The organism is Ensifer sp. EB106-03-01-XG145 (assembly GCF_058792075.1).
The window spans coordinates 1-55,641 of sequence record NZ_JBYTEC010000001.1 but is presented as its reverse complement, the minus strand read 5'-3'; the positions used below and the strand labels follow the sequence as shown (position 1 = coordinate 55,641).

At 62.3% G+C, this 55,641-nt stretch carries 55 protein-coding genes and 1 tRNA gene (1 of these 56 only partly in view); 21 read left to right on the top strand and 35 right to left on the bottom strand.

Annotation, left to right across the window (positions count from 1 at the left end):
• A protein-coding gene (locus tag AC3WWH_RS00280; protein ID WP_058324479.1) for a serine hydrolase crosses the window boundary here: on the top strand, positions 1-819 show its 3' portion. 633 nt of this gene lie to the left of the window's left edge; only the last 819 of its 1,452 coding nucleotides appear in the window; the start codon falls outside the window, past its left edge; the stop codon is at positions 817-819.
• Between the two features lie 45 nt (positions 820-864).
• Here the strand turns inward: AC3WWH_RS00280 and AC3WWH_RS00275 are convergent, their stop codons facing one another.
• The gene (locus AC3WWH_RS00275; RefSeq protein WP_058324478.1) at positions 865-1,869 is read right to left on the bottom strand and encodes an inorganic phosphate transporter; all 1,005 of its coding nucleotides are present in this window, start codon (positions 1,867-1,869) and stop codon (positions 865-867) included.
• Positions 1,869-2,513, bottom strand: a complete 645-nt coding sequence (locus tag AC3WWH_RS00270) for a DUF47 family protein (RefSeq protein ID WP_058324477.1) — start codon at positions 2,511-2,513, stop codon at positions 1,869-1,871. The genes AC3WWH_RS00275 and AC3WWH_RS00270 overlap by 1 nt, the downstream gene beginning before the upstream one ends.
• A gap of 307 nt (positions 2,514-2,820) precedes the next feature.
• Here AC3WWH_RS00270 and recF point away from each other — a divergent pair, with 307 nt between their 5' ends.
• The 3 genes from recF to AC3WWH_RS00255 all read left to right on the top strand — a co-directional run bounded on the left by recF (position 2,821) and on the right by AC3WWH_RS00255 (position 5,278).
• Positions 2,821-3,945: a DNA replication/repair protein RecF gene (recF, locus tag AC3WWH_RS00265; RefSeq protein ID WP_058324476.1), complete on the top strand. Its 1,125-nt coding sequence runs from the start codon at positions 2,821-2,823 to the stop codon at positions 3,943-3,945.
• A gap of 93 nt (positions 3,946-4,038) precedes the next feature.
• Entirely contained in the window at positions 4,039-4,800 is a 762-nt protein-coding gene (locus tag AC3WWH_RS00260; RefSeq protein WP_058324475.1) for a molybdopterin-synthase adenylyltransferase MoeB, read from the top strand.
• Positions 4,801-4,810: 10 nt separating this feature from the next.
• Entirely contained in the window at positions 4,811-5,278 is a 468-nt protein-coding gene (locus AC3WWH_RS00255) for a GNAT family N-acetyltransferase (protein WP_058324622.1), read from the top strand.
• Between the two features lie 65 nt (positions 5,279-5,343).
• Here the strand turns inward: AC3WWH_RS00255 and AC3WWH_RS00250 are convergent, their stop codons facing one another.
• Positions 5,344-6,348 carry a 2-hydroxyacid dehydrogenase gene (locus AC3WWH_RS00250; RefSeq protein WP_057247751.1) on the bottom strand — a complete coding sequence of 335 codons (1,005 nt, stop codon included), beginning with the start codon at positions 6,346-6,348 and terminating at the stop codon, positions 5,344-5,346.
• A 182-nt stretch (positions 6,349-6,530) separates the two neighbouring features.
• Here AC3WWH_RS00250 and AC3WWH_RS00245 point away from each other — a divergent pair, with 182 nt between their 5' ends.
• Positions 6,531-7,082: an SH3 domain-containing protein gene (locus tag AC3WWH_RS00245; protein WP_057247750.1), complete on the top strand. Its 552-nt coding sequence runs from the start codon at positions 6,531-6,533 to the stop codon at positions 7,080-7,082.
• Positions 7,083-7,120: 38 nt separating this feature from the next.
• Here the strand turns inward: AC3WWH_RS00245 and AC3WWH_RS00240 are convergent, their stop codons facing one another.
• Both AC3WWH_RS00240 and AC3WWH_RS00235 read right to left on the bottom strand, forming a co-directional pair.
• Positions 7,121-8,113, bottom strand: a complete 993-nt coding sequence (locus AC3WWH_RS00240) for an adenosine kinase (RefSeq protein ID WP_058324474.1) — start codon at positions 8,111-8,113, stop codon at positions 7,121-7,123.
• Between the two features lie 87 nt (positions 8,114-8,200).
• Complete coding sequence (locus AC3WWH_RS00235) at positions 8,201-8,629, bottom strand: VOC family protein (RefSeq protein ID WP_058324473.1); 429 nt, start codon at positions 8,627-8,629, stop codon at positions 8,201-8,203.
• Positions 8,630-8,697: 68 nt separating this feature from the next.
• Here AC3WWH_RS00235 and AC3WWH_RS00230 point away from each other — a divergent pair, with 68 nt between their 5' ends.
• Positions 8,698-9,291, top strand: coding sequence for a TetR/AcrR family transcriptional regulator (locus AC3WWH_RS00230; RefSeq protein ID WP_057247747.1), 594 nt, complete (start codon positions 8,698-8,700; stop codon positions 9,289-9,291).
• 30 nt (positions 9,292-9,321) lie between these two features.
• On the opposite strand, the gene nth is transcribed toward AC3WWH_RS00230, so the two are convergent.
• Complete coding sequence (nth, locus tag AC3WWH_RS00225; RefSeq protein ID WP_058324621.1) at positions 9,322-10,092, bottom strand: endonuclease III; 771 nt, start codon at positions 10,090-10,092, stop codon at positions 9,322-9,324.
• 22 nt (positions 10,093-10,114) lie between these two features.
• Between nth and AC3WWH_RS00220 the strand changes: the two genes are divergently transcribed.
• Together AC3WWH_RS00220 and AC3WWH_RS00215 are read left to right on the top strand one after the other, a co-directional pair.
• Positions 10,115-10,612, top strand: a complete 498-nt coding sequence (locus AC3WWH_RS00220) for a DUF2244 domain-containing protein (RefSeq protein ID WP_057247746.1) — start codon at positions 10,115-10,117, stop codon at positions 10,610-10,612.
• Between the two features lie 105 nt (positions 10,613-10,717).
• Complete coding sequence (locus AC3WWH_RS00215) at positions 10,718-11,605, top strand: methylated-DNA--[protein]-cysteine S-methyltransferase (RefSeq protein ID WP_058324472.1); 888 nt, start codon at positions 10,718-10,720, stop codon at positions 11,603-11,605.
• Between the two features lie 117 nt (positions 11,606-11,722).
• Here AC3WWH_RS00215 and AC3WWH_RS00210 read toward each other — a convergent pair whose 3' ends face one another.
• The 6 genes from AC3WWH_RS00210 to mepA form a co-directional block, all read right to left on the bottom strand.
• Entirely contained in the window at positions 11,723-12,358 is a 636-nt protein-coding gene (locus AC3WWH_RS00210; RefSeq protein ID WP_057247744.1) for a 2,3-bisphosphoglycerate-dependent phosphoglycerate mutase, read from the bottom strand.
• 34 nt (positions 12,359-12,392) lie between these two features.
• The gene (gene dapB / locus AC3WWH_RS00205; RefSeq protein WP_057247743.1) at positions 12,393-13,211 is read right to left on the bottom strand and encodes a 4-hydroxy-tetrahydrodipicolinate reductase; all 819 of its coding nucleotides are present in this window, start codon (positions 13,209-13,211) and stop codon (positions 12,393-12,395) included.
• A 125-nt stretch (positions 13,212-13,336) separates the two neighbouring features.
• Positions 13,337-15,154: an ABC transporter ATP-binding protein gene (locus AC3WWH_RS00200; RefSeq protein WP_058324471.1), complete on the bottom strand. Its 1,818-nt coding sequence runs from the start codon at positions 15,152-15,154 to the stop codon at positions 13,337-13,339.
• A 112-nt stretch (positions 15,155-15,266) separates the two neighbouring features.
• On the bottom strand, positions 15,267-16,286 hold the full coding sequence (locus tag AC3WWH_RS00195; RefSeq protein WP_058324620.1) for a glucokinase: 1,020 nt from the start codon (positions 16,284-16,286) through the stop codon (positions 15,267-15,269).
• Between the two features lie 120 nt (positions 16,287-16,406).
• Positions 16,407-16,790, bottom strand: coding sequence for a methylglyoxal synthase (locus AC3WWH_RS00190; RefSeq protein ID WP_058324470.1), 384 nt, complete (start codon positions 16,788-16,790; stop codon positions 16,407-16,409).
• A gap of 103 nt (positions 16,791-16,893) precedes the next feature.
• Positions 16,894-17,949, bottom strand: a complete 1,056-nt coding sequence (mepA, locus tag AC3WWH_RS00185; RefSeq protein WP_492376863.1) for a penicillin-insensitive murein endopeptidase — start codon at positions 17,947-17,949, stop codon at positions 16,894-16,896.
• A gap of 253 nt (positions 17,950-18,202) precedes the next feature.
• On the opposite strand from mepA, the gene AC3WWH_RS00180 reads away from it, so the two are divergent.
• The 5 genes from AC3WWH_RS00180 (at position 18,203) to AC3WWH_RS00160 (ending at position 25,047) form a co-directional block, all read left to right on the top strand.
• Positions 18,203-20,035 (top strand): extracellular solute-binding protein, encoded by a 1,833-nt coding sequence (locus tag AC3WWH_RS00180; RefSeq protein WP_244495496.1) that lies wholly within the window; start codon positions 18,203-18,205, stop codon positions 20,033-20,035.
• A gap of 177 nt (positions 20,036-20,212) precedes the next feature.
• Positions 20,213-21,295 carry a microcin C ABC transporter permease YejB gene (locus AC3WWH_RS00175; protein ID WP_057247738.1) on the top strand — a complete coding sequence of 361 codons (1,083 nt, stop codon included), beginning with the start codon at positions 20,213-20,215 and terminating at the stop codon, positions 21,293-21,295.
• Positions 21,295-22,440, top strand: coding sequence for an ABC transporter permease (locus AC3WWH_RS00170; RefSeq protein ID WP_057247737.1), 1,146 nt, complete (start codon positions 21,295-21,297; stop codon positions 22,438-22,440). The genes AC3WWH_RS00175 and AC3WWH_RS00170 overlap by 1 nt, the downstream gene beginning before the upstream one ends.
• A gap of 8 nt (positions 22,441-22,448) precedes the next feature.
• Positions 22,449-24,077: an ABC transporter ATP-binding protein gene (locus AC3WWH_RS00165; RefSeq protein WP_058324619.1), complete on the top strand. Its 1,629-nt coding sequence runs from the start codon at positions 22,449-22,451 to the stop codon at positions 24,075-24,077.
• A 10-nt stretch (positions 24,078-24,087) separates the two neighbouring features.
• Positions 24,088-25,047 carry a 2-hydroxyacid dehydrogenase gene (locus tag AC3WWH_RS00160; RefSeq protein WP_057247736.1) on the top strand — a complete coding sequence of 320 codons (960 nt, stop codon included), beginning with the start codon at positions 24,088-24,090 and terminating at the stop codon, positions 25,045-25,047.
• Positions 25,048-25,098: 51 nt separating this feature from the next.
• Here the strand turns inward: AC3WWH_RS00160 and AC3WWH_RS00155 are convergent, their stop codons facing one another.
• From AC3WWH_RS00155 to AC3WWH_RS00145, 3 genes are all read right to left on the bottom strand, one after another.
• Positions 25,099-25,953 (bottom strand): C40 family peptidase, encoded by an 855-nt coding sequence (locus AC3WWH_RS00155; RefSeq protein ID WP_058324468.1) that lies wholly within the window; start codon positions 25,951-25,953, stop codon positions 25,099-25,101.
• Positions 25,954-25,962: 9 nt separating this feature from the next.
• Positions 25,963-26,313, bottom strand: a complete 351-nt coding sequence (locus tag AC3WWH_RS00150) for a MarR family transcriptional regulator (protein WP_057248220.1) — start codon at positions 26,311-26,313, stop codon at positions 25,963-25,965.
• An 87-nt stretch (positions 26,314-26,400) separates the two neighbouring features.
• Positions 26,401-27,792, bottom strand: a complete 1,392-nt coding sequence (locus tag AC3WWH_RS00145; RefSeq protein ID WP_057247734.1) for a leucyl aminopeptidase family protein — start codon at positions 27,790-27,792, stop codon at positions 26,401-26,403.
• A 131-nt stretch (positions 27,793-27,923) separates the two neighbouring features.
• Here AC3WWH_RS00145 and AC3WWH_RS00140 point away from each other — a divergent pair, with 131 nt between their 5' ends.
• A complete protein-coding gene (locus tag AC3WWH_RS00140; protein WP_058324467.1) occupies positions 27,924-28,745 on the top strand; it encodes a tetratricopeptide repeat protein in 822 nt (273 codons plus the stop codon).
• Positions 28,746-29,017: 272 nt separating this feature from the next.
• Here AC3WWH_RS00140 and AC3WWH_RS00135 read toward each other — a convergent pair whose 3' ends face one another.
• The 10 genes from AC3WWH_RS00135 to AC3WWH_RS00090 form a co-directional block, all read right to left on the bottom strand.
• Positions 29,018-30,001, bottom strand: a complete 984-nt coding sequence (locus AC3WWH_RS00135) for a type II secretion system F family protein (protein ID WP_057247732.1) — start codon at positions 29,999-30,001, stop codon at positions 29,018-29,020.
• A gap of 10 nt (positions 30,002-30,011) precedes the next feature.
• The gene (locus tag AC3WWH_RS00130) at positions 30,012-31,022 is read right to left on the bottom strand and encodes a type II secretion system F family protein (RefSeq protein ID WP_058324466.1); all 1,011 of its coding nucleotides are present in this window, start codon (positions 31,020-31,022) and stop codon (positions 30,012-30,014) included.
• An 8-nt stretch (positions 31,023-31,030) separates the two neighbouring features.
• Positions 31,031-32,500 (bottom strand): TadA family conjugal transfer-associated ATPase, encoded by a 1,470-nt coding sequence (locus tag AC3WWH_RS00125; RefSeq protein WP_057247730.1) that lies wholly within the window; start codon positions 32,498-32,500, stop codon positions 31,031-31,033.
• Positions 32,501-32,521: 21 nt separating this feature from the next.
• A complete protein-coding gene (locus AC3WWH_RS00120) occupies positions 32,522-33,811 on the bottom strand; it encodes a CpaE/TadZ family protein (RefSeq protein ID WP_057247729.1) in 1,290 nt (429 codons plus the stop codon).
• 18 nt (positions 33,812-33,829) lie between these two features.
• A complete protein-coding gene (locus AC3WWH_RS00115; RefSeq protein WP_057247728.1) occupies positions 33,830-34,525 on the bottom strand; it encodes a CpaD family pilus assembly protein in 696 nt (231 codons plus the stop codon).
• Between the two features lie 56 nt (positions 34,526-34,581).
• Positions 34,582-36,129, bottom strand: a complete 1,548-nt coding sequence (locus AC3WWH_RS00110) for a type II and III secretion system protein family protein (RefSeq protein WP_057247727.1) — start codon at positions 36,127-36,129, stop codon at positions 34,582-34,584.
• Between the two features lie 10 nt (positions 36,130-36,139).
• Entirely contained in the window at positions 36,140-36,949 is an 810-nt protein-coding gene (gene cpaB / locus AC3WWH_RS00105; RefSeq protein WP_057247726.1) for a Flp pilus assembly protein CpaB, read from the bottom strand.
• A gap of 118 nt (positions 36,950-37,067) precedes the next feature.
• Positions 37,068-37,580 (bottom strand): A24 family peptidase, encoded by a 513-nt coding sequence (locus tag AC3WWH_RS00100; RefSeq protein ID WP_057247725.1) that lies wholly within the window; start codon positions 37,578-37,580, stop codon positions 37,068-37,070.
• Positions 37,581-37,691: 111 nt separating this feature from the next.
• A complete protein-coding gene (locus tag AC3WWH_RS00095) occupies positions 37,692-37,871 on the bottom strand; it encodes a Flp family type IVb pilin (RefSeq protein WP_057247724.1) in 180 nt (59 codons plus the stop codon).
• Positions 37,872-37,905: 34 nt separating this feature from the next.
• On the bottom strand, positions 37,906-38,091 hold the full coding sequence (locus tag AC3WWH_RS00090; RefSeq protein ID WP_057247723.1) for a Flp family type IVb pilin: 186 nt from the start codon (positions 38,089-38,091) through the stop codon (positions 37,906-37,908).
• Between the two features lie 256 nt (positions 38,092-38,347).
• Between AC3WWH_RS00090 and AC3WWH_RS00085 the strand changes: the two genes are divergently transcribed.
• From AC3WWH_RS00085 to AC3WWH_RS00055, 7 genes are all read left to right on the top strand, one after another.
• Complete coding sequence (locus tag AC3WWH_RS00085; RefSeq protein WP_057247722.1) at positions 38,348-38,761, top strand: pilus assembly protein N-terminal domain-containing protein; 414 nt, start codon at positions 38,348-38,350, stop codon at positions 38,759-38,761.
• A 115-nt stretch (positions 38,762-38,876) separates the two neighbouring features.
• Positions 38,877-39,500: a TadE/TadG family type IV pilus assembly protein gene (locus tag AC3WWH_RS00080; RefSeq protein WP_057247721.1), complete on the top strand. Its 624-nt coding sequence runs from the start codon at positions 38,877-38,879 to the stop codon at positions 39,498-39,500.
• A 59-nt stretch (positions 39,501-39,559) separates the two neighbouring features.
• Positions 39,560-40,099 carry a TadE/TadG family type IV pilus assembly protein gene (locus AC3WWH_RS00075; RefSeq protein ID WP_057248219.1) on the top strand — a complete coding sequence of 180 codons (540 nt, stop codon included), beginning with the start codon at positions 39,560-39,562 and terminating at the stop codon, positions 40,097-40,099.
• A 144-nt stretch (positions 40,100-40,243) separates the two neighbouring features.
• Complete coding sequence (locus AC3WWH_RS00070) at positions 40,244-41,464, top strand: phosphopentomutase (protein ID WP_058324618.1); 1,221 nt, start codon at positions 40,244-40,246, stop codon at positions 41,462-41,464.
• On the top strand, positions 41,461-42,429 hold the full coding sequence (locus tag AC3WWH_RS00065) for an adenosine deaminase (protein ID WP_057247720.1): 969 nt from the start codon (positions 41,461-41,463) through the stop codon (positions 42,427-42,429). The genes AC3WWH_RS00070 and AC3WWH_RS00065 overlap by 4 nt, the downstream gene beginning before the upstream one ends.
• 114 nt (positions 42,430-42,543) lie before the next feature.
• Complete coding sequence (gene upp / locus AC3WWH_RS00060) at positions 42,544-43,173, top strand: uracil phosphoribosyltransferase (RefSeq protein WP_058324465.1); 630 nt, start codon at positions 42,544-42,546, stop codon at positions 43,171-43,173.
• 187 nt (positions 43,174-43,360) lie between these two features.
• Positions 43,361-43,888 carry a TIGR02281 family clan AA aspartic protease gene (locus AC3WWH_RS00055; RefSeq protein ID WP_058324617.1) on the top strand — a complete coding sequence of 176 codons (528 nt, stop codon included), beginning with the start codon at positions 43,361-43,363 and terminating at the stop codon, positions 43,886-43,888.
• Here the strand turns inward: AC3WWH_RS00055 and deoA are convergent.
• The 10 genes from deoA to AC3WWH_RS00005 all read right to left on the bottom strand — a co-directional run bounded on the left by deoA (position 43,881) and on the right by AC3WWH_RS00005 (position 55,249).
• The gene (gene deoA, locus AC3WWH_RS00050; protein ID WP_058324464.1) at positions 43,881-45,197 is read right to left on the bottom strand and encodes a thymidine phosphorylase; all 1,317 of its coding nucleotides are present in this window, start codon (positions 45,195-45,197) and stop codon (positions 43,881-43,883) included. The genes AC3WWH_RS00055 and deoA overlap by 8 nt on opposite strands.
• Positions 45,194-46,000: a purine-nucleoside phosphorylase gene (locus AC3WWH_RS00045; RefSeq protein WP_057247716.1), complete on the bottom strand. Its 807-nt coding sequence runs from the start codon at positions 45,998-46,000 to the stop codon at positions 45,194-45,196. The genes deoA and AC3WWH_RS00045 overlap by 4 nt, the downstream gene beginning before the upstream one ends.
• The gene (locus tag AC3WWH_RS00040) at positions 45,997-46,389 is read right to left on the bottom strand and encodes a cytidine deaminase (RefSeq protein ID WP_034805117.1); all 393 of its coding nucleotides are present in this window, start codon (positions 46,387-46,389) and stop codon (positions 45,997-45,999) included. Before AC3WWH_RS00040 ends, AC3WWH_RS00045 begins: the two co-directional genes overlap by 4 nt.
• A gap of 4 nt (positions 46,390-46,393) precedes the next feature.
• Positions 46,394-47,365 (bottom strand): ABC transporter permease, encoded by a 972-nt coding sequence (locus AC3WWH_RS00035; RefSeq protein WP_057247715.1) that lies wholly within the window; start codon positions 47,363-47,365, stop codon positions 46,394-46,396.
• A gap of 4 nt (positions 47,366-47,369) precedes the next feature.
• Positions 47,370-48,503: an ABC transporter permease gene (locus AC3WWH_RS00030; RefSeq protein ID WP_058324463.1), complete on the bottom strand. Its 1,134-nt coding sequence runs from the start codon at positions 48,501-48,503 to the stop codon at positions 47,370-47,372.
• Entirely contained in the window at positions 48,500-50,035 is a 1,536-nt protein-coding gene (locus tag AC3WWH_RS00025; RefSeq protein WP_058324462.1) for an ABC transporter ATP-binding protein, read from the bottom strand. The genes AC3WWH_RS00030 and AC3WWH_RS00025 overlap by 4 nt, the downstream gene beginning before the upstream one ends.
• 245 nt (positions 50,036-50,280) lie before the next feature.
• Entirely contained in the window at positions 50,281-52,569 is a 2,289-nt protein-coding gene (locus AC3WWH_RS00020; protein ID WP_058324461.1) for a heavy metal translocating P-type ATPase, read from the bottom strand.
• A gap of 93 nt (positions 52,570-52,662) precedes the next feature.
• Positions 52,663-54,081: a coniferyl aldehyde dehydrogenase gene (locus AC3WWH_RS00015; protein ID WP_058324460.1), complete on the bottom strand. Its 1,419-nt coding sequence runs from the start codon at positions 54,079-54,081 to the stop codon at positions 52,663-52,665.
• Positions 54,065-54,778, bottom strand: coding sequence for a lysoplasmalogenase (locus tag AC3WWH_RS00010; RefSeq protein WP_058324459.1), 714 nt, complete (start codon positions 54,776-54,778; stop codon positions 54,065-54,067). The genes AC3WWH_RS00015 and AC3WWH_RS00010 overlap by 17 nt, the downstream gene beginning before the upstream one ends.
• 394 nt (positions 54,779-55,172) lie before the next feature.
• Positions 55,173-55,249, bottom strand: a tRNA-Met gene (locus AC3WWH_RS00005).
• Positions 55,250-55,641: the final 392 nt, after the last annotated feature.

Below are 55,641 nucleotides of genomic sequence, written 5' to 3'. Positions count from 1 at the left end.
GGCCACGCGCTCGCCTTGAAGGCCGGCCTTTCCTACGAAGAGCTCGTCATCAGCCGCATCACAGCGCCTCTCGACATGAAGGACACGGCGATCTCGTCGCAGCCCGGCTGGGCCGAAAGGCGGGCGACGGACCACAATGCGGCGCTGGAGCCGGTGAGAGACTGGGATCTCAACGCGCTGCAAGGAGCCGGCGCGCTGCGCTCCACGACGAACGATCTTCTGATATTCCTGGAGGCGGCCATGGGGAAAACGTCATCGCCGCTGGCGCCGGCCTTCACCATGCTACTTGCGACCCGGCAGCCGCTCGGCAACGGGGGAGACGACCAGCAGGCACTCGGCTGGGTGATCTCGGGCAAGGGCGACGAGCAGATTATCTGGCACAATGGCGGGACCGGCGGCTATCGGTCCTTCGTCGGCTACCGACCGTCGACCGGTATCGGCGTCGTCGCCCTCTCCAATGCGTCGACCGAGGTCGGCGTGGACGATATCGGCCAACACCTGCTCAACCGCAACGCTCCGCTTGCGCCGGCAAATGTCAGGCGCACTGCGATAACCGTCGATCCGACGAGCTATGACGCCTATGTCGGCACCTATCGGCTGGCCCCCAGCTTCGAGCTGACGATCTTTCGCGATGGAGATCGGCTGTTTGCCCAGGCAACGGGACAGGATCGGATCGAAATCTTTCCGGAGGCCGAACACCGTTTCTTTGCGAAGCTTATCGATGCGCAGATCAGCTTCACCGTAACCGGCACCCGCGCCGGGAGCCTGACCTTGCATCAGGGCGGGCGGGACAGCCCCGCGCCTCGGATCGAGAAATGATGCACGTCTCCCGCCGATTGAAGCGGGAGACGCTGTTCGCTTCGATCAGAAGATCAGATCGATCAGGAAATAGGCGAGCGCCGAAATCGCCGCCGCGGCCGGCATGGTGATGAACCAGGCAATCACGATATTGCCGGCAAGCCCCCAGCGGACCGCCGAGACGCGCCGCGCCGCACCGACGCCGATGATCGCACCGGTGATGGTGTGCGTCGTCGAGACGGGAATGCCGAGCCAGGTGGCGGCAAAGAGCGTGATCGCCCCGCCGGTTTCGGCGCAGAAGCCCTGCATAGGATTGAGCCTGGTAATCTTCGAGCCCATGGTGTGCACGATGCGCCAGCCGCCGAACAGCGTGCCGAGCGCGATTGCCGCCTGGCAGGTTATGACCACCCAGAAGGGCACGTAGAACTCCGAACCGAGATAGCCCTGCGAGAAGAGCAGAACGGCAATGATGCCCATGGTCTTCTGCGCGTCATTGCCGCCGTGGCCGAGCGAATAGAGCGAGGCGGAAACGAACTGCATCACGCGGAAGGTGCGGTCGACGGCAAAGGGCGTCTGCCGCACGAAAATCCAGGAGACGATCAACACCAGGAGCAAGGCCAGGAAGAAGCCTATCGCCGGCGACATGAAGATGGCGCCGACGGTCTTCAGAAGACCGGTCCAGACGATGGAACTAAAGCCGGTGCTGGCAAGGCCGGCACCGACGAGGCCGCCGATCAGCGCATGCGACGAACTCGACGGAATGCCGAAGAGCCAGGTGACGATGTTCCAGACGATCGCCCCCATGAGGGCCGAAAAGATCACCAGCGGCGTGACGATGCCGGGATCGATGATGCCCTTGCCGAGCGTCTCGGCCACATGCAGGCCAAAGAACAGGAAGGCGATGAAGTTGAAGAATGCCGCCCACAAGACCGCATATTGCGGTCTGAGCACCCGCGTCGAGACGATCGTCGCAATCGAGTTGGCGGCATCGTGCAGGCCGTTCAGGAAGTCGAAGAACAGCGCGATGCCAATCAGCCCGACGAGCAACGGAAAGGCGAGCGTCGCATCCATCAGACGTTCTCGATCACGATGCCGCTGATTTCATTGGCGACGTCCTCGAAGCGGTCGATCACCTTTTCGAGCTCGCCATAGATCTCGCTGCCGATGATATAGGCCATCGGGTTGCTGGCGCCGTGGCGGCGGAAGAGATCCTTGAGGCCGAGGTCGTGCAATTCATCGGCACGCCCCTCGATGCGGGTAACGTCCTCGGCGATGGCGATGAGGCGATTGTGATTGGCTCCGATACGGTCGAGCAACGGAATGGCCTCGCCGATCAGATGCGCGGCCTGGACGATGATCGTCGCCATCTCGCGCATGCCCGGGTCGAATGTCTTCTGCTCGTAGAGCCGGATCGTCTTGACCGTCTTGTGCATCATGTCGATGGCATCGTCCATCGACTGGATCAGGTCCTTGATGTCGCCGCGGTCGAAGGGCGTGATGAAGGACCGGCGCACCGCCAGGAGCACCTCGCCAGTAATATGATCCGCTTCATCCTCAAGCGCGACGATCCGGTCGCACTGTTTCTCCATGTCGTCGCCACCGGCAAGCAGCCTGTCGAGCGCTTCGGCGGCACCGACAACGGAGAGCGCGTGTTTTGCGAAAAGGTCGAAGAAGCGGTCTTCGCGGGGAAGCAGTTTGCGGAACCAAGCCAGCATTACAAATATATCCATCCGTGGATTGTCATGAAACTGTCATATTTGACCGAGGCGCTCAAGAAAAGCACCTGATTCAAGGGGTTTGTCGCCTATCCCCTGCCGATATCGACCTATCCCAGGCGATATCGACGCGCTGGCCATTTCGCCTTGCCTTGGCCAACGCTTTCGTCCTACTGCATGTCTCCTTAAATCGACCTCGATTTAAGGACGAAGACATGCAGCAATTCAAAGTGCTACAGCGACCTTTGCGCGTCTCATAAGACGCGCGGCGCTGTAGCTGGCGCCCAACGTCGAATCCGGTTTGCCCATGCCCCACAAGGTCTTTCTCAACCGCTTGAAGCTCACGGAGTTCCGCAATTATGCGGCTCTCTCGCTGGAGCTCGACCAGCGCCATGTGGTGCTGACGGGAGAGAACGGCGCCGGCAAGACCAATTTGATGGAAGCGGTTTCCTTCCTCTCACCAGGACGGGGCTTGAGGCGCGCGGCCTATGCCGACGTCACCCGTGTCGGCGCGAGCGACGGGTTTTCCGTCTTTGCGGAGGTCGAGGGCATGGAGGGGCCGGTCGAAATCGGCACCGGCACCGCCGGGGTAACCGAGGGCCAATCCCGGCGGCTGCGGCTCAACGGAACGCCGGCATCAACCGTCGACGAACTGACGGATCACCTGCGCGTTCTCTGGCTGACGCCATCGATGGACGGGCTCTTCACCGGGCCTTCGGCCGACCGGCGGCGGTTCCTCGATCGGCTGGTGCTTTCGCTCGATCCGGAGCATGGCCGACGCGCCAGCGAATTCGATCGGGCGATGCGCAGCCGCAACCGGCTGCTCGGCGAGTTTCGCCCGGATCCGTCCTGGCTGACGGCGATTGAGCGAGAGATGGCCGGTCTCGGCGTCTCCATGGCGCTGGCAAGGCAGGAAATGCTCGGCCTCTTGACCGCGCTCGTCGAGCGGAATGTCGATGACAGCGTTTTTCCGTCCGCCCGCCTGGCGCTGTCCGGCTTTCTCGACGACGAGGGTCATCGCCCGGCCTATGATCTCGAAGAGCAATATCTGACAATGCTGCGCGACGGACGGCCGCGCGACGCAGCGGCGGGCCGGACGCTCGATGGACCGCACCGAAGCGACCTGCTGGTGCGTCATCGGGACAAGGACATGGAAGCCGCACGCTGCTCGACCGGCGAGCAGAAGGCGCTGCTCGTCGGACTGGTGCTGGCGCATGCGCGCCTCGTCGGCGACATGACTGGCCACGCGCCGATCCTGTTGCTTGACGAGATCGCCGCGCATCTCGACGTCAACCGGCGTGCGGCGCTGTTCGACCTCGTCGATGGTCTTGGCGGCCAGGCCTTCATGACCGGTACCGACCAGGCCATGTTCGAGGCGCTTGGCGAACGCGGTCGCTTCCTGACCGTTTCGCACGGGAGCGTTACGGGATAAGCAAGAGCGGATGAGGAAAAGTGTGTGCGGTTTTCCGCCCGCATCCGCTCTCGCTTGAGAATCGATCGGCCGCCCGGATGAGGAGGATGTTGCATGACCGGTGAGAACAAGCTCGACCAATCGGAGATCGCCCGCTACGCCCGCCATATCGTGCTGCCGGAAATCGGCGGCGCGGGGCAGCAAAAACTCAAAGCGGCACGTGTGCTGGTGATCGGCGCCGGCGGGCTCGGCGCCCCGGTGCTCGTCTATCTCGCGGCCGCTGGCATCGGCCGGATCGGCGTCGTCGACGACGACATCGTTGCGCTCTCGAACCTCCAGCGGCAGATCATTCACCGCACCGAGGACATCGATCGCGCCAAGGTCGAAAGGGCAGCCGAAGCGATCGGTTCACTCAACCCGCATGTCAGCGTCGACGAACACAGGCTGCGGCTCAACCCCGACAATGCCGATGCGCTGTTCCGGCAATATCACCTGGTGATCGACGGCTCGGACAATTTCGACACACGCTATCTCGCAGCCGATACGGCAGCCGCGGTCGGCATACCGCTGGTGACCGGCGCCGTCGGCCGCTTCGACGGATCGCTGACGGTGCTGATGCCGTACAAGGCAGGCATGGATGGGCGGCCGAACCCCTCCTATCGCGATCTCTTCCCGGAACCGCCGCCGGCCGGCGTCGTGCCCTCCTGTGCCGAAGCGGGCATCGTCGGCGCCTTGACCGGCGTCATCGGCACGCTCCAGGCGATGGAGGCGATCAAGGTGATCGCCGGTTTCGGCGAACCGCTGGTCGGTCGGCTGTTGATGTATGACGCGCTGACGGCGCAGTTCAACACCATCCGTTACCGTCGCAGAGCGTAGGCCGATCATGGTGGAGATCTTTCGCATCAGTGAAAGTTTCGACCGGCACGAGGAGTTGCTGAAGCTGATCCTTGGCGCCTTCTCCTACATGGACGGACGGGTCGACCCGCCCTCCTCGGCGCACGTACTCACCGTCGAATCGCTCCGGCAGAAGAGTGCCGACGAGATCGCCTTCGGTGTCAGCGACGGCGAGCGGCTTGTCGGCTGCATCTTTTGCAAGCCTGAAGCCGATTGCCTCTACATCGGCAAGCTCGCGGTTGCCCCGCAGACACAGGGAAAGGGTATCGGCCGGTTGCTGCTCGCGGAAGCGGAGGCGACAGCGCGAGCGCTCGGCCTTTCGGCGTTGCGGCTACTCACCCGCATCGAACTCACCGAAAACCACCGGGCGTTCGCCGCCTGGGGCTTCGTCGAAACCGGTACGATGTGCCACCCCGGCTTTACCCGACCGACGGCGATCGAGATGCGCAAGACACTCTAGCTAGCTTCTAACTTTGAGCAGGCCGGACAGACAGCCGCACGGCAGGACCGTGCGGCGCTCCGCGATCAGTCGCGGCCCGGAAGCACGCGGTCCGGCGGGCGATGGCCATCGAAGAAGGTGCGGATGTTGATGACCACCTTGTCGCCCATGTCGATGCGGCCCTCGAGCGTCGCCGAACTCATATGTGGCAACAGCACGACCTTGCCTTCGCCGGCGAGCTTGATCAGCTTCGGATTGACCGCGGGCTCGTTCTCGAAGACGTCGAGGCCGGCACCGGCGATCTTACCCTCGCGCAGGGACTTGATCAGCGCCGTCTCGTCGATGATGCCGCCGCGGGCCGTGTTGACGATGTAGCTGTCGGGCCGCATCAGCGCCAGGCGGCGGGCCGAGAGCAGGTGATAGGTCGCCGGCGTCGACGGGCAGTTGACCGAAACAATATCGACGCGGGCCAGCATCTGGTCGAGGCTGTCCCAGTAGGTCGCCTCCAGCATCTCTTCGGTTTCCGCGTTCACCCGGTGACGGTTGTGATAGTGGATCGAAAGGCCGAAGGCCTTGGCGCGGCGTGCGACCGCGGTGCCGATCCGGCCCATGCCGACGATGCCGATGCGCTTTCCGGCAATGCGCCGGCCGAGCATCCAGGTCGGCGACCACCCGGCCCATTCGCCCTTGCGATCGGTCAGGATCTGCGCACCTTCGGCAAGCCGGCGCGGCACTGCGAGAATCAGCGCCATCGCCATGTCGGCGGTGTCCTCCGTCAACACGTTCGGCGTGTTGGTGACGGTGATGCCTTTGCGCGCTGCGGCGTCGACGTCGATATTGTCGACCCCATTCGAGAAGCTGGCGATCAGCTTCAGCTGTGGGCCGGCCTGCTCGATCAGCGCCGCATCGATGCGATCGGTCACTGTCGGCACCAGCACGTCGGCGCGCTTCACCGCCGCGACGAGCTCGGGCTGGCTGCGCGGCGTGTCGTCGATGTTCAACTCCGCATCGAAAAGTTCGCGCATGCGCGTCTCGACGATATCAGGCAGTTTACGGGTGATGTAGACCGTGGGCTTCTTCTTGCTTGTCATTGCTGCGACGGGCCTTGTTGACGGGTCCTTAACCAAGTTGGGCGATACTTTCTCCCTGTAGCCGCAATTTCTACCAGACCCCACCGGGAAGACAAACAAAACTCGCGCGTTCGTCCCCGCGATTTCAGCCCGTGTGTTGGGCCCCAGGTGAACTGCGCCCGCAAAAGCTAGTGCCACGGAAAATGAGCTTCGTCATGCGTCATGTCATTTCCAGATTCTCGTTCTCGTTGATCGCCGCCTGCCTTGGCGCCGGGATCATGGCGTCGGCGGCTTACGCTCAAGCTGCCAAGGGCGCCAGCGGACTGCCGCTGCCGCGCTTCGTGAGCCTCAAGTCGAAGAGCGTCAATCTCCGGATCGGCCCGAGCGTCGATTACGCGGTCGCCTTCCGCTACATGAAGCCCGGCGTTCCCGTGGAGATCATCCAGGAATACGATAACTGGCGCCGTATCCGCGACGCCGACGGCACCGAAGGCTGGGTCAACCAGGCGCTGCTTTCCGGCGACCGTACAGCCGTCGCAGCGCCCTGGATGCGCGGCAAGGGCGAAGGCGTCTTCGTCAACATGCGCCGCGATCCGCAGGGTACATCCCCGATCGTCGCCCGCATGGAGCCGGGGGTCATCGTGCATGTCGGCGAATGCAATGGCGACTGGTGCCATGCCGAGACGCAGGGCGTCGAAGGCTGGATCGCCCAGAGCGAGATCTGGGGCGCCTATCCCGGCGAGGCCTTCAAGTAAGGCCACGCCTGCTTTTCACAAAATTCAATCAGGACGAATCAGGCGAGACCCGCCTGCTTGGCGGCCGTTTCCAGCGAGACCATCGGCCGCGGGCCGATCTGACCGATGACAATGCCGGCGGCGAGATTGCCGAGCCTGCTGCAGTCTTCGAGCGAGCGTCCGGTCGTGTAGCCGTGCAGGAAGCCCGCGGCATAGAGGTCGCCGGCACCGGTCGTATCGACGACCTGGGCGATCGGCGTTGCGCGGACCCGAACCCGCTCCTCTCCACGCACGACCACCGAGCCTTCTTCGCTGAGCGTCACGGCAGCGAGCTTGCAATCCTTCGAGAGTTTTTCCAGCGCCAGATCGAAGTCTTCGGTCTCGTAGAGGGCCAACGCTTCCTGCCTGTTGGCGAAGACGATATCGACCGTGCCGGATCGCATGAGTTCGAGGAACTCCTCGCGATAGCGGTGAACGCAGAAGCTGTCGGACAGCGTGATCGCGGTTTCGCGGCCGTTTTCGTGGGCGATCCGCGCGGTCTCGCGGATGGCGTCCTTGGCCCGCGGCGGATCCCAGAGATAGCCTTCGAAATAGGTGACCTTGGCCTCAGCGACGACGTCGGCCTCCACGTCCTCGGGGCCAAGCTCGACGCAGGCGCCGAGATAGGTGTTCATCGAGCGCTCGCCATCCTCGGTGACGAAGATCATCGAGCGCGCGGTCGGCGGCACGTTTTCGAGCGGCTTCGTCTCGAAGTAAACGCCCTGGGCGCGGATGTCGTGCGCGAAGATTTCGCCGAGCTGGTCGCTCGCGGTCTTGCCAAAATAGGCAGCGCGACCGCCAAGGCTGGCGACACCGGCTGCCGTATTGCCGGCGCTGCCGCCGGACGCTTCGACGGCCGGGCCCATGCGCGAGTACAACAACTCGGCTCGTTCGGCATCGATGAGGTTCATGGCGCCCTTTATGATGCCGTTTTCATTGAGAAAAGCATCGTCGCAGCGCGCGATGATATCAACGATGGCATTGCCGATCGTCAGCACGTCGTATTTTGTCATGAACCTCGTCCGGTCTCCGTGATGGCCGGTGTTCGTTAATACCGGTTTTCCGGCCATTTGGAAGACAAAAGACGTGGGCCCATCGCATCAGCCCGTCGGAAGTGCGCTTTCCGCATAGGCGGCAGCAAATTCAGCGCTCGGCGGGATCGGCTTGATGACGTCGATCAGCACGCCGTTCGGATCGGCGGTGATGAAATGACGCTGACCGAAGACCTCGTCTCGCAACGTCTTCAGGATCGGCAGTCCGGCGGCAACCGCTTGCGCGTAAATGCGATCCGGATCCTCGACCTCGAAATTCAGCAGAAGACCGCGGGTGGGCGTACGTGCTTCCTCCGGGATCGTCTCGTGGCGGTAGTCGAGCACCGCCAGCGTCACATGCTCGTCCTCGACCGACTGGAGATGCACATACCAATCGCTGGTGAAGAGCGCCTGGAAGCGGAAGTGCTCGATGTAAAAGGCGGCGGTGGCGGCAACATCTGATGTCATGATGACAGGATAGTAGCTCGTCGATTTCATGGCTTTTCCTCGCTCCGGCAATATCATACAATCTGTATGTATCTTTCATTAACATACAGGCTGCATGTATGCAACAGGAAGTCTCCCGTCGCTCCAATCGCGAGCGATCCGACACGACGCGCACCGCGATCCTCGATGCCGCGCGTGGCCTTTTCGTCACCCGGGGTTATGCCGATACCTCCACGCCCGATATTGTTGCCGCCGCCGGATTGACCCGCGGCGCGCTCTATCACCACTTCGAAGACAAGAAGGCATTGTTCCGTGCCGTGGCGGAGCGGGAGGCGGGCGCAGTGGCGATATCGATCGAGCAGGCAACGGCCAACGACCTCACGCCCCGCGACGCACTGAAAGTCGGTGCCCGCGCCTATTTCGACGCGATGCGCGAGCCGGGCCGAATCCGTCTGCTGCTGCTCGACGGGCCGGCGGTGCTCGGCAAGCAGGAAATGGCCGCGATCGACGCGGCCAATGCCCAGAGAACCCTGGAGGAGGGCATTGCCGAGGCGATGGCGCCGGCAGTGCCGGGCCCGGAAAGGCTGTCGGCCATGGCCTCGCTGCTTTCGGCCGCCTTCGATCGCGCGGCGCTCGACATCGCCGATGGTGCTTCGGCCGAGCTTTACGCGGAGACGATCGGCACGCTGATCGACCGGCTGGTGTCGGCCTGACGCCGACCGTCAAGACAATACCAGGGTGCCTCAGCCTGCGGCGGAGATGGTCTGCGGCGGTAGTTCGACGAGCGGCGCCGGGATATCGCAGGTCTTTTCCGGCGACTTGCAGAGATCGGCGATGACGCAGCGCTCGCATTCGGGCTTGCGCGCCTTGCAACAGTAGCGCCCGTGCAGGATCAGCCAGTGATGCGCGTGGTAGAGGTATTCATCCGGGATGATCTTGATCAGCTTGTCTTCCACCTCGTCTGGGGTCTTGCCCGGTGCCAGACAGAGGCGGTTGGCGATGCGGAGGATGTGGGTGTCGACGGCGATCGTCGACTGGCCGAAGGCCATCGACAACACCACATTGGCGGTCTTGCGACCGACCCCCGGAAGGGTCACCAGTTCCTCCCGCGTGCGCGGCACTTCGCCACCGAAATCGCGGATCAGCTTTTCGCTGAGCGCGATGACGTTCTTCGCCTTGTTGCGGTAGAGACCGATGGTCTTGATGTAGTCCCGGACCTTCTCTTCCCCAAGCGCCAGCATCTTCTCCGGCGTATCGGCGATGGCGAAGAGCGCGCGCGTCGCCTTGTTGACGCCGGCATCGGTCGCTTGCGCCGAGAGCGCCACGGCAACGACGAGCGTGAACGGGTTGACATGCTCCAACTCGCCCTTCGGCTCGGGGCGCTGGATCGAGAAGCGGCGGAAAATCTCCTTGAGCTCGTCCTGGCTGTAGAGGCTCTTCACCCGCGGCGTTGCGCGGCGGCTCGTCTTGGGTTTTGCGGCGCTGACGGGGAATTTCGGCTTCACGTTTTTCATGATGCATCTATAGTCAAAGGTCATGATCAATGGCAACGTCACCACCCCGCCCGAGGATGCGCCGGTCTTCACCGCCGAGCTTACGCCCTATCGTTCGCTCGGGCGAAAAGGCTTCAGGATCGTCTTCCTGATCGCCGGACTGCTCAGCCTGGTGCACGCTTTTGTCTTCCTCGTCATCGGCGCCTGGCCGATCGTGTTCTTCTTCGGGCTCGACTACCTGCTGCTGTTCGGCGCCTTCTGGCTGAATTACCGCTCGGCGCTCAGCCGCGAAGAGGTCAGCGTTTCCAGAACCGATGTTTCCGTGCGCAAGTTCACGCCGTCGGGCCAGATCACCGAACACCGCTTCAATCCGTTCTGGGCCCGCTTCAATGTCGCCCGCCATCAGGAAATCGGCATCATCTCGATGACGATCAGCGGTGGTGGCCGCCGGACCGACATCGGTTCGTTTCTCAATCGCGACGATCGCGAGACCTTCGCGCTCGCCCTCTCGGGTGCGCTTGCGACCGTTCGCCGCCGCTGACGCTCGCCGAACGACCAATGGGACGCAAATCCGCGCATTCGTTCAAGTTTCGGGTGGTTTCCTGGACCAGCAAGGGATTACCTGTGACATGACAGGAGAAGAGCCATGAACATTGCGACATCCGTACCCACAGACATCACGCCGAAAGGCACCGATTACGATACGGTCAGCCGCGTGATCGAAATGCTCACCGAGGATTATCGCGACCAGCCGTCGCTCGAAACGGTGGCGCACCGCCTGAAGCAGTCGCCGACGCAACTCCAGAAGGTCTTCACCCGCTGGGCCGGGCTTTCGCCGAAGGCCTTCCTCCAGGCGGTGACGCTCGACCATGCCAAGCGCCTGTTGCGCCAGGAAGACATGCCGCTGCTCGAAACCAGCATCGAGGTCGGCCTGTCAGGGCCGAGCCGCCTGCACGACCTGTTCGTCACCCACGAGGCGATGTCGCCCGGCGAATGGAAGGCGCGCGGCACCGGCCTGACGATCCGCTACGGTTACCATCCCTCGCCCTTCGGCACGGCGCTGGTGATGATCACAGACCGCGGCCTGGCAGGCCTCGCCTTTAACGATGGCGGCGGCGAACAGGCGAGCTTCGAGGACATGGCGCAACGCTGGCCGAACGCCAGCTATATCGAAGACAGTGCGGCCACCGCCTACTATGCGGCACGCATTTTCGATCCCTCGCGCTGGCGCCAGGAAGAGCCGCTGCATATCTTCCTGATCGGCTCCGATTTTCAGATCCGGGTCTGGCAGGCATTGTTGAAGATCCCGCTCGGCTGCGCCACCACCTATTCGAACATCGCCGGGACGATCGGCCAGCCGACGGCCTCGCGCGCCGTCGGTGCCGCGGTCGGGCGTAATCCGATCTCCTTCGTGGTTCCCTGCCATCGCGCACTCGGCAAGAGCGGCGATCTCACCGGCTACCACTGGGGCCTGACGCGCAAGCGCGCGATCCTCGGCTGGGAAGCCGGCAAGGCGGCGGACGGCACGATCTGATGCTCTCAAGTCCCGCAGATCCGGACGGAAAGCCGCTTCGCACCTTTCCTGGAACTGCTTGGAAAAACAAAAAAGGGGCGCTCGGCGCCCCTTCTTCATTTCCATATTTGTCAGCGCTCAGTGGGCGCCGGACATGTCGCCCAGCACTTCCTTGGAAGCGACCGTCGAGTCGGCCTTGAGCTTGTAGACCATTGGCACGCCGGTCGCGAGGTTGAGCTTCAGGATCTCTTCCTTGGTCAAACGATCGAGCACCATGACCAGCGAGCGCAGCGAGTTGCCGTGGGCGGCGACCAGAACCTTCTGACCCGACAGCACGCGCGGCAGGATCTCGGTCAGGTAATAGGGCCAGACGCGGGCACCGGTGTCACGCAGGCTTTCGCCGCCCGGAGGCGGCACGTCGTAGGAGCGGCGCCAGATGTGCACCTGCTCTTCGCCCCACTTCTCGCGTGCGTCGTCCTTGTTAAGGCCGGAGAGGTCGCCGTAGTCGCGCTCGTTGAGCGCCTGGTCGCGGATCGTTTCGAGCGAGGACTGGCCGACGGCGTCGAGCACGAACTGGCAGGTGCGCTGGGCACGGACGAGGTCCGAGGTGAAGGCGATGTCGAACTTGATGCCATATTCGGCAAGCGCCTTGCCGCCGGCCCTGGCTTCCGCGACGCCGAGTTCCGTCAGGTCCGGATCACGCCAGCCGGTAAACAGGTTCTTCAGGTTCCAGTCGCTCTGGCCATGCCGGACGAGGACGAGAGTACCGCTCATGTCGAATTCCCCTTGAGACTTGAGAGTGGAAAGGTCAGTTGAGCCCGAGAACGTCGAGCATGGAATAGAAGCCGGGTTTCTGGCTGCGTGCCCAAAGCGCCGCCGTGACGGCGCCGCGCGCGAAGATCGAGCGATCCGTAGCACTGTGCGAGAGCGTCACCTGCTCGCCTTCGCCGGCGAGAATGACCGAGTGTTCGCCGACGACCGAGCCGCCGCGCAGCGTCGCAAAGCCGATCGTACCGGCCGGACGCGGGCCCGTATGACCGTCACGCACGCGCACCGAATTGTCGGCAAGGCTGATGCCGCGTCCCGTCGCCGCCGCTTCGCCGAGAAGCAATGCGGTGCCCGAGGGCGCATCGACCTTGTGCTTGTGGTGCATTTCGAGGATTTCGATATCCCAATTGGCGGGGCCGAGCGCACGCGCCGCCTTTTCCGTCAACACGCCGAGCAGGTTCACACCGAGGCTCATATTGCCCGACTTGACGATCCGGGCGTGACGCGCAGCAGCACGGATTTTCGCCTCGTCGTCGGCCGAGCAGCCGGTGGTCCCGATGACATGGACGATGCGGGCCTGGGCCGCAAGGCCGGCAAACTCGACGGTGCCCGCGGGTGCTGTGAAATCAAGCACGCCTTCCGCCTCGACGAACGCTTCGAGCGGCTGGTCGGTGACCGGCACGCCGATCGGCCCGAGACCGGCCACTTCGCCGGCGTCACGGCCGATGAAGGGAGAACCCGGGCGTTCGATGGCGGCATGCAGGCGCACGCCGTCCATCGCGTGGACCGTGCGTATCAGCGTCTGGCCCATACGGCCTGCAGCACCCACCACCACGAGCTTCATATCGGGTTCGCCCATCGGTGATTTCCTTCTCGTCCGCTGTTAGCGCGTTCCCAGTCAAAACGGCGTCGGGAAACGCTCTATCTCATTGTTCTTACGCATTTCCGGACGCAAAACCGCTACGCGCTTTTGCTGGAAATGTTCTAGATTTCGGCGCCGGCCGGCGCTTCGGGCGCCTTGGCCTCAGGCGACTGGCCCTGAAGATTGTGAAGCCGAGCGTAGAGACCGTCCGGTCGCCGTGCAAGCTCGGCATGCGTGCCCTCCTCGACGACGGAACCATCCTTCATGACGATGATCTTGTCGGCATTGACGACGGTCGAAAGGCGATGCGCGATGACGATCACCGTACGGCCGTTCATGGCGTAATCGAGCGCCTTCTGCACGGCGGCTTCCGATTCGGTATCGAGCGCCGAGGTGGCCTCGTCGAGCAGCAGGATCGGCGCATTGCGCACGAGTGCACGGGCGATGGACAGCCGCTGGCGCTGGCCGCCGGAAAGCGTCATGCCGTTTTCGCCGACCGGGGTATCGTATCCCTGCGGCTGCGCCAGAATGAAATCATGCGCATAGGCAAGCCGCGCGGCTTCCTCGATCTCCGTGTCGGTCGCATCGATGCGCCCGTAGCGGATGTTGTCGCGGATCGATCCTTCGAAGAGGTAGGGTTGCTGCGACACATAGGCGATGCTCTTGCGCAGCGACTGCTTGGTGACGTCGGCAATATCCTGCCCATCGATCAGGATCTGGCCGGAAGCCGGATCGTAGAACCGCGGGATGAGGCTGATGACCGTCGACTTGCCGGCACCGGAGGGGCCGACGAGCGCCGTCGTCTTGCCGCCTTCTGCAACGAAGCTGACGCCTTTCAGAACCTCGTCGCCGTTAGCGTACTGGAAGCGGACGTCGCGCAGCTCGACTGCGGCGTTCGTGAAGGCCAGTTCCTTGGCGTCCGCCTTGTCGCGCTGATGCGGCACGGTGTCGAGGATTTCGTAGACCATGCGGGCATTGACGGCAGCACGCTCCATCGAGACTTGCAGCCGCGCCAGTCGGCGGGCGGGATCGTAAGCCATCAGGAGAGCCACCACGAAGGCGAAGAAGGCGCCGGGCGGCACGTCCGCATAGATCGCGCGGAAGGCGGAATAGGCAAGCACAGCAGAAATCGCGAGGCCGGCGAAGGTTTCGGTCATCGGTGCCGTGCGCTCGCTCAACCGCGCAATGCGGTTCGCCCGGTTCTCGGCCCGATCGATGATCGCATCGACCTTGCCGCGCAGTTCGCCTTCCATGGTGAAGGCCTTGACGATGGTGATGCCCTGGATCGTTTCCTGCATCGCGCCGAGAACGCGGCTATTGACCTCGATCGATTCGCGCGTCGCCGAACGCAGGCGCCTGGAAACGTAGCGCAGGCCGAGCAGCAACGGCGGCGCCGCGACGAAGACGATGATCGACAGCAACCAGTCCTTGGCGAACATGACGCCGACCAGACCAATCAGGGTCAGGAGATCGCGGGCGATCGACGTGACCGTCAGGTTGAGCACGTCGCGGATGCCGCTGACATTCTGGCTGATCTGGGCTGCAAGCTGTGCCGATCGCGTCTCGTTGAAATAGCCGACGCTCAGCGCCATCAGATGGGCGTAGAGCCGGCGCTGGTAACGCGCGACGATGTTGTTGCCGATCTTCGACAGGGCAACGGCCTGGCCGTAGGTGGCGAAGCCACGCAGAATGAAGGCTGCGAGGATCGCGCCGCAGACGAGCAGGACGATATCTGCCCGCTTGTTGGCGAAAGCCTCGTTGATCACGGTCTCCATGATCGAGGCCGTGAAACCGGTTGTGGCAGCGACGACGGCCAGACAGGCAATGGCAAAAGCATAGCCGCGAATGTGGTCGCGACCGTTTTCCGCAATGACCCGTTTCAGAATTCCGCTGATCGTATCGGAATCGACCGCGTGCTGTTTTCTATTGCTGGCGCTCAAAAAGCCCGTCTTCCCTGGACCCAATGTGGCGAGCCGGTTTCCGGCCCGACCTTTCCCGGGGCTCTATAGTAGTTTGGTATCGCTTTGGCGAGTCTTTGCGCGCGCCGACTGCTCAGCTTCTCCAGCGGCGTCCCTCCGTTGCAACACCGAAATCCCTCGGCGTGCGGGCAAAAGCGGCCAAGCCGGAGAGCGCCGCCATTGGATGAATGACGGCAAAGGTCGGGATCGTCTTCATCAGCGCCGAGTGCGGCGCCTTGTCTTCGAAGGCGGCACGGAACGGCGATTTCATGAGCGCCGGCAGGATCTTCTGCGAGATGCCACCCGCCAGAAACACGCCGCCGCGGGCCATGAAGATTAGCGCCATGTCGCCGGCAACGCGGCCGAGATAGGTGCAGAACAGCGAGATCGTCTCGATCGCCGCCCTGTCGCTCTCGGCCAGCGCGTGCGTCGTCACTTCCGCCGGATCGATGAGCACCGGGTCCACGCCATCGGCGGCACAGACGGCGCGATAGAGATTCATGATGCCCCGCCCGCAGAGGATCTGCTCGCCCGCCATGCGCCCCTCGATCGGCTCGAGGAAGGGCCAGATCTGAAAGTCGCGTTCGCTGCGCGGGCCGATGTCGACATGGCCGCCCTCGCCCGGTACCGGGATCCAGGTGTGCTGGGCAAAGACCAGTCCGCCGACGCCGAGACCCGTGCCCGGGCCAAGCACGACACGCGACGTCAGGGGACGAACGCTGCCGCCGCCGATCTGCACGAGATCCTCATCCGCCGGCGCGGCCACGGCGAGCGCCTGTGCCTCGAAATCGTTGATGATCAGCACGTCCTCGAGGCCAAGGCTCGAGAGCATGTCCTTCGGCCTGATCACCCAGCCGGCATTGGTGAGCGGAATTTCATCGCCCCGGATCGGACCGGCCACCGCCAGGATCGCCGAACGCGGCTGCACCGAGGTCTTGTCGAGGATGCTCTTTTGCATCGCTTCCTCGATCGTTTCGAAATCGCCGGTCTTGATCGGCGGCAGCTGCTTCGGCTCGGCAAAAGCATCGAGGAGCAGGGCAAAGCGGGCATTGGTGCCGCCGATATCGCCGATCAGGATCGGAAAGGGGAAGGCGTTTTCACTGGTGCCGGGCATCGCAAGATCCATCCTGATCGTCGTGGCAGGTAAATCGCTGTCTATCAGCTAGAACGGGATAAGGGAAAGTGTGTCCGGTTTTTCGCCCGCATCCGCCTAACTCATGAGAAGCGATCATGATTATGATTTTGGGTTGAAATCGATCAACTGTTCGGCCGTCGCCTGGTTGAGCGCCATCGGAATGTCGTAGACGATCGCAAGACGCATCAGCGCCTTGACGTCCACGTCATGCGGCATTGCCGTCAGGGGATCGACGAAGAAGATCAGCAGCTGCACCTCGCCGGTGGCGATCATCGCGCCGATCTGCTGGTCGCCGCCGAGCGGACCGCTTTTCAGGCGCGTGATGTCGAGCCCGGGACAGACATCGAGGACACGGCCGCCTGTCGTGCCTGTCGCAACGATGCGCCATTGGGACAAAACCGCTTCATGCGCCTTGGCGAAAGCCGCAAGATCGTCCTTCTTCTGATCGTGAGCGATCAGGGCAATGCATTTCCGATCCGCCATGTCGGGCCTCGCATCAATCTTTAAATCGATTTGATCGCCCTATACATGAACGCCGCGGCGATGGGAAGATTGAAGCCCGCCCACCCCGCTCACGCGTTCATGATCATCGCAAGGTCGGACGGGCCAGCGGCACCGGAATATCGGCCGGCGGAACGTCTCCGACGGCAGCGCCGATCACCTGCTCGATACCCTGTATCGCAGGGGCAGGTGCCGCCGCCCGATAGGCCGTGCCAAACGTGGCGGCCTCTTCCGAGGCAGGCGCCGGACCGTTCAACACGAGTGCGCAGGCTTTCGGCAGGTCGGCCATGGTCGTGAGCCTTGGCTTCACCGGCTTTTCGCCCGGCTTTTTCTTCGGCTTTGCCCAGGGCTCGTCGGTAAACCACCAGGCCAGCGACTTGTCGCAGCCATCGCCGGCCGGCACCGCCGCTTGGTCCTTGCAGCTCGCTGCGCCCGCGGGGCATTTGATGCGGATGTGGAAGTGATAGTCATGGCCGTAGATCGGCCGGACCTTGCCAAGCGCCGATCGGTCCCCGGTCCAGGTGTCGCAGAGCTTCTTCTTGATCGCCGGATTGACAAAGACGCGCTCCACCTGCGGGTAGCTGGCAGCCAGCATGATGAGCTGCGCGTGTTTTGGCGTCCAAATGGAACGATCAACCGTCAGGAACTTGTTCTTCTGCAGCATCGAGGTCGCCGAAATATCCTCGCGCTCGCGATAGGTGAGCGTGCGCTGCGGCATCGGCGTCAGCCAGATATCGGCGTCAAGACCGATCTGGTGGGACGCGTGCCCGGAAAGCATCGGACCGCCGCGCGGCTGCGAGATGTCACCAAGCAACAGGCCGGGCCAGCCGACCTTTTCGGCGGCATCGTGCGAAAACTGCTCGATCAGCGCGATCATCTGCGGGTGACCCCAGCGGCGGTTGCGCGACAGCCGCATCGCCTGCCAGGTGGGCCCGTCGGTCGGGATGGCGACACCGCCGGCAAGGCAGCCCTTCGCGTAGAAACCATAGGGGTTCGCGGCCATTTCGGCTGGCAGGGCCTTGGCACCGAAGAGCGCCTTTGCCGGCACATCCTCGGCCGCCGCGTTGTCGGCAATCAGAAGGCTTGTTCCCAGCAGCAACGCAAGAAACGCCGAGCCGCAACGTCGAAGTGGAGCAATCATTGAATTTCGTCCCATTTGTCTCGCGGACAGCAGCGCCAACTCGCGGCATTCCCTGTCCGACGAACCCCGATCCTAAGGCCCCGTCTTTGCCTCAGCCTTACGCGTCACGCGCTTGTGAATCACCGGGATGTGACTCAAAAATTTTGCCTGATTTGCGGCAGTGCCTGTCAATTGCCCCGATTTCGCCTATGCTCTCGCAAAAGAAGATTGAAATATAAGGGGTACCGGCTGGATGCCAAACTTCTGCAGGACCGTGAAACCTGGAATCGCAGCGTCGCTACTGGCAGCGACACTTCTCCTCCTTCCTCCTGCAGCACGCGCCGACCATGCCGACTGGCATCACGGCCTCTCCCTCATCGGCGAACTGAAGTACAAGCCCGATTTTGCCCATTACGACTATGTCAATCCGGATGCGCCCAAGGGCGGCGACGTCAAACTGTCGAGCACCGGAACATTTGATACCTTCAACCCGGTCCTCGACAAGGGACAACCCGCAGTCGGGCTGACGCTCGTCTTCGACACGCTGCTGAAATCCGCCGATGACGAGATCTCGACCGCTTACGGTCTGCTCGCCCAAGGCGTTTCGTTCCCAGAAGACATTTCATCCGCAACCTTCCGGCTGCGGCAGGAAGCCAAATGGGCGGATGGAAAGCCTGTGACGCCGGAAGACGTCATCTTCAGCTTCGACAAGAGCAAAGAGCTCGATCCGCTCTACGCCAACTACTACAAGCATGTGACCTCGGCGGAAAAGACCGGCGAACGCGACGTCACCTTCCATTTCGATGAGAAGAACAACCGCGAGCTGCCCCACATCCTCGGCCAGCTGCAGATCCTGCCGAAGCACTGGTGGGAGGGCCAAGGAACGGACGGCAAGCCGCGCGACATCAACAAGACGACGCTTGAGCCGGTGATGGGATCCGGCCCCTACAAGATCGCCGCATTTTCGGCCGGCTCGTCCATTCGCTACGAGCTCAGGGACGACTACTGGGGCAAGTCGCTGAACGTCAATGTCGGGCAGAACAATTTCGGCTCGATCAGCTATACCTTCTTCGGTGACCGGGATGTCGAGTTCGAGGCGTTTCGTTCGGGAAACAGTGATTACTGGCTTGAAAACATCGCGGCGCGCTGGGCAACCGCTTATGATTTTCCGGCAGTGAAGGACGGTCGCGTCAAGCGCGAGAGCCTACCCAATCCGCTGAGGGCCACCGGCATCATGCAGGCTCTGGTCCCGAACATGCGCCGGCCGCCCTTCAATGACGAAAAGGTGCGCGAGGCGCTGAACTATGCCCTCGACTTCGAGGAAATGAACCGCACGGTGTTCTACAACCAGTACACGCGGATCGACAGTTACTTCTGGAATACGGATCTCGCCTCGTCGGCCCTGCCGCAGGGCGCTGAATTGGCGATCCTTGACGAAGTGAAGGACAAGGTGCCGTCGGAAGTCTTCACGACACCCTACAAGAACCCGGTGGGCGGCACGCCACAGGCGGGACGCGACAACCTTCGCCAGGCGATCGCTCTGCTAAAGGAGGCCGGCTTCGAGCTCAAGGGCAATCGGATGGTCGAGGCGAAGACGGGCAAGCCCTTCTCATTCGAGATCCTGCTCAGCAGCGCCACGCTCGAGCGCGTCGCGCTTCCCTATGCCCAGAACCTGAAGAAGATCGGTATCGACGCGCGTGTGCGCACCGTCGACGCTTCGCAGTACACCAATCGCACGCGCGCTTTCGACTACGACATGACCTGGATCGTCTGGGCACAGACGCTGAGTCCCGGCAACGAACAGCTCGACTATTGGGGTTCGCGCTCCGCCGGGGAACAGGGCTCGCGAAACTACGCCGGCATTGCCGACCCGGGTGTCGATGCACTGATCAACAAGGTCATTTTCGCCAAGGATCGCGAGACGCTGGTGGCGGCGACGAAAGCGCTCGACCGCGTGCTCCTTGCCCACAATTTCGTCGTGCCGCTTTACTACAAGCGCGACATGAACATCGCCTATTGGGACAAATTTGCTCGCCCCGCCGAACTCCCGACCTATGCGATCGGCTTCCCGTCGATCTGGTGGTCGAAAAACGCTACCCCCAAATGAAGTCCTTGCACTCGGATGGCGTCTCGATTCCAAATGCAAGAAAACGAATCACTGAAACAAGCCCCGATCCGGGCCTGACAGCCGCAAGGAGACACAGGGATTGAGACACCATAGACGGCATGCCGACGCTTCGCCGGTCCGGGCCATCGCCCACACGTCGATCGAAAGGCTCGCCTGATGGGTGCCTATATTCTGCGCCGCCTGCTTCTGATGATCCCGACGATCTTCGGGATCATGGCGATCTCGTTCGCCATCGTACAGTTCGCGCCGGGCGGCCCGGTCGAGCAGGTGATTTCAGATCTCACCAATGCTGGCGGCTCCGATCGCCTGAGCGGCAGCAGCGGCGACCTGATGCAGGCCGGCGGCGACGAAGGCGGGCGCTATCGCGGTGCCCAAGGGCTTGATCCCGAATTCATCGCCAAGCTCGAGAAGCAATTCGGCTTCGACAAGCCGCCGCTTGAGCGCTTCGCGACGATGATGTGGAATTACATCCGCTTCGACTTCGGCGAGAGCTTCTTCCGCAACACCTCGGTCATCGATCTCATCAAGGAGAAGATGCCGGTCTCGATCTCGCTCGGCCTCTGGATTCTGCTGTTTTCCTACGCAATCTCCATCCCGCTCGGGATCAAGAAGGCGGTTTCCGACGGTTCGGCCTTCGACGTCTGGACCTCCGGCATCATCGTCATCGGCTATGCCGTGCCGAGCTTCCTGTTCGGTATCCTCTTGATCGTCATCTTCGCCGGCGGGTCGTTCTTCGACTGGTTCCCGCTCCGCGGCATTGTCTCCGACAATTTCTGGCAACTGCCCTGGTGGCAGAAGCCGCTCGACTATATCTGGCACATGACGCTGCCGCTGATCACGCTGCTGCTTTCGGCATTTGCGACCACCACGCTGCTCACCAAGAATTCCTTCATCGACGAGATCAAGAAGCAATATGTGACGACGGCGCGGGCGAAGGGTCTCAACGATCGCCAGGTGCTCTACGGCCACGTGTTCCGTAACGCCATGCTGATCATCATCGCCGGCTTCCCGGGCGCCTTCATCTCGGCCTTCTTCACCGGGTCGCTGCTGATCGAGTACATCTTCTCGCTCGATGGCCTCGGTCGCCTCGGTTATGATTCGGTCGTCAAGCGTGACTATCCGATCGTCTTTGCAACGCTCTTCATCTTCTCGCTGATGGGTCTGCTCGTCAGCCTGCTGTCAGACCTCATCTACACCTGGGTCGATCCGCGCATCGACTTCGAGCGGAGGGACGTCTGATGGTGGACGTGACGACCTCCCCGACAAGCCGCGTGGCGGTGCCCCCGCGCGGCTGGCTGTCTCCGGTCAACCAGCGGCGCTGGCAGAATTTTAGGGCGAACCGACGCGGCTACTGGTCGCTCTGGATCTTCCTTGCGCTTTTCGGCCTCAGCCTTGTTGGCGAATTCATCGCCAACGACAGGCCCATTGTCGCCTCCTACAAGGGCGAGCTTCTCTTCCCTGTTGTCATCGATTACCCGGAGGAAAAGTTCGGCGGCTTCCTTGCCGAGACCGACTACCGCTCCGACTTCATCCGCGACGAAATCGAGGCCAATGGCTGGATGATCTGGCCGCCGGTCCGCTATTCCTATCAGACCGTCAATTCCAACATCCCACATTCGGCGCCCACCAAACCCTTCTGGCTGATGGACAAGGAGGAGCGCTGCTCCGCCTACCCGGAGGGGCTCAACGACCGCAACTGTATCGTCGGCAATCTCAACTGGCTCGGCACCGACGACCAGGCCCGCGACGTGTTTGCGCGCATGATCTACGGCTTTCGTCTCTCGGTGCTGTTCGGCCTGACGCTGACCATTGCCTCGGCGGTGATCGGCGTGACGGCGGGCGCTGTCCAGGGCTATTTCGGCGGCTGGACCGATCTCCTGATGCAGCGCTTCATCGAGATCTGGTCGTCAATGCCGGTGCTTTACATTCTGTTGATCATTGCCGCGATCCTGCCGCCCGGCTTCTTCATCCTGCTCGGCATCATGCTGCTCTTCTCCTGGGTCGGCTTCGTCGGCGTCGTGCGCGCCGAGTTCTTGAGGGCGCGCAATTTCGAGTATGTGAATGCGGCGCGCGCGCTCGGCGTCGGCAACGGCACGATCATGTATCGCCACCTGCTGCCGAACGCGATGGTCGCAACGCTGACCTTCCTGCCCTTCATCCTCTCCGGCTCGATCACGACGCTGACATCGCTCGACTTCCTCGGTTTCGGCATGCCGCCGGGCTCGCCTTCGCTCGGCGAGATGATCGCGCAGGGCAAATCCAACCTGCAGGCGCCCTGGCTCGGACTGACGGCCTTCTGCGTCATGTCGCTGATGCTATCGCTGCTGATCTTCGTCGGTGAAGCAACGCGCGATGCCTTCGATCCGAGAAAGACATTCCGGTGAGCGCGACGATGACAGATCCCATCCTCTCCGTCCGCGACCTCTCGGTCGCCTTTCACCAGGGCGGCAACACCTCGATCGCCGTCGACCACATCTCCTTCGAGATCAAGCGCGGGGAAACCGTGGCGCTTGTCGGCGAATCCGGGTCCGGCAAGTCGGTTTCGGCCAATTCGATCCTGAAACTTCTGCCCTACCCTTCGGCCAGCCACCCGAGCGGCGAGATCGTCTTCAACGGCAAGGACCTGTTGAAGGCCGGCGATGCGGAGCTGCGCAACGTGCGCGGCAACGACATCACCATGATCTTCCAGGAGCCGATGACCTCGCTCAACCCGCTGCATTCGATCGAGCGGCAGATCGGCGAGATCCTCGAACTGCACCAGGGGCTCGAAGGAGCCGCTGCGCGCACCCGCATTCTCGAGCTTCTCAATCAGGTCGGTATCCGCGAGCCGGAGAAGCGCCTCAGCGCCTATCCGCACGAGCTCTCCGGTGGCCAGCGCCAGCGCGTCATGATCGCCATGGCGCTGGCCAACCGGCCCGAGCTTTTGATCGCCGACGAACCGACAACGGCGCTCGACGTCACGGTGCAGGCGCAGATCCTCGAGCTTCTGAAGACACTCAAGGACGAACACGGCATGTCGATGCTGTTCATCACCCACGACCTCGGCATCGTGCGCAAGATCGCCGACCGGGTCTGCGTGATGACCAAGGGCAAGATCGTCGAGACCGGCCCGACCGCCGAGATCTTCGCCAATCCGCAGCACGCCTATACCCGCCATCTGCTCGCCTCCGAACCGAAGGGCAACCCGCCGCCGTCAGACGCGTCGAAGCCGCTCGTGTTGGAAGCCTCCGACATGAAGGTCTGGTTCCCGATCAAGGCCGGCTTTCTGCGCAAGGTGGTCGACCACGTTAAGGCGGTCGACGGCATCGACCTGAAGCTGCGCGCCGGCCAGACGCTCGGGGTCGTCGGCGAATCCGGTTCCGGCAAGACGACGCTCGGCCTGGCGCTGACGCGGCTGATCTCGTCGAAGGGCCGCATCGCCTTTATCGGCAAGGACATCGACCGCTACAGCTTCAACGAAATGCGGCCACTTCGAAACCGGATGCAGATCGTCTTTCAGGACCCCTATGGCTCGCTCAGCCCGCGCATGTCGGTGGCCGATATCATCGCCGAAGGTCTGAAGATCCATGAACGTTCGCTTTCGGAAAATGAGCGCGATGCCCGCGTCGCCGCCGCTCTCGAAGAAGTCGGCCTCGACCCCTCGACCCGTTGGCGCTATCCGCACGAGTTCTCCGGCGGCCAGCGGCAGCGCATTGCCATAGCGCGTGCCATGGTGCTGAAGCCGCAATTCGTCATGCTCGACGAACCAACCTCGGCGCTCGACATGAGCGTGCAGGCGCAGGTGGTCGATCTCTTGCGCGACCTGCAGAGCAAACACGATCTCGCCTATCTGTTCATCAGCCATGACCTGAAGGTCGTGCGGGCGCTTGCCAACGAGATGATCGTGATGCGCCTGGGCAAGGTGGTGGAACAGGGGCCGGCCGAGCGCATCTTCAATGCGCCGAGCGAAGATTACACGAAGGCGCTGATGGCAGCGGCCTTCAACCTCGAAGCCGTCAATCTCACCGCGATCCGCCAGTAGAGTGCCCGCAATGTCCGCAAAGAGCCCCGTCATCGTCGATCTGAAGTTCATTCCGGAGGAGGTCGAGGCGGCTCTTCGCGGCGCCTTTCCCGATCGCGAGGTGATCAATCGCGCCGACGTCGTGCACCACAACCGCGATCTCTCGGGGATCGACTATGCAGTGGTGTGGAAATCGGCGCCGGATCTCTTCGAGCGGGCGCCGGATCTCAAGGTGGTCTTCTCCGGCGGCGCCGGCGTCGATCACGTGCTGACGCTTCCCGGGCTTCCCGAGGTGCCGCTCGTGCGCTTCGTCGATCAGACGCTGACGACGCGCATGAGCGAGTGGGTCGTCATGCAATGTCTTCTGCATCTGCGCCAGCACCGCGCCTATGAGGCGCTAGCGGCGAAGCGCGAATGGCGCGATCTGACCCAGCCGGAAGCCGCAGACATCACGGTCGGCATCATGGGCATGGGCGTGCTTGGCCAGGACGCCGCCCGCAAGCTCTCCACCATGGGCTTCAAGGTCGTCGGCTGGTCGCGCAGCAAGCGAGACGTCGCAGGCATCGAGACCTTCGGCGGCAGCGAGCTCGACACGTTCCTGGCGCGCACGGATTTCCTCGTCGGTCTGCTGCCGCTGACGCCGGACACGCGCGGCATTTTCAATCTGCGCCTGTTTGCCAAGCTCAGCCGCAACGGCCCGTTCGGTGCGCCTGTTTTCATCAATGCCGGCCGTGGCGGCAGCCAGGTCGAAGCCGATATCGTTCAGGCACTCGACAATGGCGTGCTCGGCGGCGCCTCGCTCGATGTCTTCGAAGAGGAACCGCTTGCCAGCGACAGCCGCTTCTGGACCATGCCGAACGTGTATGTCACACCGCATGTGGCGGCGTCCTCCGACGTCAAGGCGTTGTTCCGCCATGTCGAGCAGCAGATCGCCCGCTTCGAAAGCGGTCAATCGCTCGAACACGTGGTCGACAAAGTAGCCGGCTATTGATTTAGCGGAAGCGAGGTGCGGCGGAATCAACCCGCCTGCACGTGGCTTGCTTCAGGGCCGTCGATAGCCGGTCGGCTGGCCGTAGAGCCAGCCAATGCGAGCGATCGCCTCTTCCAATCCTTCATGCGCGACCGACATGGTGTGGCCGTTGGCATGGATCAGCGTGCGTTCGTCTTCCATGATCGCGACATGGCCCTTCCAGAACACGAGATCGCCGCGCCGCAACTCTTCACGAGAGATCGGCATCCCGAGTCGAGCCGCCTGCATGTCGGAATCGCGCTCGACTACACGGCCTGCCATCAACATCGACGTCTGCACTAGGCCTGAGCAATCGATGCCGAAGCCGGAGCGGCCGCCCCACAGATAGGGCGTCTCCAGGAAGCGGGTGGCGACGGTGACGTAGTCGGCGCTGACGGCGTGGCCAACGGGCGCACAATGATTGGCGACGATCGCGCGGCCGCCCTCAAGCAGGAAGTAGCGCGTGCCACGCGTTTCCGCCTCGCCGATGACCGCCACACGGCTTCCCATCGAGAGAGCGAGGGCATGCGGAAACTTGAGGTCGGCACCGTTGTAGACGAATGTGCGCGGCACGGTGACGATATGGGTCGGAACGGTCGTCTGCCGCAGAAGAGCCGTCTCCGGCAGATAGCCGACATAGCCGTCGAGATCGGCTTTGACCCAGGCCCAGCCCTCGGCCGTATCAAGCACCCGCACGCCCTCGCCATAGAGCACCTCGGTGTCCGTGCCGCAGGCGGCGTCCGGGCGGGCACGAAGCGGCGCGACCGGCACGGCGAGCGTCGCCACCTCTCCCTCGACATAACGCTCCGCCTCGACCTGGCCGCGAAGCGCGATTTCGGCGAGATCGCTGCGATAGGCGTTGAGACGACGGTCCGGCAGTTGCGACATGGCTGAGACTCACAAGGTCAATTTGCGACCATGAAGAATGATCAGATCGCCGAGTTTTTCAAGGTAAAGCGCACCTTCGACGGTGCGCTTGATGATCACGTTGCGCCGGTCGATATCGTCACGCACCCGGTCCACGAGACCAAGAGCGCCCATGGTATCGAGCGCGCGGGTGATGACCGGCTTGGTAACGCCAAGCGTCGCCGCCAGTCCGCGCACCGTGTGGGGCGGTGGCACGAGGTAGATGTGCAGAAGGATCGCCAGCTGCCGCAGGGTCAGGTCGCGGCTGTCGACGCGCACCTGGGCGAGCGACACCGTATGCCAAAGCCCGAGGGCCTGGGAGGGCGTAAGCTCGATCGGCAATGGCGGCTCCTGCGCAGAAAGATGATCCGCCACGATAGCGGCGGATCGTTACGCAAGCGTTTCTTTCTTGCCAATCGTTCCGATAGGCTATTTTGCCATCTTCTGGACGTGATGGTAGAGCGCCCGGATCGCCTGCGCCTCGCCGCCAACCGGCGAATGCGGCCGCTCGGACTGTGCCCATCCGAAGATGTCGAAATGCACCCAGCTCTTGGTGTTGGTGACGAAACGCCGGAGGAAGAGCGCTGCAGTGATTGAACCGGCCATACCACCCGCCGGCGCATTGGTGAGATCTGCGATCCGTGCCGAGACATCCTTGTCGTAGCCATTGTAAAGCGGCATGCGCCACATCGGATCGTCGACCTCGAGGCTTGCTTCCGAGAGATCATGGGCAAGGTCGGCGTCGTCGGTAAAGAAGGGCGGTAGATCCGGGCCGAGCGCGACGCGAGCGGCACCGGTGAGCGTCGCCATGTCGACCAAAAGATCAGTCTTCTCCTCGTCGGCATAGGCGAGCGCATCGGCCAAGATCAGCCGGCCCTCGGCATCGGTGTTGTCGATCTGAACTGTCAGCCCCTTGCGGCTGCGATAGATGTCACCGGGGCGGAAGGCATTGGCGGAGATCGAGTTCTCGACAACCGGCACGATGACGCGCAGATCGACCTTGAGTTTGGCGTCCATGATCATCAACGCGAGGCCGAGGACATTGGCGGCACCGCCCATGTCCTTCTTCATCAAGAGCATCGAGGCGGCCGGCTTGATGTCGAGACCGCCGGTGTCGAAGCAGACGCCCTTGCCGACCAGCGTTACCTTCTTGTGGCCCTTCTTGCCCCAGCGCAGCTCAAGCAGGCGCGGAGCTTCGGCGCTGGCGCGTCCAACGGTATGGACCAGAGGGAAATTCTGCGTCAGCAGCGCTTCGCCCGATATCACCGAGACATCGGCCTTGTAGTGGGCGGCAAGCGCGCGGAATGCCGCTTCGAGCGCCTCGGGACCCATGTCGTTGGTTGGCGTGTTGATCAGGTCGCGCGCAAGGAAGACGCCGGCGAGCTGCCGCTTGATATCGGTCGCATCGGCGTCGGCGGGGATCAGCAGTGTCGGCGGCTCGCCCTTGGTGGATTTGTAGCGCTCGAAGCGATAGGAACCGAGGCCATAGCCGAGCGCCAGCCGGTTGGCGGTGAGCGGCGCGGTTTCGATGTGCCACTTGCCTGCCGGCAGTGCTCGCGCAAGCTTGCCGGCCAGAAACGGCGCTTCCGACGGGTTGCTGCCGAGACCGAAGAGCGCACCGCCGAGATGGCCGTCTGAGGACGGGATCAACAGCACCGCGCCGGATTCGGCCGTGAAGCCAGCCTTGCGCGCCCAGTCCAAAGCGATCGGATCGATCGTCCCCGTCTCAATATGCGCCGGCGTGACCGCGAAGATCGGCAGGGTCTTGCCGGCGCTGGTGTTGAACGGCGACGGCCGCTCGATGAACTGATAGGGAGCCATGAAAGTCCTCGGCTGACAGAGATGGAATCGCGCCATTAACGCTCCGTTAGGGTTAACAGATTATTGCTGGAGTGAAAGTTGCGCCGGTGTTGTCTGAAGTTCAGGTGCGCGAATGCATGCTGGGGACACTCATGGCCAAACGCACGACTTCACCGTTGAAAGCCGCTCACTTCTTCCAGGGCGCGGCGATTGCGCTGGTGGCGCTCTCGCTCGCAGGCTGCGCCAATCAGCCGAAGAAGGAGCTGACCACGGGCTCGATTTCGAGAACGTCGACGCCGGTTCAGTCGATGACCGCGACCGAGCTTTCGGCGGCGGCCGAAAGCGTTGGCCAGGCCTATGAAAAGAACCCCAAGGATCGCGAAGCCGGGCTCAACTACGCCAACCTCCTGCGTATGACCGGCCGCAACGAGCAGGCCCTCGCGGTCATGCAGCAGGTCGCGATCAACAATCCGTCGGACCGGGAAGTGCTCGGTGCCTATGGCAAGGCGCAGGCCGCGGCCGGCCAGCTCGATCAGGCGCTGGCGACGATCAGCCGCGCCCAGACCCCGGACCGTCCGGACTGGAAGCTGAAATCGGCCGAGGGCGCGATCCTCGACCAGCTCGGACGCCCGCAGGAGGCGCGCACGCGCTACCGCGAAGCGCTCGAACTCAAGCCGAACGAACCGTCGGTGCTCTCCAATCTCGGCATGTCCTATCTTCTAACCAAGGATCTCCGTACCGCCGAAACCTATCTCAAATCGGCGGCGGCCCAGCCCGGTGCTGACAGCAGCGTGCGCCAGAACCTGGCGCTGGCCGTCGGGCTTCAGGGCCGCTTTCAGGAGGCCGAGACCATCGCCCGGCAGGAACTTTCCAGCGAGCAGGCAGAAGCGAACGTCGCCTATCTGCGCTCAATGCTCTCCCAGCAGGGAGCGTGGAAGCAGCTGGCGAAGGCTGACGAAGCGAAGACCAACTGAGCACCTTACAGTCAAGGCACAGTTAGGCGGCTCTCCCCTCCTCCGGTGTATTTCACCTCAGAAACGCATGCGTTAACGCGCGTCAGACCGCGCGACGTCGTGAGCCGGCACTGTCCCCCAAACAGTGGGCGCAACGGACGACACGATTTTCAGTTACACCCCGAAATTCGCTGGAGCAGCCCGCTTCGAGCGGAATCGCTGGAAGCAAAAAAGACGCTCTGGAATCAAGGTTCCAGAGCGTCGTTCGTGCGTTCGTCTGAGCGCAGGGTGGTCTAGAACTTGTCGGCCACCTGAATGCCGGCGGGTCCGAGGATGACGGCGACCAGCACGGGCAGAAAGAACAGGATCATCGGCACCGTCAGCTTGGGCGGCAGCGCCGCCGCTTTCTTCTCCGCCGCGTTCATGCGCTGATCGCGGCTTTCCTGCGCAAGGACCCGCAGTGCCTGAGCGATCGGGGTGCCGTAGCGGTCCGCCTGGATGAGTGCCTGAACCACCGACCTGACCTCTTCGAGGCCGGTGCGAAGACCGAGGTTTTCAAGTGCTGCGCGACGCTCGGGCAGGAAGGAAAGTTCTGCCGTCGTGAGCACCAGTTCTTCCGCCAATGGCTGCGACTGGGCTGCGATTTCGTCGGCGACACGCCGCATGGCAAGTTCCATCGACACACCCGATTCGACACAGATCAAGAGAAGGTCGAGCGCATCCGGCCAGGCGCGACGAATGGAAGCCTGACGCTTGGAGACGGCATTGGCGACGATAATGTTCGGCGCGTAGAAGCCCAGATAGGCGAAACCGATCGCAAAGAAGAGACGTACCATCAGCGGTTTCTCGGCAAAGTTGCCGAGCCCGAAGATGTAGACGAGGGCGACGAGCAGAAACAGGAAGGGCAGGCAGAAACGCGCAAACAGGAAGGTATTGAGGGCATTCTGTGAGCGAAAGCCGGCCATTTTCAAACGGTTGACCGTCTTGTCATCCACGAGCGCCGTGCGCAGATTGAGCCGTTCGACGATCTGGCGAATGGAGGCGTTGTTTTGGCCACGCAGGCTCGCCCTGCCGCCCTGCATATCAGCAAGCCGCGCCCGTTCGCGTGCTCGGATTTGTTCCCGCTCGCTCGCAACCGACTTCATCCGCTTTCCGAGGTCGCCCCGTTCGAAGAACGGCACGATCAGCGAATAAAAAGTCGCGAGCACGGCGAGCGAAACCAGAACGGCCAGGACAACGTTCGGATCGGTCAGTGTCTTGATCAGGCCCGTGCTCATCGATGTCCCCTCAGATATCGAAATTGATCATGTTGCGCATCACCATGATGCCTACGCTCATCCAGAAGAGGCCGAGACCGATAATCAAGTGGCCGCGCGGGTCGGTGAACAGGACCATCATGTATGCGGGTGACGTCAGATAAACCAGCAAAGCAACGATGAACGGCAGGGCACCAATGATGCACGCCGACGCCTTGGCCTCCATCGACATCGCGCTGACCTTCGCCCTCATCTTCCTACGTTCGCGCAGAACCTTCGACAGGTTGCCGAGGGCTTCGGAAAGGTTGCCGCCCGCCTGCGCCTGAATGGCGATCACGATCGCAAAGAAGTTCACCTCCGGCAAAGGAATGCTATTGATCATGCGGGCACAGGCATCGGTGACGCTCAACCCGACCTGCTGTGATTCCACCACGCGGCGAAACTCGGTCTTCACCGGCTCCTGCGCGTCGGCGGCAATGAGGCGGAGCGCGTCATTGAGAGGAAGGCCCGATTTGATCGAGCGAACCATGGTCTCGAGAGCGTTCGGAAACTCCTCCAGGAACTTCTTGCAGCGTCGCTTGATCATGAAGCCGACAAACCAGCGGGGTAGGCCAAGGCCGGCGATCACTGCTATGCCGAGGCCTATAGCGGGCCCGGCTCCCATGATCAGGGCGACGAGAAAGGCGAAGGCGCCGAAAAGCGCGCTGAACAGATAGAAGCGCCCCAAGGAAACTGAGAGGTCCGCCTGGGTCAGTCGCACCTTCATCGAAGGGGAAGACTTGGCCGAGCGCTCCTGTTGCTTCTTCTCGAGTTCCTTCAGCGAATCCTGCACGGACTTGCGCCGCTTCGACAGTTCGCTCACGCGGTCCCGCGCGGCCTTCACCTTGGCGCGGTCCGTTTCAGCCGCGCTGACCTTACGCACGCGGCCTTCCGCCTTCTTTTCGCTTTCGATACGCGAGAACAAAAGGCCGTAGGCGAGCGCCGCCGCCGATATTGCGACAAGGGCGGCCAGCGCCAGAACGGTGATGTCTATGCCGAACATCGCAGCTCCTAGTTCTTGTCCATCGCGTCAAGGGTGGCGGCCAAACGCTTATCCTCGTTGAAGTAGCGGGCGCGATCCCAGAAATGCGGCCGGCCGATTCCGGTCGACGTGTGGCGGCCAATGATACGTCCGCCGGCGTCCTCGCCATCGATCTCGTAGCGCATCAGGTCCTGCGTGATGATCACGTCACCTTCCATGCCGACCACTTCGGTTATGTGGGTAATGCGCCGGGAGCCGTCGCGCAAACGCGATGCCTGGATGATCACATCAACCGATCCGGCAATGATCTCGCGCACGGTTTTGGCTGGCAGGCTGTAGCCACCCAAGGCGATCATCGATTCCATACGGCTCAAGCATTCGCGCGGCGTGTTGGCATGGATCGTTCCCATCGAGCCGTCATGGCCGGTGTTCATCGCCTGAAGCAGGTCGAAAACCTCTGGTCCGCGCACTTCGCCGACGATGATGCGTTCGGGGCGCATGCGCAGGCAGTTCTTGATGAGGTCGCGCATGGTGATCTCACCTTCGCCTTCGATGTTCGGCGGGCGCGTTTCCAGGCGCACGACATGCGGCTGCTGCAGCTGCAGCTCGGCCGTGTCCTCGCAGGTAATGACCCGTTCGTCGGCGTCGATGTAGCGCGTGAGGCAGTTGAGAAGTGTCGTCTTGCCCGAGCCGGTGCCACCGGAGATGACAATGTTGCAGCGGACGCGGCCGATGATCTGCAGAAGGACGGCACCCTCCGCCGTTACCGAACCGAAGCGCACGAGCTGCTCCAGCGTCAGCTTGTCCTTCTTGAACTTGCGGATGGTCAGCGCCGTGCCGTCGATGGCGAGCGGCGGGGCAATGACGTTGACACGGGATCCGTCTGGCAGGCGGGCGTCGCAGATTGGGCTCGATTCATCGACGCGACGGCCGACCTGGCCGACGATGCGCTGGCAGATCGACAGCAGCTGCGCGTTGTCGCGAAACCGGATTTCCGATTCCTGCACCTTGCCGCCGACTTCGATGAAGGTCTGACCGGCGCCATTAACCATGATGTCGGCGATGTCGTCGCGGGCAAGCAGCGGTTCGAGCGGACCATACCCCAGCACGTCGTTGCATATGTCGTCGAGCAGCTCTTCCTGCTCGGAGATCGACATCGCGAAATTCTTGATCGTGATGATGTCGTTGACGATGTCGCGGATTTCCTCGCGCGCGCTCTCGGTGTCGAGCTTGGCGAGCTGCGACAGGTCGATCGTGTCGATCAGCGCCGAAAATACCTGCGACTTCGTATCGTAATAGTCTTCCGTTCGCGCTGTGCGACGCCGGGTCGTCGATGGGGCGGCCGGCTGGATCTTCGGGATCGCGGACGTCGTTTCGCCGAGAACCGGAACCGCGGACCGCTCGGTCGCCATCGGTTGCGCAGCAACCACGGGCGGCGGAACGGCGGGACCCGGGGTGCCGCTTTTGCCGAAGCCTTCGTTTCCGCGTTTGCCAAACATTTGCGTGATCCTATGTCCAGTCTATTTCCTGCCGAGCGCGGCAAGCACCTTTCCAAGTCCGCCGCGCCGAGCCTTCTTCATCGTTACCCGGCCGGTCAAAAGATGCGCGAGCTGTGAGAACGTTTCAGCCGCCGGCGCCTTCTTGTCGATTTCCGCTATCATCCGTCCGCTGTTCGAAGCGTTGCCAAATAGGGCCGCGTCAAAGGGAATGATGGCCGCCGCTTCGGTTTCCAGCGAATCGCAGAACTCGCTCGCCGTAATCTCCGGACGCTTCGGCATCCCGACCTGGTTCAGAACCAAGTGGGGCGGTTTGTCGTTTGGACGCAGCTTCTTCATTGCATCGAGCAGGTTCTTGGTATTGCGCAGGCTGGCGAGATCGGGGATCGCGGTAATCACCACTTCGTCGGCTTCTCCGAGCACGGCGCGGGTCCAGTCCGTCCACAGATGCGGAAGATCGAGTACGGAAACGGGGGCGCTGCGCTGCAGGATCTCCAGGATCGGGTGGAACGCACCGGTCTCAAAATCATAGGCGCGGTCCAGCATGGAGGGGGCGGCCAACAGCGACAGGTGGTCGGAGCATTTGGTCAGCAGCCGGTCAAGGAACACCTCGTCCAGGCGCTCTGGCGCAAACACCGCTTCGGCAATGCCCTGCGGCGGATCCTGGTCGAAATCGATGTTGGCCGTGCCATAGGGAAGGTCGAGATCGGCGAGAATGGTCTCGGTCGAGAAGAGGCTGGAGATGCCCCAGGCGCAATTGTGCGCGATCACCGACGAACCGCAACCGCCCTTTGCACCGATGAAGGCGATGCTTCGGCCCAGGGGCTCGGCATCCGGGTCGACGAAGATCGCCGAAACGGCGGTGAGAATGTCCGGCATAGACACCGGTGCGACCATGTATTCCGAAATGCCGTTGCGGATGAGCTCGCGATAGAGCCCGATATCATTGTGTTTGCCGACGAGAATCACCTTGGTGCTCGGGTCGCAGACCTCTGCAAGCGGCGTAAGCTCGGCCAGTAGCGACCGTGGTTCGGTCGATGTTTCAAGGATGATGAGATTGGGGGTAGACACGGTCGCGAACATGTTTGCGGCCGCGTCGATGCTGCCGCTGTTGATGCGCAAGCTGACCTTGGCCATGCGCCGGTCCCGCCCGCAACGCTCCATCAGCTGCTGCATTGCATTGGTTTCGCAGAATGCGTGGATCGAGATCCGCGGTAGCGGGCGGACTTGCTCCAGATCGCCCGTGCGCACTTGGTCGAAGAAAGGCTCGTCCCCCTCGCCGCCGGTGCCGATCTTATAATCGATCGTGTTCATTTCTTCATCCCGCCGCTATCAGTTGAAGATGACGACCGGGCCGTCGCTCTTGTCGGTTCCACGCCAGTCCTTGATCACCTGGCCACGCTGTTCCGCGTCGATCGGCGACGTCTGGCGCGGGCCGAGCAGGTCTGTCGGATTGGCGATCTGGGCGGCCAGGTTCGATTGCGAGGCGCAACCGAAATTGTAATAGTTCTTGTTTTCCAGTGTGTTGAGGTTCAGATCTTCCGGCCAGGTGCCGCAAGGCGCGGTCTGGGCGGTAATCGCAACGTAGCTCAAGCGGATCGGTGCCGCGTCTCCATAAGGTCCGGCGTCGTAGCTCGTTTCGAGCAGACGTTTGGCGGGAATGCCCGCAGCAACCAGGACGCCGCGGATTTCCCTGCGCATCGCTTGCGCAGCATGGCTGTTGGCCGCGCCGCGCGGCATCATGATCTGCACGACGCCGCTTGCCGAATTGCGATAGTCGGAAGCGAACCCGGCGATAACATCGCGCGTGCCCTGGGTCAGGCGACGGTCGCCCGATGCGATCGGGATGTCGATGGCGCGTTCGCCTTCGGCGAGCACGATCGGATGTCTCGTGCGATAGTCGTCCGGAATCGAGCCAGTAGCGAGATTGTCCTTTGTCCCGCAGCTCGCAAGAAAGATACCAGCGATGGCCAGCATGGCCACGCGGCTCGTGCATCGCATGAAGGCGCTGGATGTGCTCAGGGGCATGGCAGTCGGCCTTTCAGAATTCTGGTGGGAACCGGTTCGAAGCGTCATGACCCGACCTATTTGTAGATGAAGCCGACATTGCCGTGGTAACGCCCTGCCGGAGCGGCCGCCTCCGGCCGCCCGTAGATGCGGTTCACGCGGCCAAGGAAGTAGCTGTCGAGATCATTGGCCGGATTGAAATTGTCGTCAGGCCGGGAGATCGCGCTTCTGGCGACAGGACGGACAAGATAGGGCGTCGCGATGATGACGAGCTCGGTTTCGTTGCGCACGAAATCCTTGCTGCGGAAGAGCGTTCCGAGGATCGGGATCTTCGAAGCACCCGGCAGGCCGGACATCGCCTGGCGAATATTGTCCTGAACCAGGCCGGCGATCACGATCGAGCCGCCGGAAGGCAACTCGACGCTGGTCGAAGCTTCGCGCCTGCGGATGCCGAGAAAGGTATTGCCAGGAATCTTGCTCGTGCCGTTGCCAGTGACGACGGATCCCTCATAGGTGGGCTCAGAGACATTCGTCTCGATCTGCAGGCTGATGCGTCCCGGTCCCAGGACAACAGGCTTGAAGTTCAGGCGGATGCCGTATTCGACGTCGTTGACTTCGCGCGTGACCCTGTTTTCGCCGGTCTGATCGTCGGTCGTGACTTCCTGGGTTCCCGACAGGCGAAACTGACCGCCGACATAGAACTTCGCCTCCTGACCAGAAATCGCCGTCAGGCTTGGCTCGGCCAGTGTCCGCATCACACCAGCCTGCTCCATCGCGTTGATGTAGCTGGAGATCATCGTGCCGCCGACAGACTTGTTGATCACCGCGTTGACACCAACGCCGATCGCATCCCCGAGGTTGGCCGGATTGCGGAAACCGATGCCGCTTTCGCCGTCGCTAACACGGCCGTTGAAACCGAGCTGCTTCAGCACCTGGCGGCTGACTTCGGCCACCGTGACCTTGAGGTTGACCTGGTCATCGCCGTCGATCGTCAGGAGGTTGACGATCTGCGAAACCTGGCGATCTTCAGCGAAGATGTCGGCATCGCCATTGTTGCCCTGGGCGGTGATGTTGCGCGTGGTCGCCTCGCCGCCCTGGAGGAAGGCCTTCGCAAGGTCTACGGCACGGGTGGAATCGAGCGGCGTTCGCACGGTTCCGGTCAAGACGATGTTGTCCGAAATGATCTCGACATTGATGTCGGCGTCCGGAATGAAGCGACGCAGATTGGACTGGAGATTGGCGATATCGCGCTCGACTTCGATGTCGAGGCTGACGATCTCCTCGCCATTGGGGCCGAAGACGAAGATGTTGGTCTGGCCGACGGATTTGCCGAAGAGATAGATACGCCGTGAGGTGCGCGTCACTGCGTCCGCCAGCGACGGGTCCGCCACGAGAATGTCGTGCGCGTCCGCCGGCAGGTCGACGACCACGGCCTTGTTTAAGCCGAGACTGACCTTCTTCTTGACGCCTGGGCCGCTTTCAACGATCCGCACGACGGAGGAAGCAGCGGCGAGTGCGACCGTCGGCGCCGGCAGATACATGCCGGTAAACGCCAGGCAGAATGATAGGCCGGCTGCGACAGACGCCCGAAATGTGTTTCCGCTCCGTTTCACCTTATGCCCCATTCTAGCCTGGTTACTGCTGTGTCTGGCCGAGGGCGCCATCGCTCTTGACGATGGACCCGGATTTGATGACCTGAATGCTCGGCTGACCGTCGCCGCTCAATAGATAGTCTGCGGCGTCGGTGTCGGATTCCTGTGCATCGGCGACGCTTCGGAGCGCCAATGAAATGCGCTCGGCCATCTGCTGCGCCACTGTCATTACTTTCGACTGGTCGGGCGTCAGCTCCAGCGTGGCCGTGGTTCCGACCACGGCCTTGGTGCCGTCTTCCTTCTCCTCGACCTGCTGGTCGATCGCCAGAACACGCACGTTGCTGAGCACGGTTTCGGTCAGGTAGAGTTCGCCATCGCCCTTGCGGACCATGATGACGTCGACACGGTCATTCGGAAGGATGAAGCCGCCGGCACCGGTAGCGACGGTGATTTCCGTCGCGACGGCGCGTTTGCCCGCCGGCAACAGCGACGACATGATGCGGTTGGACGAGTCTGCGACCTTTTCGTGACGGACCGGCTCGCCGTTGAAGATCGGCAAGCGAACGACGGCTCCGGTGAGGTCGTCGATTGCCGACGGTTGACTTTCGTCGGTGATCAGGCCGTCAACCAAACCGTCCTTCGGCCAGGCCATCCACTGGATGGAATCGCCGGCCAGGCGCGATCCGACAGGCAGGCTCTTGCTGGCAACCAGGACGTTGACGGTCGGCGCCCGCTCGATCAGAGGCTCGGCGGCCAACGGCGCAGGTGCGCGCGTCAGTTTCATCGCCAATAGACCAGCCATTGCAGCCGACAGAACGGCCACCGCCAGTATTATGATGCGAACCGGTTTCATGATCGTTTCCGAGCCCCGAAGAATTGCCAGGGTCAGATTGATCAGGAATTGGTGTAATTATAGTTAACGGATTACTTATGAGGAGAGTTAACGAAAGGTGATGCCCCGCGCTTGAGCCTTAAGAAAGGCGCGCAAAGACCGCCTCCATAAGCGGCGAAGCCGGATAGGCAACAAAGCCACCGAGCGCGATTGCCACGCCGTACGGAATTTTCTTGGCCGTCAGCAAGAGCTGCGGAACGGGGATGCCACTCGCCAGTATCGTGTTTTCCTGCCGGCGCAACATCAGGATGGCAAGCGTCAACAAACCTCCAAAAATGGAAACGTAGAGCAGAAAAGCGGTCAACGACGGGGTGAATCCGAACCAGATGGCGCTGGCTGTCAGGAGCTTGGCGTCGCCGCCGCCCATCACGTTTGCAGCAAACAGGCCGAAGCACACGGCAAAGACAACCAAGGCCGCGGCCACATGCTGGCCGATCTCCCCGAGATCGAGTCCCGCCAGCAGCGCCACGACAAAAAAGCTGCCCAGAAGCACTACCGAAACGCGATTGGGAATCGTCATGGTCAGCAGGTCTGAAAAGGCTGCAAACGCCAGGCAAAAGGGAAAAACCACCAAAATAGCAGCCTCAGTCATGGTTCCTGCCTCCAAGATGAGCGCACGCAATCTCCGATTCCCCGTGGGGCTCCAGATAGAAATGGAGCCGCTTTTGCAGCGGCTCCATTTGTTCCTTGCAAGACCGGTTCATTAGATCTTGCCGCTCGTCGCAATACTCGATCCGATTGCATTGAGCGCGGAATCGAGCGTATTGCCAATCGTGGTTGCGCCGGCAATCAGGGCCGCGGAAACGAGCACCGCGATCAGACCATACTCGATGGCGGTCGCACCACTGTCATCCCGCTTCAGGCGACGGAAAATCTTCGCCATGCGAATCTCGCCTCGCTTGAACCGGTCAGACCGATTAGAGCTTACCAGTCGTGCTATCCGTGAGCTTTCCGCCCAGGCCGTCGAACGTGGTGTTGAGCGCGTCGCCCAGGGTGCTTGCGCCAGCAATGAGGGCAACCGAGATGAGGGCGGCGATCAGGCCGTACTCGATAGCGGTCGCGCCGGACTCGTCCTTCATCAGACGGGCAAAAATCTTCTTCATGATGATTCTCCTACTTCGCGTTTGTTGTTCAGCACTTCCGCCAACTGTTGCCGTTGATCGGATGGCCTCAAACTAGTCCTGGCGCATTTCCATCGACTTAAAGAAGGCGGTTACCGACAGGTTAACGACGCATCCCTGATTTTTGGGTAAACGAACAGAAAACGGCGCGGGGCCTATCCGGTCTCGAAATCATGGATTTAACGGTTCATTCACCAAGACGGGTGAGTATGGCGTGAACCCACCTCAAGGACCCGCCATGACCATGCCATTCGCGACCGGCCGAGCCGCCCTGTTTGCTTTCGTGATCGCATCGCTCGCCCCGGTGGTCGCCGCTGGCGCAGAGAACGACATGATGCGCGTCTATATGGATCACGCGCGCGTGCTCAAACTCGATCGCCCGGTCAGCAAGGTCATCATCGGCAATGCCGAAGTGGCAGACGCCACGGTTGCCGACGCCCGAACCATCGTCATCACCGGCCGCAATTTTGGCACGACCAATCTGGTCATCCTCGACCAGGATGGAAACGCCATTGTCGATGAGCGGATTCTGGTGTCGATCGATGAAGGCAACACCGTGCGCGTCTACAAACAGACGTCGCGCACCGTGCTCTCCTGTACGCCAAATTGTGAACGACACGCGGAACGTAAAACCACAGGTAGCACCAACTGAATTTTATGGGTTTCGACCCGCGATTCGTTAAAATGCACATGATTTGCGGGAACGAAATATCAACGGTTGCTCCATAATCTTCCGCCCGTCTGGCGTAACATGATGGGACGGCACAATGAGCAGCGAGCAGGCAATCGAACGTGCGAGCGGGCCTGATATCAGGCGAAAAGGCATTCTGCGCCGCTTCATCCGCAACCGCAAAGGCACGACGAGCATCGAGTTCGCCATCCTCGCGCTGCCCTTCTTCGTGGTGATTTTCGCCTCACTCGAAACCTTTGCCGCCTTCTACGGCGACCAGCTCCTGGCGAACGCAACGGAGACGATGGCGCGCAAGGTCCGTACCGGCCAGATTACCTTCCAGCGGGGGAAGGCCACGGATATGACTCAGGCGCAGTTTCGCCAGGCCTTCTGCAATGAAATCTCAGTCCTGATGAAATGCTCCGCCACCGAAGCAAACCAGCCCTCGCAGTTCTACCTGGATGTCCGGGCGGTCTCGGATCTCAGCACGTTTCCTGTGAACATCCCGCGCAAGGCCGGCTCGACCGATATTGATACGGGCGACTTCAAGTTTGCCCCCGGCGGTCCGGGTACCTTCAACGTGGTGCGTGCCTACTATCGGTGGAGCGTGATCACCGACCTCGTCAGGCCGTTCGTCACCAACTTGCGGCCCGCCGGCGCGAGCATGCCGAAGGACTATCTCATGGTGGCAACCGCCACCTTCCGAAACGAGAGCGAGTGAGGTTTGCCGTGAAGCAGATTGCGAAGCAAAAGATCCTGCGCCTTCGGGCGGTTTCTGCCATGTTTCACGCGCTGCGGCGGGACAAACGCGGCGTCGGAGCCGTTGAATTCGCGATCGTCGCACCCTTGCTGATCATAACCTATCTCGGTGCGTTCGAGCTTTCGGTCGGTTTTACGGTCGCAGGCAAGACGGCCCGCGCCGCAAGCGCCGTCGCCGACATCATCGCACAGCAATCGGAAGTCAACAAAGCCTTCCTCGCCAAGGTGCCGAATATCGCAAAGAGTATTCTCGAACCCTATGGGAACGCGAACTACACACTGAAGATCACCGGTATCGAGGTCTCAAGCACCAATGAGGGGACCGTCATTTGGTCGCACGATCAGGCCGGCGGGGTTCCCTACAGCGTGAATTCGAAGGTCACCCTGCCCGGCCAATTCACGGCCAACAAGTCCTTTGTCATTCGCACGGAGCTGACCGTGCCGCACGAGTTGCTGCTCTACGCTCCGAGCCTTCAGGCCACTGCGAAGACGATAGACCTCTCCAAGACGGCCTACTTCCACTCGCGTCTCGCCCAAACTATAAAATGCACTGATTGCTGATCGGGCACTGATCCGGCGCAATTGCATTGCGCCGTGCGCAGCGCTATCCCTTCGGGATTGTGCGTGGCGCGCGCCTCCGGCGTCGTCGCGTTCTTCCAGAAGCTTTCGGAGCGCGATGCGAGCGTTTCCGCTGTCAGGTGCATCATGGCGCGTGCGTTTCTATTCGTTCTCGATTCCTTCGGCTTAGGCGGCGCGCCGGATGCCGAAGCCTACGGTGACCTGGGCGCCAACACGCTCGGACACATCGCGGAGTTCTGCGCCGCCGGCGCCGCAGATCGGGTTGGTTTGCGAGAAGGGCCGCTCAATCTGCCGAACATGTCCGCCCTTGGCCTTGTTCACGCAGCAAAGCTCGCCAACGGCACGATTCCCAAGGGCATGCCGGTGCCCAATCGGGTCTATGGTGCCTTTGGCGCCGCCAGCGAAGTCTCGCGCGGCAAGGACACGCCCTCCGGGCACTGGGAAATCGGCGGCACGCCGGTCATGTTCGATTGGGGTTACTTTTCGGCTGAAGGCGATGCCTTTCCGCCCGAGCTCGTCGAAACCATCTGCCGCGAAGGCAACATTCCCGGCATCCTCGGCAATTGCCATGCTTCCGGCACCGACATCATCGCCCGCCACGGCGAGGAGCACATGCGCAGCGGCAAGCCGATCTGCTACACCTCTTCGGACTCGGTCTTCCAGATCGCGGCGCATGAGCAGAGCTTCGGGCTCGATCGCCTGCTTGAGCTTTGCCAGACAGTCCGCCGCCTGGTCGACGACTACAATATCGGCCGCGTGATCGCCCGCCCCTTCGTCGGCACCAGCCCGCAGACCTTCACCCGCACCGGCAATCGCCGTGACTATTCCGTGCTGCCGCCGGAGCCGACGATCCTCGACCGGCTGACGGAAGCGGGGCGCACGGTTCACGCGATCGGCAAGATCGGCGACATCTTCGCGCACCAGGGCGTGACGAAGCTGACGAAGGCCGACGGCAACATGGCGCTCTTCGACGCAAGTCTCGCGGCCATCGACGAGGCCGAAGACGGCAGCCTGGTCTTCACCAATTTCGTCGATTTCGACATGCTCTACGGCCATCGCCGCGACGTTGCCGGTTACGCGGCTGCACTCGAAGCCTTCGATGCGCGCCTGCCGGATCTCGATCGCCGCCTGCAGCCCAACGACATCGTCATCCTGACGGCCGATCACGGCTGCGACCCGACCTGGCGCGGCACCGACCATACGCGCGAGCGGGTACCGGTGCTGATGTTCGGACCGTCGCTGCGCAGCCGCTCGCTCGGCGTCGCCAACACCTTCGCGCATATCGGCGAATCCGTCGCCAAACATCTCGGCATCGCGCCGGGCCATCATGGGAGAAGCCTCATTTGACCGCGCATCTGAAGAAGGCGGAGCTGCATTGCCACATCGAAGGCGCGACGCCGCCTGAGCTGGCTTTAGCTCAGGCCGAGAAGTATGGCATCGACACCAGCGCGATCATCCGTGACAGGGCCTATGTCTGGGAAGACTTCACCAGCTTCGTGAAATGCTACGACGCCATCGCCTCGCTGTTTCGGACCGAGGAAGACTACGCACTGCTCGCCGAAGCCTATCTGACGGAGCTTGCCGAAGCCGGCACAATCTACAGTGAAATCATCGTTTCGCCCGACCACGGCAACACGATCGGCCTGGGCGCGAAAGCTTACCTTGAGGGCCTTGCCGCCGGCATGGAAGCCGCAAGGCAGAAGACCGGGATCGAATCGCGCATGCTGATCACAGGCATTCGCCATCTCGGCCCGGAGTCCGTAATCAAGACCGCAGAATTCGCGGCCAGGCGGGAGCATGCGCTCGTCACCGGCTTCAACCTCGCTGGCGAAGAACGCATGCACAACGTGGCCGATTTTGCCCGCGCCTTCGACATTGTACGGGACGCAGGCCTTGGCCTGACGATCCATGCGGGCGAGCTCTCCGGCGCCTTTAGTGTGCGCGACGCGCTTGACCACGTGCACCCCTCGCGCATTAGCCATGGCGTTCGGGCGATCGAAGACATGGATCTGGTGCGGCGCCTTGCCGACGCCGGAGTCGTGCTCGAAGTCTGCCCCGGCTCCAACATCTCGCTGCAGGTCTTCCCGGACTTCGCCTCGCACCCATTGCGGGCACTTTACGAGGCAGGCGTGCGCGTCACGCTCAATTCCGACGATCCGCCGTTCTTCCATACGTCGCTCGCTCAGGAATACGACATCGCCTCTGCGGTGATGGGCTTCACCGACGAGGAGATCAACCGCATGACCCGCACGGCGATCGAGGCCGCCTTCGTCGACGAACCGACGCGCCAGCGGCTGCTCGCGCGGATCTAGGAACCGCCGCCATCCGTCGGCTGGGGATGACGTTCTCCGGCCGGCCAATACCCTTGCGGCGACGACGCATTCCATGGAAAAAGGACGGATACAAAAAATCCGGAAAGGTGAGCCATGAACGGCGTTACAGTGATCGATCATCCGCTTGTGCAGCACAAGCTGACCATCATGCGCAAGAAGGAGACCTCGACCGCAGGTTTCCGCCGGCTTCTTCGCGAGATCTCGACGTTGCTCTGCTACGAGGTCACGCGCGATCTCGAACTGACGATGGAGCGGATCGAGACTCCGCTGGAGGAAATGGACTCGCCGGTCCTCGAGGGCAAGAAGCTTGTGTTCGCCTCGATCCTGCGCGCCGGCAACGGGCTGCTCGAAGGCATGCTCGAGCTGGTGCCTTCGGCCCGCGTCTCGCACATCGGCGTCTATCGTGACCATGAGACGCTGGAAGCGGTGGAGTATTACTTCAAGGCGCCGGAAAGCCTGTCCGAACGCCTCATCATCGTCGTCGACCCGATGCTCGCCACCGGCAATTCGTCGATTGCTGCGATCGACAAGCTGAAGGAGCGCGGCGCCAAGAACATCCGCTTCCTCTGCCTGCTCGCCGCTCCCGAAGGCATCCGCAATTTCCAGGGCGCGCACCCGGACGTGCCGATCTACACCGCCTCGATCGACAGCCACCTCAACGAACTCGGCTACATCATGCCCGGTCTCGGCGACGCGGGCGACCGCATGTACGGCACCAAATGATTTCCTGATCCTTAACCAGGATTGCAAATCCGCGAGAAAGCCGCCGGAATCCGGCGGCTTTTTTATGTCGTCTTAGGCGTCATGCGGTCTACTGCTCCATAACGATCGCGCCTCCTTTCGGACGCGCAAACGGTCTCCGCAGCAATTTGAGTTTGCTGCATCCGATGCCATTGAAGGGGTGATGTCCATGCTCGTCCGTTTGCTCGCATTGGCAGGTGTGGCCGCGCTTGCAGCCATGGTGGTGGTCCCGCACTTGGCAACCACCGCCTTGACGCAAGGCGGTAACAAGACGGCTGCCAAGGAAGCTGCAGCCCCGCCGACGACCACGGCAAAGTATGCGGCGGGGCGGAGCGTTGTGCTCGACGCCGATGGCAGGGGCCACTTCTTTGGCACTTTCCGCATCAACGGCCGCAGCGAGCGCGGCCTAGTCGACACCGGCGCCAGCAGCATCGCCATCAACCTTTCGACCGCACGCCGGCTCGGCATTGCACCAAGCACGCTTTCCTTCACGGCTCGCGTCAATACTGCCAATGGTGTCGTCGAAGCGGCTCCGGCGATGCTGAACCGGATCGAGATCGGCGGCATATCGGTACGCGACGTTCAGGCACTGGTGCTGCCGGACAAGGCGCTCTCCGGCACGCTTATCGGCATGACGTTCCTGAACCGGCTGTCGTCCTTCCGGGTCGAGGACGGTGCCCTGCACCTCGTCAGGTGATTTTCGCGAGAATCGGCGAACGCTTCGCCGGCTCCATATCATCGATCGTATAGAGTTCGTGCAGGCGACGACGGGCTACGTCCGCAGCATCCCGATCGGCCGCATGGACAAAGGCAATCAGGTCGCCCTTCTCGATCCGCGTACCGAGCGGCTTCAGCGCATCTAAGCCGACCCGATGATCGATCCTGTCATCCGGATGCGATCGTCCGCCGCCAAGCGCTATGACGGCCATGCCCAGTTCGCGGGTCTCACAGGCTGCAAGATAGCCGGACTGCTTCGCTTCGACCGGCAAGATGACCGGCGCACGCCCGAGATAGGCCACCGAGCGCTCAACAAAATCAGTCGGGCCGCCAAGCGCGTGCACCATTTTCCCGAAGCGTTCAAGTGCTGCTCCGCTGCCAAGCGCCTGGCGCGCCAGCGCTTCGCCCTGTTCGGCATCACCGGCGGCGCTCCCCGCGACGAGCATTTCGGCAGCAAACGCCAGGACGACCGTTTCAAGCCGTGTGCCTTTCTTCTCGCCCCGGAGGAAGGCCAGGCAATTTTCGATCTCCAACGCGTTGCCGGCGGCATCGGCCAGAGGTTCGTTCATGTCGGTCAGAAGCGCCGAGGTACGAACGCCGGCGCCGTTGGCGACATCGACCAGCGAGCGCGCAAGCACCTCCGCTTCCTTGGCATCGCTCATGAAGGAGCCATTGCCGAGCTTGACGTCGAGCACCAGCGACTGAAGGCCGGCGGCGAGCTTCTTCGACAGGATCGAGGCCGTGATCAGCGGCACGGAATCGACGGTCGCGGTCACGTCGCGGATCGCATAAAGCCGTTTGTCGGCCGGAGCGAGGTTCGCCGTCTGGCCGATGATTGCGCAGCCGATCTCGTCGACCGTCCTGCGGAATAGCGCCGCCGACGGCTGGATATCGTAGCCGGGTATCGATTCGAGCTTGTCGAGCGTGCCGCCCGTATGCCCGAGCCCGCGCCCCGAAATCATCGGCACGGCAAGGCCGCAGGCGGCAACGATCGGCGCCAGCATCAGCGAGACGTTGTCGCCAACGCCGCCGGTAGAATGCTTGTCGGCGATCGGGCGACGGATGGTGCTCCAGTCGAGTGTTTCGCCGGAGTCGCGCATCGCGAGCGTCAGCGCCACGGTCTCGTCGCGACTCATGCCGGAAAACCAGACCGCCATGGCGAAAGCGGCAACCTGCCCTTCGGAGATGGAGCCATCCGACAGGCCGCGGACGAAATCCGCGATCTCGGCTGGAGCGAGGCGTTCGCCGTTGCGCTTGCGCCTGATTGTTTCCTGCGGAAGCATCGTCACCCGCGCACCGCGTCGGCTGCGATCATGTCGGCGAGGATCGCGGCAAGCCGCTTGCCACCAACCGGCGCCATGTCCTTCGTCTCGTGATGGCTGATCTCGCCCCCGGTCATGCCGGCGCCGAAATTGGTTATCACCGAAGCGGCGACGACCCTCAGCCCGAAGAAACGGGCGAGAATGACCTCCGGAACCGTGGACATGCCGACGGCATCGGCGCCAAGGATGCGGGCCATGCGGATCTCGGCCGGCGTCTCGAAACTCGGGCCGGAGAACCACATATAGACGCCGCCAAGAAGCGGAATGCCGAGGCGTTCGGCACTCTCCTGCATTCTTCCGGCGAGCTCGGCATCATAGGCATTGGTCATGCCGACGAAGCGATCGTCGCTTTCCACGCCGATCAACGGATTGAAGCCCGAATAGTTGATGTGATCGGAAATCCGCATCACCGATCCCGGCGGCAGATCCTCCCGCAGCGATCCGGCGGAATTGGTCAGCACCAGGCACTCGATGCCGAGTTCCTTCAGGGTTTCCAGCGGCAGGCGCATCGCGTTGGCGTCGCCCTGTTCGTAATAATGGACTCGGCCGGAAAGCATGACAACAGGAACGCCCGAGAGCGTTCCGGCCACGAGTTCGCCGGCATGGCCGGAGACGCTGCTGACCGGGAACCCCGGTATGTCGGCATAAGAAAGCCGCAGCGTTTCGTCCACGGCATCGACCAGCGAGCCGAGCCCGGAACCAAGCACGATGCCATAGCGCGGCGAAAGGCCGCCGAGCCTGGATTTCAGCAGTTCAGCGGCGGCGGTCATCCGAGGATCTCGGTCTCGAAGCTGTGCGGCAGAAGGTCCGACAGCGCCAGGGTCTTTTTCACCCCGGTCTCGTCGCACAGGAAGATGCGCGTGCTGGCGCCGGAGAATTCCGCCAGCCGCTGCCGGCAGCCGCCGCAGGGTGGGCAGAGCGCCAGCTTCTCGGCGATGACGGCCACTTCCATGATCTTGCGTTGGCCTGCCATGACCATATGGCTGATAGCGGTGGTCTCAGCGCACCACCCTTCAGGGAACGACAGGTTCTCGATGTTGGCGCCGGTATAGATCTTGCCGTCCTCGGCACGGATCGCCGCGCCGACCGGAAACTTCGAATAGGGCGCGTGCGCCTTGGCCATCGCGTCACGCGCGGCCTCGAACAGTTCCTTTTCCATGGTTCTAGCGCTCCTTGACATAGGGGACACCGCCGGCCTTCGGCGGGATGGCCTTGCCGATGAACCCGGCGAGCAGGATCACGGTCAGAATGTAGGGCAGCGCCTGCATCAACTGCACCGGCACCTGGCCGATCAGCGGCAGGGGATTGCCCTGAAGGCGGATCGCCAGCGCATCGAGGAAACCGAAGAGCAGGCAGGCCAGCATGATGTTGAACGGCCGCCATTTGGCAAAGATCAGCGCTGCGAGCGCGATGTAGCCCTTGCCAGCGGTCATTCCCTTGACGAAGCCGGCGGTCATCGCCAGCGACAGATAGGCACCGGCAAAGCCGCAGAGGATGCCGCAGCAGATAACTGCGCGATAACGCAGCCAGAGAACCGAGATGCCGGCGGTATCGACCGCGCCCGGATTTTCGCCGACGGCGCGTAAGCGCAGGCCGAAGCGGGTGCGGTAAAGGATCCACCAGCTGATTGGCACCATCGCGAAGGCGACATAGGTCAGAAGGAAATGGCCGGAAAGCAGGTCCGAATAGATCGGGCCGAGGATCGGGATCTCCCTGACGCTGTCGGCATAGGGGAAGGTGATCGTCTGGAAACGGGAACCTTCCCCGAGCGCCGGCGTGCGGCCGCCCTGGCGGAACCAGGCTTCACCGAGAATGACGGTCGAGCCGGCGACGATGAAGTTGATCGCGACACCGGAGACGATCTGGTTGCCGCGCTGGGTGATCGAGGCGTAGCCGTGCACCAACGACAGCGCGATCGAGATCAGGATCGCCGCAAGCAGCCCCATCCACACGGACTGGGTGACCGCAGCGACGGCGCCGGCGGCAAAGGCCGCACCAAGCATCTTGCCTTCAAGGCCGATGTCGAAAACGCCGGCGCGTTCGGTGAACAGCCCGGCAAGGGCTGCGAAGATCAGCGGAACGGAAACACGGATGGTGGACTCGAGGAGCACCACGATGACGTGGAAGAAATCCATGGCTTCAAGCTCCCTTGGTCTGCGTCACGACGGCCGCACGGCGGCTCTGCATCGTAAACAGCCGGGTGATTGCCGGCCGGAACATGTTTTCGAGTGCACCGGCGAAGAGAATGACCAGGCCCTGGATGATGACGATCATGTCGCGCGAGATCGACGGCATTTCAAAGGAGATCTCGGCCCCGCCCTGATAGAGCATGCCGAAGAGCACCGCGGCCGGGATGATGCCGGCCGGATGCGAGCGGCCCATCAACGCCACGGCGATGCCGACGAAGCCTGCACCTTGCACGAAGTCGAGCTGCATGCGCGCCTGTTCACCCATGATCGGGTTCAGCGCCATCATGCCCGCGAGACCACCCGAGATCATCATGGTGATAACGGTGACGCGGCTCTCGCTCATGCCCGCGTAGCGTGCCGCCGACGGGCTGTGGCCCATGGTGCGCATTTCGTATCCGAGCTTGGTACGCCAGATCAGCAGCCAGACACAGAAGGCCGCAACGAGCGCCAGCAGGAACGAGACGTTGAACGGCGCCGTACCGACGTTCAGTCCGAAGATCGCAAGCAGCCAGTCGAGCTTCGGCAATTGCCCGCCTTCGGCGAAGGTCCGCGTCTGCGGCGCCATGGAGCCGAGCGGCTTCAGGACGCGTGTCAAGAGATAGACCATCAGGCTCGACGCGATGAAATTGAACATGATGGTGGTGATGACGATGTGGCTGCCGCGCTTGGCCTGCAGCCAACCGGGCAGGAAGGCCCAGGCCGCGCCGAAGAAGGCGGACCCAAGGATCGCCAGCGGGAACACCACGAACCAGGGCATCGTCTGATCGAGCCAGAGGCAGGCGAGCGCCACGCCAATGCCGCCAACATAGGCCTGGCCTTCGCCGCCAATGTTGAAGAGGCCGGCATGGAAGGCGACGGCGACGGCAAGACCGGTGAAGATGAAGGTGGTGGCGTAGTAGAGCGTGAAGCCCAAATACTCGCCTCGGCCGAAGGCACCGTTGATCAGATGATAGGCCGCTTCCAGGGGATTTTCGCCGACGAGCAGCACCACGAGGCCGGCAACGAGGAAGGCGACCGCGAGGTTGATCAGCGGGATGAGGCCATATTCGACCCAGCCCGGGAGCTTAGCATAAGGGGTGCTCATTCTGCGGCCTCCTTGCGGCCTTCTACACCGGCCATCAGGAGGCCGAGTTCGCCCTCGGTCGCATCAGGATCGCGCTCGCCGACGACACGGCCGGCGAACATGACCAGAATGCGGTCCGACAGGGCGCGGATTTCATCGAGCTCGACGGAGACCAGAAGGACAGCCTTGCCCTGGTCGCGCATCTCGATGATCCGCTTATGGATGAATTCGATGGCGCCGACATCGACGCCGCGCGTCGGCTGACCGATGATCAGCACATCAGGCCCGCGCTCCATCTCGCGTGCCAGCACGATCTTCTGCTGGTTGCCGCCGGAGAAATTCGCGGTCTTCAAGCGTGGGTTCGGCGGGCGGATGTCGTATTCGCCGATGCGCTTCTCGGCGTCCTTGCGAATCGCATCAACGTTGAGGAAGACGCCGTTGAGATAGCGCTTGTCATGGTGATAGCCGAGGATGGCGTTTTCGCATTCTTCGAACTTCAGGACGAGGCCGACATGGTGGCGGTCTTCCGGAACATGGGCGAGACCACGATCACGCAGCTCGGAGGGGTCGGCGCGCCCGGTGACATCGATCGGTTTGCCGTTCAGGAGCACGGAGCCGGAAACGGCGCGGCGGATGCCGGAGATCGCTTCCAGCAGTTCCGACTGGCCGTTGCCGGCAACACCGGCGATGCCGACAATCTCGCCAGCCCGCAGATTGAACGAGACATTGTCGACCATGGTAACCCCACGGCCATCCTTGACGGTCAACCCCTCGACGGCGAGCTTGACCTCGCCGGGCTTGGCTTCGCCTTTCTCCACACGCAAGAGCACGCGGCGCCCGACCATGAGCTCGGCGAGCTCTTCGACCGACGTTTCGGCCGTCGTGCGGGTCGCCACCATCTCGCCGCGGCGCATGACCGAAACCTCGTCGGTGATCGCCATGATCTCGCGCAGCTTGTGGGTGATCAGAATGACGGTCTTGCCCTGGCTCTTCAATTGCTCGAGCACGCGGAAGAGGTGATCGGCCTCGGCCGGCGTCAAGACGCCCGTCGGCTCGTCCAAAATCAGGATATCGGCCCGGCGATAGAGCGCCTTCAGGATCTCGACGCGCTGCTGCAGACCGACCGGCAACTCCTCGATGACGGCGTCCGGATCGACTTCCAACGCGTATTCGCGCTCCAGCCGTTTCAACTCGACGCGCGCCTTGGCAATGCCCTTGTTGAGGATCTGGCTGTCCTCGGCGCCAAGCATGATGTTTTCCAGAACAGTGAAGTTCTCGACCAGCATGAAGTGCTGGTGGACCATGCCGATGCCGGCGGCGATCGCCGCGTTCGGATCACGGATGGCAACGGGTTTGCCGTCGACGAGGATCTCGCCGCTGTCGGCCTGATAGAAGCCGTAGAGGATCGACATCAGGGTCGATTTCCCCGCACCGTTTTCGCCAATGATGCCGTGGATCGTCCCTTTGCGGACCTTCAGATTGATGTTCTTGTTGGCGTGGACCGGGCCGAAACTTTTGTCGATCCCACGCAGTTCGATGGCAATATTGTCCATATTGGCCTTGCGATCCCCAAACTGGCCCGCTTCGGCATTCTTCCCAGAAACCGTGCCGGCGATTTTTTTACCATTTGGTATAAGTTTATCATCGATTTTTCGGGGCGGAAGCCCTCAATCGAGTTCTCCTTATACTCTCACCAGATCGCTGGTGAGAGTCCAGCGTGAATATACACAGGCACCTGGACGCGAAAAACCGGCGACACCATGTGCCGCCGGTCGTCTTTTTGAGGCATTTTAGCTGTTCAGGCGGCTCGCACGGGCCGAAGCAGACGCAGAGCATTCATGGTGACGAGCACTGTGGCGCCGGTGTCGGCCAGGATAGCCGGCCACAGGCCGGTGACCCCAATGATCGTCGTCACCAGGAAGACGGCCTTCAGGCCAAGCGCGATGGTGATGTTCTGGACGATGTTGCGCATCGTCGAACGGGACAGCCGGATCATCGCCGCCACATCGCCCACCCGTCCATGCAGGACCGCCGCATCCGCGGTCTCGAGCGCCACATCCGTGCCGCCGCCCATCGCGATGCCGATATCGGCGGCCGCCAGCGCCGGCGCGTCGTTGATGCCGTCGCCGATCTTGGCGACGTTGAAGCCCTCGTTCTTCAGTTCACGGACGATCCGCTGCTTGTCCTCGGGCAGGAGCTCGGCGCGAACCTCCATGCCGAACTGGCGGCCGATTGCTTCCGCCGTGCGGCGGTTGTCACCGGTCAGCATGACGACGCGCAGACCAGCATCGGTCAGCGCCTTGACGCCGGCGGCCGCATCCGGCCGCGGCTCGTCGCGCATGGCAATGGCACCAGCAATCACGCCACCGGCTACCAGCACCGAAACCGTCTTGCCTTCGTCGTTGAGGGCCGAAACCCGCGCCGTCTCAGCCGCCGTCATCGGTGCCCGCTCAGCGGCCGCCTTTGGCGAGCCGAAGAACAATGCGACGCCCTCGACTGACCCTTCGAGCCCCTTGCCGCCGACCGCATTTACGGTCGCGATATTGGGGACGACAAGGCCGTCAGCTGCGCTCCGCTCCAAGATGGCGCGGGCAAGCGGATGGCTCGATCCCTGCTCGAGTGCCGCCGCCAGGCACAGAACCTCGGTCTCCGATCGGCCGAAGCCGACAATGTCGGTCACCCTCGGCTTGCCTTCGGTGAGCGTGCCGGTCTTGTCGAAGGCGGCGGCGGTCACCTTGCCGACATTCTCCAGCACTGCGCCGCCCTTCATCAGCAAGCCGCGCCGGGCGCCAGCCGAAAGGCTGGCAGCGATCGCGGCTGGCGTCGATATAACCAGAGCGCAGGGGCAGCCGATCAGGAGGATGGCGAGGCCCTTGTAGATCCATTCATCCCAGGCGCCGCCCCAGAGAAGCGGCGGTAGCAAGCCGACCAGCGCCGCAACCACGACGACACCTGGCGTATAGTACCGCGAGAAACGGTCGATGAAGCGCTCGGTCGGCGCCTTGCTTTCCTGTGCTTCCTCCACCAGGCGGACAATCCGCGCGATGGTGTTGTCCGCAGCAGCGGCCGTCACTCGCACGCGCAGCGCACCGGAACCGTTGACGGTGCCCGCAACGACGGTGTCGTCGACCTCCTTGCGCACCGGCGTGCTCTCGCCGGTCACAGGCGCCTCGTCGACAGCACTCTCGCCAGAAAGCACCACGCCGTCGGCCGGAATGCGGTCGCCGGGACGAACGAGAATGACAGCGCCGACACTGAGCGTCTCGGCGGGAACTTCGTCCAGCCGGCCCTCCCGCTCGACGAAGGCGGTCTTTGGAACGAGTGCTGTCAGCGACTGGATGCTGGCGCGCGCCTTGCCGGCCGCTACGCCCTCCAGCAACTCGCCGATCAGGAAGAGCAGCACCACCATCGCCGCTTCTTCGGTCGCCCCGATGAAGACCGCGCCAACGGCAGCGATCGTCATCAGCATCTCGATCGAAAACGGCGTGCCCATGGTGGCAGCGGCAAGGGCGCGGCGCGCGATCGGCAACAGGCCGACCAGCATGGCCAGCGTGAAGATCCAGGGCTCTGTGGCCGGAACCATCTTGCCGACCGCATAGGCTGATATCAGCGCCAGGCCGCTGGCGATCGTCAGCTTGCCCTTACCCGATTTCCACCACGGGCCGCTCGCCGGGCCATGGTCATGGCCATGAAGGCCCATTGCCGCAGCCGCTGCGTTTTCGCCCTTCTGTCCGGCGTGGCCCTCACGGTGATGATCGTGGTGGTCGTGGTGATGCCCATGATCGTGCTCATGACCATGATCATGGTCATGGTCATGGCCGGAGCACACATGCGCTGCTTTCCGTTCCAGCGTCTGGCCAGCATTGATCGGATGCAGACGATAACCCAGCTTTCCGACTTTGCTGACGATCGATGTCGCGAGATCATTCTCATCGGCAAATTTTACCGACATCGTGCCTGCCGATACGGAGACCGAAACGTCCTCGACGCCTGACAGCCTGCGTACCGCCGTATCGATCTTGGTCGCGCAGGATGCGCAATCCATGCCTTCGACGCGATAACGGGCTTCTCGAATAGTGCTCGCCATGACCTGCTCCTTGCAATCTTGAAGCAAGGCTACGACCTCTAGCAACTAGAGCTACAAGGCGAAATTGCAGCGCGCATGCAGTATTTTTGGCAGCTATCGCGAAAGGAAGCGGATCACCCAGTCGGCGATGCCTTTATAGGGCGGTTTCACCAGGTCGCTCGGCGCCGGATCGTATTTCCGCAAGATCGGCATTGCCTTGGAGAATGTCAGGAATCCGTCGCGCCCGTGATAGTGTCCCATGCCGCTGGCGCCGACGCCGCCGAAGGGCAGGTCGTTGCAGCCGAACTGGTAGAGCGTGTCGTTGATGCAGACGCCACCGGCGACGACGCGCGAGAGCATGGCTTCGATTTCGGCCTCGCTGCGCGTGAAGCAATAAAGCGCCAGCGGACGGTCATGGCCGAGCACATGGCCGATCGCCGCGTCGATCGAAGCGTAGCTGACAACAGGCAGGATCGGGCCGAAGATCTCCTCGCCCATGACGGCGCTGTCGCGATCCGGATCGAGGATGACTGTCGGCGGGAGAAAGCGTGGGCGTCCGGGCGCGTCCTGTGTCCCATCGAGAAGCGGGACCACCCTGTGGCCGCGCCGATCGGCATCGGCGATCAGCCGTTTCAGACGTTCGTGCTGGCCGGCATTGACGATCTCCGTGTAATCGTCGAAGCGACGCTTTGCCGGATAACGCGTGGCGATTTCCTGCTTCAGCAAGTCCACGAAGGCATCGCGTCTGCTCTCATGAATCAGAACGTAGTCGGGCGCGATGCAGGTCTGTCCGGCATTGAAGAACTTGCCGGTCGTAACACGCCTTGCGGCTTTTGCGAGATCGGCGGTTTCTCCGATGATCGCCGGCGACTTGCCGCCGAGCTCAAGCGTTACCGGCGTCAGGTTTTGCGCGGCTGCCGCCATCACCTTGCGCCCGACGGCGGTCGAGCCTGTGAAGAACAGATGATCGAATGGAAGAGCCGAGAAACTGGCGGAAAGCTCGGGGCCGCCAAGCGCGACCGCCACCCGCGACGTGGGAAAGACCTCGGCGAGCAGCGACCGCAGGAACTCTGCCGTTTTCGGCGTATGCTCCGAGGGCTTCAGGTAGACATGGTTGCCAGCAGCAATCGCCGCGACCAGGGGCGCGAGCGCCAGATTGACCGGGTAGTTCCACGGCGAGATGATGCCGACGACGCCAAGCGGCACGAAGCGCACTTCTGCCTTGGCCGGCCAGAGCTTCCATCCTGCCTTCCGCCGCTCCGGACGGACCCAGCGCTTGAGCTTCGCCAGCGTGTGATCGATCTCCGAGAGCACGACGCCGCCTTCGCCGAGCAGCGTTTCATGCCGGGCGCGATGGCCGAAATCCGCATTGATCGCTTCGCACATCTCGTCCTTGCGGGCGCGCAGCCGATCCTTGAGCCGGCTCAGGTCGTTACGTCGTTGCTCGGTGGTTGGACGCTGTTCCAGCCATGCGCCACGCAGCCGGTCGAAGGTGGGGCGAAGCTGCGCGGATAAATTATCGTTTGCTGTCATGGGCTTGCGTCGAACGGGCGAAGAAATACTGGGCGGCATAATAGGTGCCGAGCACCCAGAGTGCGTTGTAGGGGATCTGCCAGCGGAAGCGGCCATAGGCAAGCAGCGTGTCGCTGATCATGAACAGTAGGCCGCCATAGGCGGCAAACCGCGCGGTTGCCTGCGCCGGCGTTCCCGAGAACTGCCGCAGGCGGGAAACAGCCTGGGCGGCCATGGCCCCGAGCGCTAATGCGTAGATGATGACGGGAATGCCCATCTCCGGCGGCAGGGACGTCCAGAGGCCAGCGACGACGAACAGCGCAATCACGGCAAAGAAGCCAAACACCCCAAGATGGGCGGCAAATTTGGCATCGCGGGTGAGTGCGAAGATGTAGGCGCAATGGGTCAGCAGGAAGCAGATCAACCCGGCGAGGAAATAATCGCCGGGCAGCATCAGAAAGACGTCGCCGGCCGCGGCAAAAAGCAGGCCGATGGCGACTGCCATGCCGTAGGTGCGCGAGGAAGGAGCGCGATTCCTGAAGACAACCACGAGCAGCAACAGAGTTGCCGTTGGCTTGGTCAGATAGTGTAGCCAGCGCCAGACAGAGCCGTCCGAAGCCGCAAGCAGGCTACCGAGGATTGCCAGTCCGGCGCAGACGAGAAAGAGTGCGTAGACCAGTCGGGTTCGCTCGATACCCAAAGTCCCCTGATAGGCCATGCTCGCGAATCCCCCCGCCATTTTCGGAGCCTGGTGCGACTCCCTTTTGATTATGGCGATAGTTTCTATTTTCGAGAGCTTGTCCAGCTGCATCGCGCAGAGCGGGTGCCTGGAGGGGCCGATCAGCAGGATGTGCTTCGCTGTCGTGCACTCTGCCCATACGCTTGCTTCTACTTGCTTAGCCACCCAGCGACGTCAGGTTTCATTGGTCAAAACACAACAATCGCCGCTGGCTAGAAGGGGTTGGTCAAGTGTCTGGCATCGCGTCGCGGTTTGCCGTTTCAGCGCGCTTTATGCTTGCGGGCGTGGTGGTTTCGCGTGGTGACGGTGGTTTTGGTGGTTGAGAAACGCCAAAAAAGCCCGGCGGATTTCTCCGCGCGGGCTTTTTTTGATTTGGTTGCGGGGGCAGGATTTGAACCTGCGGCCTTCAGGTTATGAGCCTGACGAGCTACCGGGCTGCTCCACCCCGCGCCATCGCGGTAAATCCCTATGGGATTTATCCGCTCTTTCCGGGTTTTGCCGAAGGCAAAATCCCGTTTAATCCGGTCCGAGTTTTGCGAAGCAAAATCTCGTTGTTTGTCTGTGCCGAGCAAATCGGTAGGATTTGTCTCGCGTAAGGGACGCACTGATTATTTTCAGTCTAGCAAAACAAAAGGGCCGCTTGGTGGCGGCCCGTGTTCGGCAGGGCCGAAGTGTGTGTCGAGAAGATGTTTCGGTTTGTTTCCGCCGCTACCTTATCCTTCTCGGCGATGCCTCGAAGGGGAGCGGCGGTTGTTTCTCTTGCGCTTTGCAGACCTGGCAGCGACCTACTCTCCCGCGTCTTAAGACGAAGTACCATCGGCGCTGGGGCGTTTCACGGCCGT

Bases quoted from the DNA above. Each gene is read 5' to 3' on its own strand.
- nth (WP_058324621.1), bottom strand. From the start codon at position 10,092: ATGAAAAACGTGAAGCCGAAATTCCCCGTCAGCGCCGCAAAACCCAAG.
- AC3WWH_RS00110 (WP_057247727.1), bottom strand. From the start codon at position 36,129: ATGGGGCATAAGGTGAAACGGAGCGGAAACACATTTCGGGCGTCTGTC.
- AC3WWH_RS00210 (WP_057247744.1), bottom strand. From the start codon at position 12,358: ATGAGCGGTACTCTCGTCCTCGTCCGGCATGGCCAGAGCGACTGGAAC.
- dapB (WP_057247743.1), bottom strand. From the start codon at position 13,211: ATGGGCGAACCCGATATGAAGCTCGTGGTGGTGGGTGCTGCAGGCCGT.
- cpaB (WP_057247726.1), bottom strand. From the start codon at position 36,949: ATGAAACCGGTTCGCATCATAATACTGGCGGTGGCCGTTCTGTCGGCT.
- AC3WWH_RS00125 (WP_057247730.1), bottom strand. From the start codon at position 32,500: ATGTTTGGCAAACGCGGAAACGAAGGCTTCGGCAAAAGCGGCACCCCG.
- AC3WWH_RS00010 (WP_058324459.1), bottom strand. From the start codon at position 54,778: ATGGCCTATCAGGGGACTTTGGGTATCGAGCGAACCCGACTGGTCTAC.
- AC3WWH_RS00240 (WP_058324474.1), bottom strand. From the start codon at position 8,113: ATGACAAAATACGACGTGCTGACGATCGGCAATGCCATCGTTGATATC.
- AC3WWH_RS00080 (WP_057247721.1), top strand. From the start codon at position 38,877: ATGAGCAGCGAGCAGGCAATCGAACGTGCGAGCGGGCCTGATATCAGG.
- AC3WWH_RS00160 (WP_057247736.1), top strand. From the start codon at position 24,088: ATGTCCGCAAAGAGCCCCGTCATCGTCGATCTGAAGTTCATTCCGGAG.
- AC3WWH_RS00215 (WP_058324472.1), top strand. From the start codon at position 10,718: ATGAACATTGCGACATCCGTACCCACAGACATCACGCCGAAAGGCACC.
- AC3WWH_RS00140 (WP_058324467.1), top strand. From the start codon at position 27,924: ATGGCCAAACGCACGACTTCACCGTTGAAAGCCGCTCACTTCTTCCAG.
- AC3WWH_RS00090 (WP_057247723.1), bottom strand. From the start codon at position 38,091: ATGAAGAAGATTTTTGCCCGTCTGATGAAGGACGAGTCCGGCGCGACC.
- AC3WWH_RS00030 (WP_058324463.1), bottom strand. From the start codon at position 48,503: ATGAGCACCCCTTATGCTAAGCTCCCGGGCTGGGTCGAATATGGCCTC.
- AC3WWH_RS00025 (WP_058324462.1), bottom strand. From the start codon at position 50,035: ATGGACAATATTGCCATCGAACTGCGTGGGATCGACAAAAGTTTCGGC.
- AC3WWH_RS00085 (WP_057247722.1), top strand. From the start codon at position 38,348: ATGACCATGCCATTCGCGACCGGCCGAGCCGCCCTGTTTGCTTTCGTG.
- AC3WWH_RS00020 (WP_058324461.1), bottom strand. From the start codon at position 52,569: ATGGCGAGCACTATTCGAGAAGCCCGTTATCGCGTCGAAGGCATGGAT.
- AC3WWH_RS00120 (WP_057247729.1), bottom strand. From the start codon at position 33,811: ATGAACACGATCGATTATAAGATCGGCACCGGCGGCGAGGGGGACGAG.
- recF (WP_058324476.1), top strand. From the start codon at position 2,821: ATGCCCCACAAGGTCTTTCTCAACCGCTTGAAGCTCACGGAGTTCCGC.
- AC3WWH_RS00045 (WP_057247716.1), bottom strand. From the start codon at position 46,000: ATGACCGCCGCCGCTGAACTGCTGAAATCCAGGCTCGGCGGCCTTTCG.
- AC3WWH_RS00070 (WP_058324618.1), top strand. From the start codon at position 40,244: ATGGCGCGTGCGTTTCTATTCGTTCTCGATTCCTTCGGCTTAGGCGGC.
- AC3WWH_RS00220 (WP_057247746.1), top strand. From the start codon at position 10,115: ATGATCAATGGCAACGTCACCACCCCGCCCGAGGATGCGCCGGTCTTC.
- AC3WWH_RS00195 (WP_058324620.1), bottom strand. From the start codon at position 16,286: ATGCCCGGCACCAGTGAAAACGCCTTCCCCTTTCCGATCCTGATCGGC.
- AC3WWH_RS00100 (WP_057247725.1), bottom strand. From the start codon at position 37,580: ATGACTGAGGCTGCTATTTTGGTGGTTTTTCCCTTTTGCCTGGCGTTT.
- AC3WWH_RS00245 (WP_057247750.1), top strand. From the start codon at position 6,531: ATGAGCTTCGTCATGCGTCATGTCATTTCCAGATTCTCGTTCTCGTTG.
- AC3WWH_RS00055 (WP_058324617.1), top strand. From the start codon at position 43,361: ATGCTCGTCCGTTTGCTCGCATTGGCAGGTGTGGCCGCGCTTGCAGCC.
- AC3WWH_RS00135 (WP_057247732.1), bottom strand. From the start codon at position 30,001: ATGAGCACGGGCCTGATCAAGACACTGACCGATCCGAACGTTGTCCTG.
- AC3WWH_RS00155 (WP_058324468.1), bottom strand. From the start codon at position 25,953: ATGTCGCAACTGCCGGACCGTCGTCTCAACGCCTATCGCAGCGATCTC.
- AC3WWH_RS00165 (WP_058324619.1), top strand. From the start codon at position 22,449: ATGACAGATCCCATCCTCTCCGTCCGCGACCTCTCGGTCGCCTTTCAC.
- AC3WWH_RS00075 (WP_057248219.1), top strand. From the start codon at position 39,560: ATGTTTCACGCGCTGCGGCGGGACAAACGCGGCGTCGGAGCCGTTGAA.
- AC3WWH_RS00190 (WP_058324470.1), bottom strand. From the start codon at position 16,790: ATGGCGGATCGGAAATGCATTGCCCTGATCGCTCACGATCAGAAGAAG.
- AC3WWH_RS00260 (WP_058324475.1), top strand. From the start codon at position 4,039: ATGACCGGTGAGAACAAGCTCGACCAATCGGAGATCGCCCGCTACGCC.
- AC3WWH_RS00145 (WP_057247734.1), bottom strand. From the start codon at position 27,792: ATGGCTCCCTATCAGTTCATCGAGCGGCCGTCGCCGTTCAACACCAGC.
- AC3WWH_RS00250 (WP_057247751.1), bottom strand. From the start codon at position 6,348: ATGACAAGCAAGAAGAAGCCCACGGTCTACATCACCCGTAAACTGCCT.
- AC3WWH_RS00175 (WP_057247738.1), top strand. From the start codon at position 20,213: ATGGGTGCCTATATTCTGCGCCGCCTGCTTCTGATGATCCCGACGATC.
- AC3WWH_RS00040 (WP_034805117.1), bottom strand. From the start codon at position 46,389: ATGGAAAAGGAACTGTTCGAGGCCGCGCGTGACGCGATGGCCAAGGCG.
- AC3WWH_RS00170 (WP_057247737.1), top strand. From the start codon at position 21,295: ATGGTGGACGTGACGACCTCCCCGACAAGCCGCGTGGCGGTGCCCCCG.
- AC3WWH_RS00230 (WP_057247747.1), top strand. From the start codon at position 8,698: ATGCAACAGGAAGTCTCCCGTCGCTCCAATCGCGAGCGATCCGACACG.
- AC3WWH_RS00275 (WP_058324478.1), bottom strand. From the start codon at position 1,869: ATGGATGCGACGCTCGCCTTTCCGTTGCTCGTCGGGCTGATTGGCATC.
- AC3WWH_RS00095 (WP_057247724.1), bottom strand. From the start codon at position 37,871: ATGGCGAAGATTTTCCGTCGCCTGAAGCGGGATGACAGTGGTGCGACC.
- AC3WWH_RS00035 (WP_057247715.1), bottom strand. From the start codon at position 47,365: ATGGATTTCTTCCACGTCATCGTGGTGCTCCTCGAGTCCACCATCCGT.
- mepA (WP_492376863.1), bottom strand. From the start codon at position 17,949: ATGATTGCTCCACTTCGACGTTGCGGCTCGGCGTTTCTTGCGTTGCTG.
- AC3WWH_RS00235 (WP_058324473.1), bottom strand. From the start codon at position 8,629: ATGAAATCGACGAGCTACTATCCTGTCATCATGACATCAGATGTTGCC.
- AC3WWH_RS00115 (WP_057247728.1), bottom strand. From the start codon at position 34,525: ATGCCCCTGAGCACATCCAGCGCCTTCATGCGATGCACGAGCCGCGTG.
- AC3WWH_RS00015 (WP_058324460.1), bottom strand. From the start codon at position 54,081: ATGACAGCAAACGATAATTTATCCGCGCAGCTTCGCCCCACCTTCGAC.
- upp (WP_058324465.1), top strand. From the start codon at position 42,544: ATGAACGGCGTTACAGTGATCGATCATCCGCTTGTGCAGCACAAGCTG.
- AC3WWH_RS00130 (WP_058324466.1), bottom strand. From the start codon at position 31,022: ATGTTCGGCATAGACATCACCGTTCTGGCGCTGGCCGCCCTTGTCGCA.
- AC3WWH_RS00270 (WP_058324477.1), bottom strand. From the start codon at position 2,513: ATGCTGGCTTGGTTCCGCAAACTGCTTCCCCGCGAAGACCGCTTCTTC.